Below are 53433 nucleotides of genomic sequence, written 5' to 3'. Positions count from 1 at the left end.
CCATTGAAATCAATGGCTTCAGGCACTTTTAAGACAGAATTTCCACGGAAGTTTTAGTCCTTTTCAAACGTAAAAAAATATTCGCAAAATTGGGTGCCTAATGTACTTTTGACACCCTAATCAATAATAGAAATAGGTACATTGAAATGGAATAAAAAAGCAATTAAAGTTGATGAGAACCACATTCAATTGATTGGTATTAGTAACTATGCTCAATGGCTTACCAATCCTATAAATATTGAGATTTTTAATTCTAATGTTTCTATTGGTGCACCTGTTGGTTATCGTAATACAATCAAGAAAGTTAGCGATAAGTATAGGAACCAAGAAGGTTTCTGATATTACAGGGAATAATTCGATAAAATAATATAAAGGTACTTATGATTGGTGCCTGACCTACAAGGTTGTAAGAAGTCAATAAAAAGGAGATCAAACAAATGAAATATATCAATAAATTGGACATGTATCTAAGAAGCCTTCCAACCGCTAAGTTTATACTTGTAATGACATTGATTTCTTATATAGTGAGTTATATTTTGTATATTTTATTAGTATTATTGATGAAGGTAGACATGGGTAGGCCTGAGTTCGAAGAAATCCCTATAGTTTTATTATTTCTATTTGTCGCTATAATAGCACCGATTGTTGAAACGTTTATATTTCAATACTTAATAATTAGAATACTAAAAAAAATTAATTTCTTTAAGAATCGAATGGTTTTAGTGATGTTTATTTCAGCAGTAGTTTTTGGTGCATCCCATACATATAGTATCTTTTATATGTTTATGACTTTTATTTCTGGCTTATTACTAGCGTATGCTTTTATAGTATATGAAGATAAGAAGGCATCTGCATTTTGGGTAACAATGGCTATTCATAGTTTTAAAAATAGCATAACTTGGACTATAATAACTATAGAATTATTGTATCAACAATTATTTTTGGGTTAAAAGGATGCTTGATTATATGCTTATTACTTATATGTATGCTAAAAACTAAGGAGTGTAACAAGAAAACAATAGTGGTTATAAATCCTAATTTTATAATAATATTTGTGGCTATTCCCAAAGCAAAACAAGTGTTAATCTTTTTATGGGAGAGAAGATTTGTAAGTTAGGATTATAATAAATAAATCAAATGATAATATAGGAGGAAAGTAGAATGGAATTATGTATTACTAAGAGAGGATTTAATGAGTTAACGAATGAAGAATTGGGTAATCTCAATGGTGGTGGTGTTGCTAGGATGATATATGAATTAGCGGGTGCAGAATTGATAAAAAGCGCAGCAGATGGTGTTGGTTATATTCTTAAGAATTCAAAACCTTTAGCACCTAATCAAAACCCTTATTTTGTTAAAAATTATTCAAGAAGCTCTAATAAGTACCCAAGACTCAATTAATTAGAGAGTCATAGGTTATGTATCTAGATACATAACCTATGACTCTAATATTCAATAACAAGTTACTCTAGAAAATTAGAACGGTGAGCTGATGAAAAAATACAATGTAATCAAACAACATGACATAACAGATTGCGGTGCTGCCTGCATTGCAACCATATCAAAACAACATGGCCTAAAAATACCCATAACTAAAATACGTGAAGTAGCAGGTACAGACAAACAAGGGACCAACGCACTGGGCTTGATAAAAGCAGCGGAACAGTTGGGATTCTCTGCAAAAGGTGTCAAAGGCAATGAAGAAGCCTTTTTCTCTGACTTTCTATTGCCGGCCATAGCTCATGTGGTTGTTGATGGTACGTTGCTTCATTATGTTGTTATTCATAAAATAACCAAGAAGCAAGTGATAATCGCAGATCCGGCAAAAGGCCTTATAAAAATGTCGCCGGAAGAATTCTTCAAGATGTGGACAGGCGTCCTTATACTAATTACACCAACCAATGCCTTTAAAAAAGGGAATGAAACAAAAGGTTTATTTGAACGTTTCTTTCATTTGCTTATTCCACAGAAGAAGCTACTGGTAAATATCTTCTTTGCCTCTATACTATATACAATCATTGGTATCATTGGTGCCTTTTATTTTAAGTTCTTGATTGATGATGTACTACCCTATGGTCTAGAAAAGACGCTACATGTCTTATCTATTGGGGCCATAGTACTGATTGTATTTAAGATTATTCTGAGTGTGTTTAGAAGTTACTTACTTATATACCTTGGCCAGAAGTTAGACATTGATTTACTGCTAGGCTATTACAATCACGTCATAAAACTTCCAATGAACTTCTTTGGAACCCGTAAAACCGGTGAGATTGTATCTAGATTCCAGGATGCTTCAAAGGTGCGAGATGCCATATCAGGCACCACATTAACATTAATGGTCGACACTTTGATGGTACTGGTTGGCGGTGTGATACTCTATGCTCAAAACAGTTTCATGTTTGGAATAACCGCTTTCATTGCAGTGTTATATTTTTTTGTCGTATTCGCGTTTAATAAGATCTATAGGAAACAGAACCGTGAGCAGATGGAAGATAGTGCCCAGTTGACTTCTTATCTTGTAGAATCACTTAATGGTATTCAGACGGTGAAGTCTTTTAATGCTGAGAGAAAAGTGAATCAGGAAACAGAAAGCAAATTCATCAAACTGCTTGGGAGTATTTTCAAGCTTGGGCTGACAGGGAATACACAGGGGGCCTTGCAAGGCTTCTTAGACGGTGCAGGTGGCATAGCCATCCTATGGATTGGTGCATGGCAAGTCATTAATGGGAATCTATCCATGGGACAACTTGTGGCATTTAATGCGCTCCTTGCCTACTTTTTAGGGCCAATCAAGAATCTAATCAACCTTCAGCCTATGCTACAAACAGCCATCGTCGCCTCTGAGCGACTTGGAGAAATATTAGACCTTGAAGTGGAAAAAACAGAAGATGAAGCAAAGAAAATGAACTTAGAAAATCTACGAGGTAACATAGAATTCAAGGATCTGAGCTTTAGATACGGAACAAGAAAATTAGTCCTTGAAGATATTAATATCACCATCAAACCAGGGGAGAAGATAGCCCTCGTAGGAGAAAGTGGTTCCGGCAAAACAACATTGGTAAAACTATTGTTGAACCTATATACATGGGAAAAAGGGGAAATACTGATCAATGATAATAATATCAAAGATATTCAGATAGATGTCGTAAGGGATAAGATTGCCTATGTGCCACAAGAGACCTTTTTGTTCAGTGGTTCTATATACGACAACCTACTACTGGGCCTTGAACATGGGGATATGGAACAAGTGGTTGCAGCGGCTAAGATGGCAAAAGCTCACGACTTTATTAACAACCTCCCTCTAAGATATAACACGAGGCTTGAAGAAAACGGTGCGAATCTATCTGGTGGACAGAGGCAACGCCTTTCCATAACCCGCGCAATTCTAAAGAAGCCGGATATATTAATACTGGATGAAGCAACCAGCAATCTAGATTCCATTACTGAGAAAGCCATAGAAAGAACAATAGAGGCGTACACCAAGGATATTTCCACCATCATTATTGCCCATCGCTTAAGTACCATCAAACGCTGTGATCGTATATATGTCATGGAAGAAGGAAAAGTTATTGAAGCAGGTACACACAAAGAGCTGATTCTAACAGAAGGCAGATATAGTGAAATGTGGAAAGAACAAGGCGTGGATAACATCTATCGAGGGGATAGTACAGCAACTAAAATAGAAGAATATGTATCATAGGAGTGGGCAATGAAAGAGCAATTATTGGATATCCAAGAAATCACCTATAGTAGAGAAATGTATGAGGCAAAACCAAGACCTTTTGTATCCATTTTTATATATCTATTCCTTCTTATAATACTAGGTGCCCTCATCTGGACCTATATGAGTGAAATAGATATCGTAGCAAGAGGCAATGGTATCGTTAGGCCAAGTGAAAATGTTAATACAGTAAGAGTCGAATATACGGGGAAACTAGAAGAAGTCAATGTAACAGAAGGCAAGCAGGTGGAAAAAGGCGACATTCTCTACGTCGTTGAGCATAAGGCCCTACTCTTGCAAGAAGAAGAACTGCAGGAAAAGATAGATGATATTAAGCAGAAAAGAATCAGTTTAAAGGCTTATGAAAAAAGAATAATTGATAAAAAAGCATCTTTTAATGAAGCAAGTCGCTACAATGATTATTATCAAATCAAATATGAGAACTATCAGAAAAATCTAGAATATATCAACTATCAGAAGGCATCAACAAAACTACAGTTAAAACAAAGCAATCAGACAGATCTCATCTCAAATCAGTTAGATACCTTAAAAGAAAAATACAATAGGATGCTAACCTTAAAGCAATCCATAAAACAAGGTAGGAATCTAATCGTAGATGCCAGTTATCAAGGGCAATATGAAGATTATGCCAATACAGTTAAGCAATATGAATCAGAACTAAATCACTTAGAAACGTCTCTTGAGAAGTCAAAAGCACTGTATGAAGCCGGATATATATCACAAAGCGAACATGAAACAACAGCACATAGTCTAAGAACTAAGCAGCTGACTTATGATCAGTTCAAGATAAACCATATGACAAGCCTTGAAGAAAGTATTAAGCAGACAAAAGACTCGATCACCCAATATGAAGAACAATTAAGTATTGCAAGGGTAACTGGAGAATTATTATATAATGAAGAAACAAGTGGTGAGTCAGTAGTTGAAAAATACCGTCTTGACAATTTGGTCATGGTTCAAGATGAAATCAAAACCTATGAAGATGAGCTCGATAGCCTTGAAGCTAATCTTAAAAACACTAGAATACAGATTCAAGGAGCGATCATTACAGCACCCATATCCGGCAAGGTAAATCTATTGGCGGTACCCTCCAAGGGCGACTATGTATCTGTTGGAACAGAACTGCTTACGATTATACAGGATGATCAAGCAGGCTATTGTGTTGAAATCGCTTTACCAAATAGTGAAGTAGCAGGTATAGAAGTGGGTGATGTCGTGAAATTTAAATTCAGCGCCTTGCCATTTAAGGAGTATGGTGAATTCACCGGAACCATTCAACAAATCAGTACAGATATCAAATCCGACAATAATGGCAACAGCTATTATCTGGTGGAAGCAAAGCTAAGTGAGGTGGTAGGTGTCAGCTATAAAGGTGAAAAGAGAAATATCAAAGTAGGTATGGCTTGTGAAGCTCATGTCATAAAGGAACAGAAGAAGATGTTGCATTGGTTATTAGAGAAAATTAATTTAAAAGATTAGCATTTATGGTTAAAGCATCAAAACTAAGATTCACTAAATTCACATACAATATATAGATTACCTTGATACATTCGTAACTATATATTGTATGCGAAAGTCCAACAATATAGTTTTGACGCCTTAACAATTAGTTAGACTGGAAATATATTTTATCAAGTGTTATAATAAAGAGGTAAAAAATATAGACAAATGGAGGTAATTAGATGTCAAATTATGTATGTTTAGTATGTGGTTATGTTTACGATCCAACTGAAGGAGATCCAGACAACGGTGTAAAACCAGGAACAGCTTTTGCAGATGTACCTGAGGATTGGGTTTGCCCACTTTGTGGCGTTGGCAAAGATCAATTCGAAGAAGAATAAATAATTGAATCATAAATAATCTTAAAAGCGTAAAGCCGAAATGGTTTTGCGCTTTTTCTTTTTGCTTTTATCCTTGTAATAGACAAGAGGTGGTGTTATAATAAAACAAATAAACGAATTAACCGAAGTAATAATACGCTTAAAAAAGGAGAAGATAAAATGAGTAAAATCTATAATAACCTAATAGAACTGGTAGGCAACACTCCAGTTGTAAGATTGAACAAACTAGGACCAGCAGGCAGAAACATCTTATTAAAGTTAGAATCATTCAACCCAGGCGGTAGTGTCAAAGACAGAATCGCCAAAAACATGATAGAAGAAGCAGAAGCAAGTGGTGCCCTTAAGCCTGGTGATGTGATTATAGAACCGACCAGTGGTAATACAGGGGTAGGACTTGCCTTCATCTCAGCGGTCAAAGGCTACAAATTAATTCTCACCATGCCAGACACCATGAGCATGGAACGTAGGAAACTACTGATTGCTTATGGGGCTGAGTTGGTGCTGACCCCAGGTGCTCAAGGAATGAAAGGTGCCATAGGCAAAGTAGATGAGCTTAAAGCAACATACCCGAATCATTTCATCCCTCAGCAATTCACCAACCCAGACAATCCGGATGCCCATAGAAAAACAACAGCCCTTGAGATTCTAGAACAAACAGATGGGGACATTGATATATTTGTTTCAGGCGTAGGAACCGGTGGCACCATAACAGGTGTTGGGGAAGTCCTAAAAGAAAAATTAAAAGACATAAAAATCATTGCAGTAGAACCATCCGCATCACCGGTATTATCCGGCGGACAACCCGGACCTCATAAGCTACAAGGAATTGGAGCGGGGTTCGTACCTGATGTACTCAACAAAGGCGTCATTGATGAAGTATATCAAGTAGACAATGAAGATGCTTTTTCATTTATGAGAGCATTGGCAAAAGAGGAAGGTATCCTAGTGGGCATATCCTCAGCAGCGGTGGTCAAGGCCACCATTGAGATTGCAAAACGTCCTGAAAATGAAGGCAAGACCATATTAACCTTGCTACCGGATACAGGCGAACGATACCTATCCATGGACATATACTAAGATGATTCATATATCCAATAAAGCCAGATGCGGCATACGCATCATGATCTACATCGCCCTTGACGCAGGCACCAAGACCACCGTACAAGACATCTACACCAAAGAAGACATGTCAAAAAGATATCTGGAACAGATTTTTGCAGATCTAAAAAAGAGCAACCTGGTAACCAGCATAAAAGGCAAACACGGCGGTTACAACATATCAAGACCCTATAAGGAAATAACCGCCTACGACATCATCTTAGCCCTAGAAGGTGAAGAAAACACTGGCGACCCAGACTCAAAAAACAAAGACTTGAATCAATTACTAGACAACAAACTATGGCAACCCCTACAATCACAGATTCAAGACCTCCTATCCGCCATAACCCTAGAAGCACTCGTAAGCGACTACCTAGAATCCCAATCCAATATGTTTTATATATAGAAATAGTCAGCACATTAAACAACCATTAATTTTAAATAGAAACGAATCCGAATGAGGAAAGAAAAGGTAGGGATCAATCACAGTTCTACATGGAAGTAGAACGTCCTTCATTTTTGCATGGATGCAAAAAAGGAAGGATGATTGAGTCCTGTCTTTTCTAGACGAAATGACGATGTATTACCGAGAAGAAGTCATATAAAGCTTTCCCGCTGACCGTACGAAGTGTAAGGCAAGGAAAAGGTTTATATGACTTCTTCGATTACTACCACTACCAAAAAATTACTACCACTACCTATAATATTACTATTAATCCTTTACCAAAGTCACACCCTTAAGACTCGGCGCCACCATAAGAGAAAAATTCGTATGATAAATCACATAACCTGGTGCAGACCCATTTGGCTTCTTCAGATTCTTCTTCAGAGTATAATCCACCGACACCTTGGGAGACTCACGGTCCTTAGAAAAATAAGCAGCCAGACCGGCGGCCTCTTCATAGACCACATCCGGTAACTCCTGACCATCCGCCTTCACAATCACATGAGAACCGGGAATATCCTTAGCATGAAACCACCAGTCGCCGCCATTGGACAACTTAGTAGCCAAAAGGTCGTTCTGGTAATTGTTCTTACCCACATAAATATCGTGACCAAGAGAAGAACGAAAATGCATAGGCTCTGCTTTCTGTAGAGCCTTTTTTGATTTGGAACGACGGAATTTCAAATAGCCGGTTTCCATAAGTTCTTGCCGAACCTCTAATAGATCTTCTTCCCTAAGTGCATTGGCGAGGGCGTATTTTACACTCTCTAGATGTTCGATTTCCCCTTTGGTAGCTTTAATATGCTCGCTAAGGGCCGCCAGGGTCCTCTTCTTCTTATTGTACTTCTCGTACTGCTTGTTAGCATTTTGACTGGGTGTCAAACGCGGGTCCAGCGTAATGGTTCTTGGTTGATTCTCATGATAATAATCAAGGACAGTAACCTCAGTATCACCTTCCTTGATTTGATAGAGGTTGGCATGAATCAGCTCTCCGACAATCTTGTATTTATCTCGGTCTTCTGTGTCCTTAAGCTGTTGAAGCTGTAGATTAAGCTTCTTATAACAACGTTCCAGATTGGTTTGAACCAATTTCCTAAGATCAACAGATTTCTGAGAGATTCTGGATTGTATAGCATTATTAAGGTAGAAATGCTCCACCATTGCCGAAACACTATCGTAAGGCACCAAAGACTCATTTTGATAAAAGCGAATCGGAAAAGCGCTAAAAGCAATCTGCTTGCCCGATGCATCTAAGACCATAGTCGGAGCATAATCACCTTTTTCAATAGCCTGAATCAACAAGGTATAAACATCATAAACAGATTGAATCTGTTCAAGATTCAAATCATCCACAACCGTTGAACCGTTTAAGCCTGCCCTGAAACAGATTTCTTCTGCCATCTGGGGGCTAAAACCGGTGATGTTTTTGTATAGCGCCTGTTGTAGCGCCTCTTGTCCTCGAATAATCTGTAAAAAAGCATCAAAATCCCGAATACTCAAAGGATTGGCTTTGCCCTGGTTCGGCGGGAAAACATAAGGTCTATTGGGGAAGACCTCACGAACGGAACTCACCTGAGCCCCAATCCTCTTAATACTATCTAGAATCATATCTTGCTCATCGGTTAGGATAATGTTGCTGTGCCGTCCCATGACCTCAATAATCAACTTTCTATAACAGGTTTCACCCATTTCATCTAGATTCTGAATCTCAATAACCACAATTCTCTCAAAGTTGGGCTGTGTAATCGAGAGAATAAGACCGCCAATAAGATGCTTTCTAAGAAGCATACAATAATTAAGTGCAGTAATGGGGTTGGTCTTGTTGGTATCCGTCAGATGTAGACGGGGCATGCTGGCCATAGAAGAAAGCAAGAGTTTGTAATTGGTTCTATGATTTCTCACAGTGAGAATAATCTCATCCTTCTCAGGTTGGGTCACCTTGCCAATGCGCCCCCCTACGATTGTATCATTTAGTTCTTTTACTATATTGGAAATGACAATGCCATCAAAAGCCATATAATCAACCTACCTTTCTTAAACAGTATACATAAACCCACTTAAATGTGCAATAGATTGCATTATGTAAGACAAGCGTCACACGTGGATTTCAATGAGAAATTAATGGCCCTTTCATTGTTATTTATAGCTCAATATGATATATTAATGAGGGTCATGAAAGATGGCCAAATGAACCCTATTGGTCTAGGAGGAAATGGAATGAGTCTGGTTATACAAAAGTTTGGAGGCACATCCTTAGCAACCCATGAGAGTCGTGAAAGAGTGGTCCTTAGAATAGAAGAAGCAAGGAAGAAATATGACCAAGTTGTGGTCGTGGTATCGGCTATGGGAAGGCTCGGTGCACCTTACGCCACCGACACCTTGCTCAGCCTCTTAGAAACCGACGGTCGCCATGTGGATGATCGGGAAATGGATATGTTAATAGCTTGTGGAGAGATTATAACCACCGTCGTACTATCCAACGCTCTAGGCAGCAAAGGCATGAAGGCCCAAGCCTTAACAGGGGGACAATCCGGAATAAGAACCTCCAGCCATTTTCTAGAGGCTCACGTGGATTATGTAGATACAACAAGAATTAGTAATATTTTGGCACAGGGGCATATTCCCGTTGTGGCAGGCTTTCAAGGTATGGATACACAAGGAGACACAACGACCTTAGGCAGAGGTGGTTCTGATACATCAGCAGCCCTAATGGGGGAAGCCTTAAAAGCCGATGTCATAGAGATCTTCACCGACGTAGACGGTATTATGACCGCGGACCCTATAGTATGTAAGACCGCTAAGTTAATCAATCATATCAGTTATAATGAATTGTTTCAGATGGCAGACGGTGGTGCAAAAGTCATTCATCCAAGGGCCGTAGAAGTGGCCAGACGCTCAGGGATACCCGTGATGATCAAAAACACCTTCAGCGATGCAGTTGGTACAACCATCACCCATTTCAATTACATAGAAAAACCAATCACCGTCAACGAGAGAATCATCACCTCCATAGCCCATAGAACCGGAAGAATACAATTCCTGGTAGAAGGTGCAATTGATGATGAAGTATTCTTTAATGATCTTGCAGCCCAAAATGTATCCATTGACATCATCAACATATTCCCTGAACGCAGGGTATTTACAACAGAAAGCATCAATAAAAACAAAACCATAAAGTTAATAGAAGCTTACGATGTAAGCTTTTCATATATCGACAATTGCTGTAAAATAACAGTAGTGGGGGAGAAGATGACAGGCGTACCTGGCGTTATGGCCAAGATCATCAGCAGTCTATCCAAAGTTAAGGTACAGATTCTTCAGACAGCGGACTCACTATCCACCATTGCGTGCTTGATTCATGCCAAAGACCTTGAAGTGGCAGTATTTGCCCTACATGAGACATTCGGCTTACACGATTAACGAATAAAAGAACAAAGAAGTTAGACTTGAAGGTATTAAGGAGAGAGACATGACATTATTTGAAGCGATACTCATGGGTATCATACAAGGCTTGACAGAGTTTTTGCCTGTCAGCAGTTCGGGCCATTTGGCTATTGGAAGTGCATTATTTAACTTAAAGACAGAAAGCGGCGTCTTATTTGAAGTGGTCTTGCATCTTGGGACCCTAGTGGCCATATTTGTAGCATTTTGGTCGGAGATATGGATTTTGATAAAAAGTGGTTTACGCATTTTGAAGAACACATGGGATTATACAAGTTACCATATGATTAAAAGAGGCAATAAGGACAAAACGGCCCCTATAATCATAGAAGATGAGCACCAAAGGTTTGTCATGCTTATTATAGTAGCAACCATCCCTACGGTCATTGTAGCCTTGGTCCTTGAGAAGCTCATACTTCACGCCTTTACATCTTTAATATTTCCGGCGGTAGGCCTATTGATAACAGCCACCTTATTGCTCTTAACAACAAAAATGCGCTCAGGTGCATTAACCGAGGAAAATGTAAGCTTCAAAAAAGCCATGTTCGTCGGACTAATCCAAGGGTTTGCCACGTTTCCGGGTATATCTAGAGCAGGTTCTACCATAGTAGCAGGACTCTTTACCGGTATGAGCAAAGACTTTATTGTCAAATTCAGCTTCATCATGTCCATACCAGCCATCCTTGGAGCAACCATATTACAAGTATTAAGATTCGAAAGTACGGAACCTATTAATGAGATGATCATCAGCTATAGTGCCGGTATGATTGCTTCAGCACTAGTAGGCTATATATGTATCAAAGTATTACTTGAAATAGTAAGAAAAGGTAAGATTCATTATTTCGCCTATTACTGTTATACTGTAGGTATACTGTTGTTGTTTGTCACCTTAGGGGGATACCATGGATAACACAAAGACGACAAGAAGAAAAACGAAGCCAAGAACCACGTCAAAACGTGGAACACAAGACAAAGGTCTAAGTGCAAATCTCAAATACGAGATAGTTGTGCTTTCTTTTGTTGCCCTTGCATTTATGTTAATCATCAGTATTTACTTTAATCTAGGTGGTAGCATAGGTAGCGGTCTGCGTTATATTATGTTTGGCTCTTTTGGTATTGGCGCTTATTTGTTGCCTTTATATATTCTTGCAGCTTCCTTCATCAAGATATTCAATAAAGGCAATAGGCGAATCAACAATAAACTGGCTTTGATATTTATAGCCATATTGGTGGTCTCCACCTTGAACCATCTCTATTATATTGAAGATGCACAGATCAACAAATTCACATCAACCGGCAGTTCGTTTTTTGCCGCTACGGCCATGTACTTTAGAACATCCGCCTCCGGACATATAGCAGGTGGTTTGGTCGGCGGTGTACTGGGCGATCTGATGGAGATACTTGTCGGTCGAATCGGCAGTATGATCATCTTAGTCATTGTCAGTTTGGCACTCATCATCATGATCACAGAGCAATCCTTAGCAAAAGTATGGCAATTCATAGCTAAGATGGGCAAAGGATTAGGCATTGGTGTTTTCAAGGTCTCCAAAAAAGGCATTGAAAAAACAGGTCAACAGATTAAGATCTACTCAGAAAACTATCAGAAAGACAGAGAAGAGAAAAAAGAGCAACAAGAGCTTCAGAAAAAAGCCAAGCAAAAAGACATACTGTCCACAGCCACCCTAATAGGTGACGGCAAAGTGGCCCAAGATAGGGATGAGATTCTAATTGGTGAAGACGCCCCTAAGAAAAAAATATACCAAGGGAGCAAAAAAGATCCATTTGAGCAGATCATCCAACAAGAAGAACAGGAATTAGCCAGAGAACGTATGATGGCAGCCAATAATGAAACACAGTTGGAAAAGCAAACACAGCCGGTAAAAGAAAAGCCGGTCCCCATAGAAGCCATCCAAACAGAGATAGAGAATGTTTCGGCACGTCCGATCTACAAGCTACCACCCATTGAATTAATGAAAGCCAATCTAAACCAAGGCAAGCATTATTCAGAAGAAGCCAATAATAAAAAAGCGGAGAAACTCGTCCAGACCTTAGAAAGCTTTGGTGTGGGTACCAAGATCTTAAACGTTACCGTCGGTCCTACAGTAACAAGATATGAACTACAACCAGATCAAGGTGTAAAAGTCAGTAAGATCGTGAATCTACAAGACGACATAGCCTTGAACCTAGCAGCAAGCGGCATTCGAATCGAAGCGCCTATACCCGGCAAATCCGCTGTGGGTATAGAAGTACCCAACGATATTACCCAAGCGGTGACCTTAAGGGAAGTTATTGACACCACTGAGTTTCGCAAGTTCCCCTCCAAGATCTGTTTTGCCTTAGGAAAAGACATCAGTGGACAGGTCATGATAGCAGACATTGCCAGAATGCCCCACTTACTCATAGCCGGTGCAACAGGCTCCGGTAAATCCGTATGTGTCAATACCCTAATAACCAGCATTCTTTATAGAGCCAACCCGGATGAAGTCAAGATGTTAATGATTGACCCCAAGGTGGTGGAACTAAGTGCCTATAACGGCATACCTCATCTCTTGATTCCGGTTGTAACAGATCCCAAAAAAGCAGCAGGTGCCTTGAACTGGGCGGTTCAAGAAATGGCCGATCGCTACAAACTCTTTGCAGCGGCCAATGTAAGAGACCTAGGTGGCTATAACAAAGCCGTCGTAGAGAACAAGGAAGGCAAGAAACTACCTCAGATTGTCATTATTGTAGATGAGCTAGCTGACTTAATGATGGTAGCCCCCAATGACGTGGAAGACGCCATTTGCCGATTGGCACAGATGGCCAGAGCCGCCGGTCTACATCTAATAATAGCTACACAACGACCTTCAGTAGACGTTATAACCGGTCTCATCAAAGCCAACATACCCAGTCGAATCGCCTTTAATGTTTCCTCAGGGATTGACTCCAGAACCATTATAGATAGCAACGGTGCTGAGAAGCTACTTGGAAAAGGGGATATGCTCTATTACCCTGTTGGATTACAAAAGCCTGTACGGGTCCAAGGCGCCTTTATTTCAGAAAAAGAAGTTGAGAACGTTGTAACATTTCTAAAAGACCAAGCCAAAGTCGTCTACAACGAGAAAATTATGCATCAACTGGCAAAAACCGATGAACAGACAAGCACATCAGCAGATGGGGAAGATTATGACGCCTACTTTAACGAAGCACTTGAACTGGTCATCGACAAGCAAAAAGCATCCGCATCTATGATTCAGAGAAGATTCCGAGTCGGCTACAACCGAGCGGCCCGTATTGTGGATCAGCTTCATGAAGCCGGGTTTGTAGGCGATGAAGAAGGCTCCAAACCAAGAACCGTCTTAATGACCAAAGAAGCCTATGTAAGGATGAAAGATGAAAGCGAACAAGGCAGTACCACCCAGCAAGAAGAAGAACCTATAACCGAAGCGCCTCTAAGTACAGAGGAACAAGTATAGGGTCGTCTTGCAAGGCGTGGACATAACATATATCTTATAGGAGGTAACCATGAAGTCAGACATACAAATAGCAAACGAGGCAAAAATCATACCCATCAAAAACGTAGCAGAAGCCATCGGCATTCATGAAGACCATTTGGATTATTACGGCAAACACAAAGCCAAGCTATCAGCAAGCTTATGGCAAGAGATTAAGGACAAGGAAGACGGTAAATTGGTTCTGGTAACCGCCATCAACCCCACACCGGCAGGCGAAGGCAAGACCACCACAACCGTCGGCCTAGGACAAGCACTGGGCCGCCTTGGCAAGAAAGCCATCATAGCACTGCGTGAACCTTCCCTTGGTCCCTGTATGGGCATCAAAGGTGGCGCAGCCGGTGGTGGATACGCACAGGTCATTCCAATGGAAGACATCAACCTTCATTTTACAGGGGACATTCATGCCGTCAGCATCGCCCATAACCTATTATCAGCCATGTTAGACAACCATTTACAACAAGGCAATGACCTCAACATCGACACCAGACACATCGTATGGAAGCGCGTCGTGGACATGAACGATCGTGCCCTTAGAAACATCATCGTAGGCCTTGGCGGCAGCATGCAAGGTGTACCAAGAGAAGATGGGTTTATGATCTCAGTGGCATCAGAAGTCATGGCCATATTATGCCTCTCTAACGACTTGAAAGACTTGAAAAAAAGACTGGGACAGATTATCGTCGCCTATACAAGAAAAGGCGATCCGATAACAGCCCATGACTTAAAAGCAGAAGGTGCCATGGCGGCCTTACTAAAAGAAGCCATCAACCCTAATCTGGTTCAGACCCTTGAAAACACACCAGCCATCCTACATGGTGGACCCTTTGCCAACATCGCCCATGGGTGCAACTCAGTCAGAGCCACCAAATACGGCCTAAAACTAGCCGATATTGTAGTAACAGAAGCCGGATTCGGTGCTGACCTTGGGGCTGAGAAGTTCCTAGACATCAAATGTCAAAAAGCAGGCCTAAAACCAAACGCAATTGTATTGGTAGCGACCATAAGAGCCCTTAAATACAATGGTGGCAGAAATGTCAAAGAACTGGCAACAGAAGATCTAGACGCACTCAAAAAAGGCTTTGTCAACCTAGAAAAACACATAGAGAACCTATTCCATTACCAAGTTCCGGTAATCGTGACCCTAAACCATTTTGTAACCGATACAGAAGCAGAAGTGGCCTATGTCAAAGAAACCTGTGAAGCTATGGGTTGTGCTTTTGCCATCTCAAATGTATGGGAAAAAGGCGGAGAAGGTGGCCTAGAACTGGCCAATGTGGTCCTTGATACCCTCAACAACAAGCCATCTGACTTTAGACCGCTCTATGATGTGAACGATACCATCAAAGAAAAAATCAATGCCATTGCAACAAAAATCTACGGCGCAGATGAAGTCAATTATTCTGCCAAAGCCATGAAGATGATGAAGAAAATAGAAGGTCTACAACTGGACAAGTTACCGATATGTATTGCAAAAACCCAGTATTCACTGTCCGATGACCCAAGTAAATTAGGACGTCCAATAGGCTTTAATATCACCGTAAGAGACCTGAATGTATCCGCCGGTGCGGAGTTTATTGTAGCCTTAACCGGTGATGTTATGACCATGCCCGGACTACCTAAGCTACCATCAGCTCAGAGCATCGATATTGATGATGACGGCAACATTTCCGGATTGTTTTAGGAGGGACTATGTCAGCAGAGATTATTAATGGAAAACAGATTGCAGAAGATATCAAAAACGAGTTAAAAGACAAAGTGGAAAACATGGTATCCACCAAAGGACAGCCAACCTTAGCCGTTGTCTTAGTCGGTGAAGACCAAGCATCTCAGGTATATGTCAGGAACAAGAAGCGGGCCTGTGAATATGTTGGGATTCGTTCCTTATCCTATGAACTCCCTGAAGCCACGACCCAAGAAGAAATCTTGGCACTCGTTCAAGAACTGAACGAAAGAGAAGATGTCCATGGCATCCTGGTACAATTGCCATTACCTGCCCATATAGACGATGACTTGGTCATCATGACCATTGACCCCAAAAAAGATGTAGATGGCTTCCATCCCATCAATGTTGGGAATCTAAGCATCGGCCATGACGGGTTCGTATCTTGTACACCGGCCGGCATCATTGAACTCATGAAGCGCAGTCAGATAGAGATGTCTGGGAAAAACTGTGTCATCGTCGGTCGTAGTAACATCGTAGGCAAGCCCATCGCCATGCTTATGATTAGAGAACATGCCACAGTAACCGTAACCCACTCAAGAACCAAGAACCTACCTGAGGTTTGTAAACAAGCAGACATACTCATCGTTGCCATCGGCAGAGCCAAATTTGTAACCAAAGAATTTGTCAAAGAAGGCGCCGTGGTCATTGATGTGGGCATCAATAGAGATGAGAACGGCAAGCTATGTGGCGATGTGGACTTTGATGACTGTGTAGAGGTGGCAGGTGCCATCACCCCGGTCCCCAAAGGCGTCGGTCCCATGACCATAGCCATGCTCATAAGCAATTGTGTAAAAGCATACGAGAAAAATTAGGAGGCACTATGTCAAAAGGAAAAATCTTTTTTGTATCCCTAGGATGCGATAAAAACCTGGTGGATACAGAGGTGATGTTAGGTCACATTGTAGATGCCGGTTATGAACTGATCAACGAAGAAAGTGAAGCGGATGTCATCATCGTTAACACTTGTAGCTTCATTCATGATGCTAAAGAAGAAAGCGTTCGCACCATTTTAGAGATGGCCCAATACAAAACAGAAGGTCATCTCAAAGGCCTAGTCGCCGTTGGTTGTCTGACCCAGCGTTACCGAGAAGAGATTGTACAAGAGATTCCGGAACTAGACGGCGCCCTTGGCACCTCTAACTACGATGAGATCGTAGAAGCCTTAGACCACATCATTTTGAGAGAAGAGCCTTATATCAGTTTCAAAGACATTAATTATGCCTGTGAACCCTATATTAAGCGTATTGGGGATCAAACAGCCCACTATGCCTATTTAAAGATATCAGAAGGCTGTAACAACCACTGTACCTATTGCATCATACCCAGCCTAAGAGGCAAGATTAGAAGCCGAAGTATTGAGAGTCTGGTAGAAGAAGCCCAGTATCTGGTTTCCCAAGGCAAATCAGAGATCATCATCGTCGCTCAAGACGTAACCAAATATGGGGTGGACCTATATCAGGAAAAAGCCCTACCAAGATTACTAAGAGAACTGGTTAAGATTGAAGGTATACAGTGGATTCGATTGCTCTATTGTTATCCGGAAGACATCACCGATGAACTCATTGACCTCATGGCAGCAGAAGAGAAAATATGTAACTATATCGACATACCCATACAGCATGTGAGCGATCCAATATTAAACAGAATGGCCAGACACAGCAATCGGGTTTCTATTATAGAAGTCATCAACAAGTTAAGAAGAGCCATGCCGGACATAACCATACGTTCTACCTTCATAGTAGGTTTCCCAGGTGAAACAGAAGAAGACTATACGATTCTAAAAACCTTCTTAAAAGACCATCGCCTTGAACGGGTTGGGGTATTTACCTATTCCATAGAAGAAGGCACCAAAGCAGCCCAGATGTCGGGGCATGTAGACGCTGAGATTATGGAAGCTAGAAGGGACGGTCTGATGGCACAGCAGCAAGAGATCTCCATGGACAAAAATGAAGCCATGGTAGGCAAAATCATCCCATGTATCATAGAAGGTTATATGCCTGAGGAAGAAGTCTATATGGGAAGAACCTATAAAGATGCACCTGGTGTTGACGGCGCTATATTCATATCATCACCCTTTGAATTACTAGCAGGTGAATTTGTACAGGTTCAGGTAACAGATTATAATGAATACGATTTAATCGGGGAGGTTTACGATGAATTTAGCCAATAGATTAACCATATTAAGGATATTATTGATTCCTGTTTTCTTAGTACTGCTCTATGTATCCGAGGATCCAATCATACGCTACGTAGCGGTATTCGTCTTTATTATTGCATCCTTAACAGACTTACTAGACGGCCATATTGCAAGGTCTAGGAATCTGATAACGGACTTTGGTAAATTTATGGATCCTTTAGCAGACAAATTATTGGTAACAGCTGCCCTCATTTATATGGTGGAAGTGGGCCAAATAGCAGCCTGGATCATCATCATCATCATCAGCCGTGAATTCGTCATCAGTGGTCTTAGACTGGTAGCAGCAGCCAAAGGCATCGTCTTAGCGGCCAGCTGGTGGGGTAAGCTTAAGACGGCGACAACCATGGTTATGATTATTGTGGTACTTCTTGAACTGCCCTTTGCTTTTATGGGTTCAGTAGAGTGGGTACTGATTGCTGCATCCACACTATTTACCGTTATATCAGGAACAGATTATGTGCTCAAGAATCTGGAAGTATTCAAAGGCTCCATGTAAACAGGTCATAGTTTCCATAAGCGAGGTATGTATATGATTGGAGAAATCATCTGTGTCGGCAACGAAATCTTAATTGGGGACACCTTAAACACCAACACCAGATACCTAAGTAAAAGCATGACCGATCTGGGCATAGAAGTGGCCTATCAAGTGGTGGTCGGTGATCATGAAGAAAGATTGCTAGATGCCATCGGAACCGCAAGAAGGCGATCAGATGTGATTGTTTTCACCGGAGGATTGGGTCCGACCTATGATGACATGACAAAAGAAACCGTAGCCAAAGCCTTAGAAAGAACCATGGTTTTAGATGAAACGGCCCTTGAAGACATACGTCTTTTTTTCGAGCAACGGAAAAGAACCATGGCAGAAACCAATAGAAAACAAGCCTACAAGCCCACCGGTGGGTGTATACTTAAGAACGAAAACGGGACCGCACCAGGCATCTATATAAAAGATGAAGAGACCCATTACATCTTATTACCGGGGCCACCAGGAGAGCTCATGCCCATGTTTGAAAAAGAAGTAGCACCTATATTAGAGACCTTAAGCGCTAATGTGATCACGTCTAGAATATTTCAACTATCAGGCATTGGTGAGAGTGACTTGGCAGAGATGATTGGTCACATCATGGATATCTCTGACAATCCCAGAATAGCACCATATGCCAAGCTAGGATCAGTCAACATTCGGGTCACAGCCATCACAGGAACCAAAAAAGAAGGCAAGAAGCTTATAGAAGAGACAACAGCATTACTCATGCCATTTTTAGAGCCCTATTGTTACAGTTATGATGGCAGAAGCCTAGAAGAAGTAGTGGTAGAGATGATCAAGGACCAACACCACACCATAGCCATAGCTGAGTCTTGTACCGGCGGCTTGCTAAGCAGCCGAATCATTAATGTGCCGGGGGTATCACAGGTGTATAGAAATGGATTTGTCACCTACTCCAATGGCTCCAAAGAAACATGGTTAAAAGTGCCCCATGCTCTTATGTTAAAAGAAGGCGCCGTAAGTGAAGCCGTCGCCATTGCTATGGCAGAAGGGGTAGCAAAAGTATCGGATGCCTCTATTGGTGTAGGCATCAGCGGCATCGCCGGTCCGGATGGTGGCACACCAGAGAAACCTGTAGGCATGGTATGTATGGGTTTTACCATCAATGGCAAAAGCCATGGAACCACCTTCCACTTTAACGGCAACCGCAAGAAGATTCGAGATTACAGTGTTCAGTATGCCCTAACAACCTTATACAGTCTTTTAAAAGAAGAACTGAAAATAAGTAACAATAAAAAAGGTTGACGCATGGGAACATATGTACTATAATGAATAAAAGAACACACGTTCGATATAATATGGAAGGGGGAACCTAGTGGGTTGACCTAGGTATTTCTTATGACAAACGAAAAGACAAAAGCCCTGGAAGCGGCTATTACACACATTGAAAAACAATATGGTAAAGGTTCCATCATGAAGCTTGGAGAGAGCAATGAACATATGAATGTCAAGACCGTTCCTTCGGGGGCCCTTAGTTTGGACATTGCCCTAGGTGCCGGTGGGGTTCCAAGAGGTCGAATCATAGAGCTCTATGGACCTGAATCCAGTGGTAAGACAACCCTCGCCCTACATATGTTGGCAGAGGTTCAAAAAGCAGGCGGCGTCGCCGGATTCGTAGACGCAGAACATGCTCTTGATCCAAGTTATGCCAAGAAGATTGGTGTGGACATCGACAACTTATATATCTCTCAGCCGGACAATGGTGAACAAGCCCTTGAGATCGCTGAGACCATGGTTAGATCCGGTGCCATTGACATCATCGTTATTGACTCTGTAGCAGCCTTAGTACCAAGAGCTGAGATTGAAGGCGAGATGGGTGATTCTCATGTCGGTCTTCAAGCAAGACTCATGTCCCAAGCCCTTCGTAAGATTGCAGGGATTGTATCTAAGTCTAACTGTATCGTTATTTTCATTAACCAATTAAGAGAGAAGATTGGGGTTATGTTTGGGAGTCCGGAGACAACCACTGGTGGACGTGCCCTTAAGTTCTATGCATCTGTTCGACTGGATATTAGACGTATTGAGACCTTAAAGCAAGGCGTTAACATGGTGGGTAACCGTGTCCGCGTTAAGGTAGCTAAGAATAAGGTTGCACCACCTTTTAAGCTGGCTGAATTCGACATTATGTTCGGTGAAGGTATTTCAAGAGAAGGTGACTTACTGGACTTAGGTGTGGATCTGGATTTTGTACAAAAGAGTGGGGCTTGGTTTTCCTATGGCGATATCCGTTTAGGACAAGGCCGAGAGAACTCCAAGATCTATTTGAAGGAGAACCCAGAAGTCTGTAACAGAATCGATGAACAGATTCGTAGTCATTACGGATTCGGAAAAACAAAAGAAGAGATTGCCATCGCCTTAGAAAAAGAAGAAGCAGACAAAAAAGCAGACAAAAAAGCTTCAGATAAAAAAGCAACAGACAACAAAGTAGCAGAAAAAAAATAAGCCCCTCAAAAACATAACAAAGGCGACCTTGGTATCTTAAGGTCGCCTTTGTGTATCGTGTGAATGGCATAAGGACAAAAAGGGTGACGTGATGCATATAGAAGAGATCAGGAAGTTGGAAAAAGGCAAATACAAGATTATATTAGACAAGGATGATTATGTCATCTTATATTATAAGGAGCTCAAAGCCTTCAAGATGGTCCAAGGAGAAGCCATCGAAGAAGATACATGGGAGCTGGCCACAAAAGCCATGACTACCAGGGGGAAGAAACGGGTCTATCATCTCTTGTGCAAAAAAGATTATGTCATAGAAGAAATCAGGAAGAAATTGATCAAAGAAGATTATCCGGTAGCCATCATTGAAGCCATACTGGCATATTTTATAAAGCTTGGCTTTCTAAATGATGAAACCTATATCGAAAAATATTATAGGTATCAGAAAGCCACCAAGAGTCGACGGATGATTGAAATGAAGTTAAGTGAAAAAGGCATGCCAAGAGACACCATCAAAGCCTTCTTTGAAACAGTAGACCACCGAGAAACAGACTATGAAACAGCCCAGAAACTCCTTGAGAAAAAATACAACAACAAGGCCGTAACAAGACAAGAATACAATAAGATGGCCCGATTTTTAGCATACAAAGGCTTTGATTATGATGTCATCCAATCCGTCATAATGACTTATCTTAAGACAAAAGACGAATCCTAAGTGTGAATAAAGGATTGTTTATTTTGAAATGCTGTCATATAACTTGACATAATGCTTAAAAAAGTATAGAATTTACTTGTTGTAATTTTTTACAATTGTAATGATTGTATATTTACAATTTCGTACAATGAAAAGTGAATACAGAGGAGGTGTTATAGTTGGAATTACTAAACATACTCATACCTGTTGTAGTGGCCGTTGTCGTTGGTACACTTGCATTTTATCTTGGTGTCATGTATAGAAAGAACGTTGCCGAAGCTCAATTTGGTTCTGCTGAACAAAAAGCCAGAAAAATCGTAGATGATGCGATTAAGGAAGGCGAAGCAATCAAAAGAGAAGCACGTTTAGATCTTAAAGATGAAGTATTTAAGATTAAAAATGATCTTGATAAAGAAGTTAAGGAGCGCCGCAATGAGTTGACCCGATTGGAACGTCGCATTCAGCAAAAAGAAGAAGCGATCGACAAAAAGGCAGAGTCATTCGAGAAGAAAGAAGCTCAACTAGCCGCAAAAGACGAAAACCTCAACAAACTAAGAGATGAAGTAGAACAACTAAAACAGCAACACCTATCAGAATTAGAAAAAATCTCTGGATTAACTACCGAACAAGCAAAAGAATACCTTTTAAAATCAGTTAAAGAAGAAGTACAACATGAAACAGCAGTAATTGTTAAGGAATTAGAAGCAAAAGCAAAAGAAGACGCAACAAAGAACGCAAGAAAGATTCTTGCAACAGCGGTACAAAAATGTGCAGCTGACCATGTTGCTGAAACGACTGTATCAGTAGTTCATCTTCCAAATGATGAGATGAAAGGACGTATTATTGGTCGTGAAGGACGTAACATCCGTACACTAGAAACACTTACGGGTATCGACTTAATCATTGATGATACACCAGAGGCTGTCATATTGTCAGGCTTTGATCCAATCAGAAGAGAAATTGCACGCATAGCCCTTGAAAAACTCATAGTGGATGGTCGAATCCATCCTGCAAGAATTGAGGAAATGGTAGAGAAAGCTAAGCGTGAAGTGGAACAAATCATACTTGAAGAAGGCGAAAACGCTACATTTGAGACAGGGGTTCACGGAGTACATCCGGAACTTGTTAGACTTCTTGGTAAAATGAAATTCCGTACAAGTTATGGACAAAATGTATTGAAGCATGCTATAGAAGTATCCCACTTATGTGGTTTACTGGCCGGTGAGATCGGACTTGATATCCGTCTTGCAAAACGTGCAGGTTTATTGCACGATATCGGTAAAGCTGTTGATCATGAAATGGAAGGCTCTCATATATCAATCGGAGCAGATTTGTGTAGAAAATACAAGGAATCGGAAGTTGTCATCAATGCTGTGGAATCACATCACGGTGATGTAGAACCAACGAACCTCATATCTGTTCTCGTACAAGCGGCAGACACAATATCCGCTGCAAGACCGGGAGCCAGAAGAGAGACATTGCATACATACATCCAAAGACTACAAAAACTTGAAGAAATTGCTGATGAATTTAAAGGTGTAGAAAAATCGTTTGCTATACAAGCAGGTAGAGAGATTCGAATAATGGTAATACCGGACCAGACAACAGATTTAGAGACGGTGTTACTCGCTAGGGAAGTTGCTAAAAAGATCGAGGAAGAACTTGAATACCCAGGCCAGATTAAGGTCAACGTAATCAGGGAAACCAGATCCATTGAATACGCTAAATAAAGTTAAGGCGTTATCTATTATAGATAACGCCTTTTTAAACGCTTTTTTTAACCGGTATCAAAAGACATTTGAATCTGAAAAAATATTTTCTTGCATTAAAATAAAAATAGTCTAAGTAAAAAGGAAAAATAGACTGAAAAATGAAAAAGCACTTTTCAAATCTTGCAAAACATGCTATTCTATACATAGGCTGTTTCTAACAAACGGCTTACATGGTTAAAGAGTCAAACTCAGTTTTAACGCTTTAACCTTATATGTGTGTAATTTTTAGGAGGCGCTTATGGCATACTACTCTCAATTTTCAAAAGAATCCTTAGATGCGCTACGTCTTGAACTGGAACAGCAGTTGAAAAGATACGAAAGCGAAAACCACGACCTAAACATGGCCCGTGGTAAACCATGTTCCGATCAGTTGGATCTGTCTAACGCCTTGTTAGATATTAAGATACCACTAGAGAAGAACCCAAACGACGACTTTAGAAACTATGGTACCTTAGACGGCATACCCCAAACCAAGAATCTTTTTGCAGAGATCTTAGAAGTAGATCCTTCAGAGATTATCATAGGGGGGAACTCCAGCCTTAACATGATGTACAGCACCCTAGCCAAAGTCATGCTTTTTGGCACATCCGAAGAAGAGGAACCATGGTGTCATATAAAAGACCTCAAATTCCTGTGTCCTGTACCGGGTTATGACAGACACTTTGCCATATGTGAAAAATTCGGTATGGAGATGATCAACGTAGATATGACCGACGAAGGACCGAATATGGATCAGGTTGAAGCCTTAGTGGCAAAAGACCCCTCCATCAAAGGTATCTGGTGCGTACCTAAGTTCTCTAACCCAACGGGGATTACTTATTCCGACCGTGTGGTGGAGCGCTTGGCCAAGATGAAGACGGCGGCCACAGATTTTAGAATCATATGGGACAATGCCTATGTGGTCCATGAACTTTATGATGACACACAGCCCCTTATGAACATTATGGATGCTTGTAAAGCCATAGGAACAGAAGACCGCCCCTATCTTTTCACCTCCATGTCCAAAGTCACCTTTGCCGGTGCCTCAGTTGCAGCCATGGCAGCCAGCAAGAACAACATAGATTTTATACTTGGCATCATGGGTGTTCAGACCATTGGATCGGATAAGATCAATCAATATAGACATTCAGCCTTCTTAAAAGACCTACAAGGCGTCAAGAACCATATGAAAAAACACGCCAAGATCATCAAGCCAAAGTTTGACATGGTCCTTAAGATATTAGATGAGCAACTATCAGACCGTCATATCGCAACCTGGAGTATACCAAGAGGCGGTTATTTCATCAATCTGGACGTCATGGAAGGTTGTGCCAAAGAAGTGGTTACAATGGCAGAATCTGTGGGCCTTAAGCTCACACCGGCCGGTGCCACCTACCCCTATGGCAAAGACCCCTATGACCGCAATATACGTATTGCACCCACTTTTCCACCTATGGATGAACTAGAAAAAGCCATAGAGATCTTATGTGTGTGCATCGAGTTGGTATCCATTCACAAATACATTCAGCGACTGGATCAAAAAACGGAAATAGCCCTATAATATATAAAACAGATAGACTGAGAAAACATTTTTCTTAGTCTATTTCCACATGACCTTAACCACAGAAACCCGAATATGTGCTATACTATTTTAAGAAAACTAAAAAAGGAACCCTATAGAAGACGACGATCATCAAGTTGAAAGGATACCCATATGAACAATACATACGAAACCCCACTAGGATCTAGGTATGCCAGTCCGGAAATGCTCTACCTTTTCTCACCGGACAAGAAGTTCAAGACCTGGCGTAAGCTATGGATTGCCTTGGCAGAAGCAGAGAAAGAACTGGGACTGGATATAACCGATGAGCAGATAGAGGAACTAAAAGCCTATGCAGAAGACATCAACTACGACGTTGCCATAGCCAGAGAAAAAGAAGTCAGACATGATGTGATGGCCCATGTATATGCCTATGGTGAACAAGCCAAAAAAGCCAAGCCCATCATTCATCTGGGTGCAACCAGCTGCTATGTAGGGGATAACACAGACATCATCATCATGAATGAAGCCTTATCCTTACTAAAAGACAAGCTGATCAATGTCATAGACAAGTTAGCGGCCTTTGCCATGACTTATAAAGACATGCCCACACTTGGCTTCACCCATTTTCAACCGGCACAACTCACCACCGTTGGTAAGCGTGCCTGCCTATGGTTAGAGGACTTACTGTTAGACCTTGAAGATATGAACCATCAACTCTCCAAAAGGCTTCTAAGAGGCGCTAAAGGCACCACAGGCACCCAAGCGACTTACTTAAGTCTTTTTGAGAACGACCATGAAAAAGTCAAGAAGTTAGATGAACTCATCGCGATGAAGGTAGGCTACACCTCCTCCTATCCTGTAACAGGACAGACATACCCTAGGAAGTTAGATTCACAATTTTTGAACATCTTAAGCGGCATCGCTCAGTCAGCCTATAAGTTCAGTAACGACATGCGACTGTTACAGAACCTAAAAGAAATGGAAGAACCCTTTGAGAAGAGTCAGATCGGATCCTCCGCCATGGCCTATAAGCGTAATCCCATGCGAACAGAGCGTATTTCATCTCTAGCAAGACATGTAATCTGTAACGCCCTCAACCCAGCCATCACCGCTTCAACCCAGTGGTTTGAGCGAACCTTAGATGACAGTGCCAACAAGCGTTTGGCCATACCGGAAGCTTTTCTTGCTGTAGACGCCATACTAGAGATCTTCATGAACGTAGTAGACGGTCTCGTTGTCTACCCGAAGGTCATCCGTAACAGGGTTATGAGTGAACTGCCTTTTATGGCCACGGAGATCATCATGATGGAAGGGGTCAAAAGAGGGGGCGACAGACAAGAACTCCATGAGCTGATTAGAACCCACTCTATGGAAGCCGGAAAGCAAGTTAAGATGGAAGGCTTGCCCAACGACCTGATCGAACGGATCTTAGCCGATTCCCAGTTCAAGATGACAGAAGAAGAGATGTATGCCATCTTAGAACCGGAGAACTTTGTAGGACGTGCACCCCAGCAGGTGGATGACTTCATAAGCGGCTATGTAGGGCCTATATTAGAAGCAAACAAAGCCATATTAGGGAAAAAAGCGGAACTGTCCGTTTAGACCCTAGAACAAGGAGGCAGGTAGTATGAAGATTGGATTCATCGGCATTGGAAATATGGGATCTGCCATGTTAAAAGGCGCATCCACAGCACTAGACAAGACCAACCTGACCTATACAGACATCAACAAGGACCTGATGGAAGAGATCAAAGCAGAAACAGGTATACCATATACAGCAGACAACCACAGTCTGACAAAGTCCGTAGACATCATTGTACTGGCAGTCAAGCCCCAGTATCTAAAAGCGGTCATGGAAGACATTCGAAGCTATGTTAAGCCCACACAGATTATTATATCCATCGCCCCTGGTATCACCATAGACCATATCAAAAACACCTTAGGGGAAAAAACCAGAGTGGTGCGCAGTATGCCAAACACACCAGCCCTTGTTCTAGAAGGCATGACTGGGTATTGTTTTTCCCATGATGCTTATAGTCAAGCAGAAATGGACTTCATACGCACATTTTTTGAATCCTTTGGTCGAGGCGTAGAACTAACAGAACACCAACTGGATATGGTAGTCCCGATATCAGGGAGTTCACCGGCCTATGGTTTTATGATGATTGAGGCCATGGCAGACGCCGGCGTCCTTATAGGCTTGCCAAGGCAGATCAGTTACGAACTGGCGGCTCAATCCATGTTAGGCGCCGCCAAGATGGTACTTGAGACCAAGACCCATCCGGCAGCTCTAAAAGACGCGGTATGTTCACCAGGCGGGACCACCATAGAAGCCGTCCGAGTGCTTGAGAAAAACGGTTTCAAGAGCAGCATCATAGAAGCCATGGTGGCCTGCTATGACAAGACCAAAACATTTAAATAAGCCGTTAAGTAAAAGAAGGAGGGCCCATGGAAAAAAAATTCAGACGCATCAAGCGTACCGAGATCCACAAAGGCAAGCGCGTTCATCTCTTCCATGACCGATTGGTAACACCCACCGGCAAAGAAGTAGACTGGGAACTGATCATGCATCCCGGTGCATCGGCGGTCATACCCATAGATGATGAAGGCAAGATTGTCATGGTACGACAGTACAGGAACGCCAGTGACGACTATACCTTAGAGATTCCGGCCGGAGTATTTGATGCACCGGACGAAGACCCACTGGACTGTGCCAAAAGAGAGCTAGAAGAAGAGATCGGCTACACCTCAGAAGATGTAACCTTTTTGTACAAATTCTTCTCAAGCATTGGCATATGCGATGAAGTCATTCATATCTTTGTAGCAAAGAACCTAGTCCAAAGCAAACAGAACTTAGATGAAGATGAGTTCGTCACCATCGAGCGTTACACCTTAGATGAACTGGTCGACATGGTCTTTGATGATCGATTGACCGACAACAAAACCATATCAGCCATTCTGGCCTACAAGGTCAGCTTGGAAAGAGCATAAGGGCCTTATTAGAGAAGATGAGAATGAGGCGGCCCAGGAAGAAGAGACCAATGGTTTCTTCTTCTTATCCGTTTTAAGCATTTTAACCAAAATATCCACGAAAATGAAAAAGATTTTGGTAATTGTCGACTTTTTTCTCTGACTTTGGTATAATTAGACCATCTTATAAGTTTGAAGGGCGTAGTCATGAAACAAAGTGTGAAGGAATTCCTCGTGTACCTAGACCAAGTAAAAGGTGCATCAGACAATACAATTCAATCCTACCATAGGGATGTCAACCATTTTATCGAGTTTATACAAGGACATTTCGACACCAAAGAACTAAGTGGCATAACAGGCACCCAACTGAATGCATATATCAAAGCAATGGAAGACAAAGGTAGAGCGCCTTCAACCATTTCTAGAAATATGGCTTCACTTAGGTCCTTTTTCCAATATCTATTACGTCGTAACCTCATTCACAAAGACCCTACAGAGATGTTAATCACGCCAAAGGTGGAGAAAAAAGCACCGGAGGTTTTGACCTTTGAGGAGATTGAGTTGTTATTGGCTCAACCTTACGATAATGATGACAAAGGCATTCGAGATAAGGCTATGCTTGAATTGCTGTATGCTACAGGGATTAGGGTTACAGAACTCATTGGACTTAGTGAAGACGACATCAACATTACGATGGGCTACATCAAATGCTCATCCTCTAAAGGTGAAAGGATTATACCGGTTGGACAAGCCGCACAACTGGCATTGTTCAAGTATATGAACGGGCCGCGCAACCAAATGATCAAAGAAACCAATGAAAAGACACTTTTCGTCAGTTGTCTTGGCGAGTCAATGAGCCGTCAAGGGTTTTGGAAGATCGTCAAGTTTTATTCAAAAAAAGCCGGGATCAGAAAAAAAATAACACCCCACATTTTAAGACATTCCTTTGCCAGCCATTTGGTTGAGAACGGTGCAGATCTAAGATCCGTTCAGGAGATGCTTGGTCATGCCAATATCTCAACAACCCAGGTCTATTCAAAATTGAATGATTTTAAACTAAGGGATGTTTATATAAAAGCGCATCCAAGGGCTTAACTTATTAACCAATTACATAAGGACTGTTAACCATAGGTTGTTCTAGACTTTTCATTATCAAGATGATACAATAGTATAAGTGTGTCTATAGGATGATAAGTTAAATCAGCCAAGGCATTAACCGATTTAGTAAAAATTAACTTGTAGTAAGAATATGATATAATGGGATGGTGACATAATGAATCAGAAGATGAAATTTTATTTAGTTGCAGGCATTGGGTTACTGGCAGTTCAAGGGATTACAATCTTTCTAAGCATGGGAACTTGGATTGATTTGGTCCTAACCCTTGTACTTAGCATTCTTGTTGTTATAGCAGCAGATAGAATGTTAAACGTTACAAAGGCACAACAAGGACCGGATGGTTCACAGAAGGCGAATCAGTCAAGTGCCATGTCCGATAGCTTAAAAGCAGGACTGGACGAGAAATTGTTTAACATAGCAGAAGGCATGGGCTTTGATTCCCAACAACTTCTGTGGTTGTCTCAAGACAACATTAACACCTTCAACAAGCTGGCCAAGATTTCTTATGAGATAGAAGGCTTTAGTGAGCAAAACGCAGCAAGCTCAGAAGAAATCAACGCAAGCATCAATGAACTGGTAGGCACCTCTACCAATTTAAACACCAGCGCCTTAGAGATTGAAAGACATTCTCAGACTTCCATAGAGATGCTGGAGAAGAACAAAAAGACCATACAGAGCATCGGTGATTTCATGCTCAGTTTGAATGAAGTGACCACCGTAGCCACAGACAACAACGTGGAACTACAAAGCTCATCCAATAAGATCTATGAGATTGTCGACTATATCCGTAAGATCTCCAGTCAAACCAACCTACTTGCCCTCAATGCAGCCATTGAAGCAGCAAGAGCCGGAGAAGCAGGACGCGGCTTTGCCGTCGTTGCCACAGAGATTCGTAAGCTGGCAGAGCAGACCGATGAAGCCATCTCCGTTATAGAAGGTGTGGTTAAGACAATCTTAACTAAGATAACCACTTCCAACAACGCCATGAGTGAGATTGGTGACCGTATGAATGATGTGGACAATGTCATCAAGGAGTCCTCACAAGTCATAAACGAGATTGAAGGCATCTTAAACGAAGTCAAAACCAATATATCTGAATTAACCAAAGTATCTCTTGTTCAGAAAAACACCACCATGGAGATTGAAAAAGCCATTGAAGATGTTACCTGTGCCGTAGAAGAAACCCACAACATTACTTACAAGTCCATTGAGATGGTTGAGACACAGAACAAGAAGAACGGGGAAGTCCTTGACTTCTGTAACAAGATCAGTGAGATGGCAGAAGACCTACAAAAAGAAGCGGTTAACTTCAAGAAAGACAACGAGATTATTTTTGGTGTCAACCCCTTCATCGCACCGGAAGCCATCAAGAAGATGTACATACCCATCCTTGAACGGGTTTGTAACAGCGTTGGCCTAAAAGCCAGAACCATCATTGTAAAGAACTATGACGCTCTAAGCGATAGTGTCAAAAACGGTATAATCGATATCGGATGGTTCTCACCTTTTGCCTATGTCAACGCCAAAGAACAAGCCGATGTTAAGCCGGTGGTCACACCAAAAGTAGGGGGCAAGAGTTCCTACAACGGTTACATCATCGCCCGTAAGGACGGTAGTGTTAAGAGCATGAATGACCTAAAAGGCAAAGCCTTTGGCTATGTGGATGAGAAAAGCGCTTCCGGTTACCTCTATGCTAGAGACAGCATCAAGGGCAACAACATGAATCCGGATACCCTCTTTAGTAAAGTCCTATTCCTGGGCAACCATGACAACGTCATTAACGCTGTAATGCAAGGGGAAGTGGATGCAGGCGCAACCTTCAATGAAGCTTTTGAAGCAGCGACAATAAACGGCATCCGCACCAATGAGCTGAATATTATATCCAAGACCGACGACATACCAAAAGATGTTCTTGCAGCTAGAAAAGACATGTCCGATGAGATCGTTGCTAAGCTCAAAAAAGCCTTTGTGGAATTTGACAACTACACAGGCATCGAGACCAAGGTCCAAGGCTTCATCGAAAGCCATGACGAGCAATATGATGTTATAAGAAGATTAAACAAATAATGATGATTCATACTTTGGTTAAGGCGTCAAAACTATATAGTTGAACTTTCACCTACCATATGTAGTTATGAATGTATCAACGTAATCTACATATGGTAGGCGAATTTAGTGAAACTTAGTTTTGACCCTTTAACCATACTTTATTATAATAAATATCAAAAAACGCCCTTTCACCCAAGGGGCGTTTTTTGTATGCTTTATTGAGCATCATGTATTCGATGACAACTATCTTGTCCTAAAGGTTCAGACAAATCAGTAGGGCACTGTTGACACATATACCGATAACTTATATAATTATATAAGACCATAAAATATTTTTAATATAGTAACATAGACTCATGATATAGGTATATAAGACTAGACGAGGAGGCAGCCCATGATTGACATACATTATCATCTCATCCCCAATATGGATGACGGACCGGATACTATAGAATGCGCACTGGAGATGGTGAAGATAAGCTATGATCAAGGTGTAAGAACAATTGTAGCAACCCCCCACTTGAATCACCCAGCTGAATTTAGAGGCCATATGGCTAACGACAAGGATATGCTTCAAGAATTCGAGAAGTTACGTACCTATATTCAAACCACCTATCCAGACATGGAACTCTATCTAGGAGCAGAAGTCTATCTCTCTAAGCAAGACCTAAGCCAACTCGAACAAGTCGAGATGAGAACCATGAACAAGACCCGCTATGTATTGGTAGAATTCAGAAGGGACATCCCTTTTGAAGAAATGGACAAAGGTCTACAAGGGTTGATTGCACTTGGCTACCAACCGATTCTTGCCCATGCAGAAGTCTATAATTGCTTTACAAGCGACATGGAAGGACTCTTAAACCTAAGGGAGCAAGGCGTTCTGATTCAGTGTAGTGCAGGCAATATCATAGACATACGTCAGAAACCTGAGAAAACAAGAGCAAAAGAAATGTTACGTCATGGCTTAGTAGACATCATCGCCAGCAATGGACACAACCTTATTACCAACAAGCCGGACATGACCAAAGCCTATACCTACGTGACAAAGAAATACGGGGCAGAAGAAGCCAAGCGCTTGTTTGAAGTGAACCCCAAGATCATGTTAGCAGATCAAGTTGTGCCACAAGCAATAAGACAGATCAAGCCATCACAACCCATAAACAAGAAGTGGATCTATGTGGCCACAATAATCGCTCTAGCCATACTTACCCGATGTACATCATAATACGCCTAAAAAACATTTAGATTGTATTATGATGTATGGTTGGACTAAAAACAAACAATGTGCTGTTAGTTGACCATCTTGTCCTAAAGGGTCTTATAAATTAATAGGACCATATTGACTTCTAGGACTATAATCTATATACTAATATATGACTATAAAAGATTAATGTAATAGTTACTATTACCTATTAAACATCTTTTATGATCTTATCAAATAGCCATCAGAGCTAAATGAATTATTGAAGATTTATACTTTTATAAATCGATTGACTAGAGGGACAACCTAAGAGTTAGTTAGATGACTCAAGGTTAGGTATAGGGAGAATATAGGGTAATACAAGTAGAATCGTATTTCACAAGTCATACCTCTACCTTTAAACAATTGAATACAAGATTAGCAATCATGCATCGTCTTTTTATTGTACATATATTACAATATAGGTATTTTTTTAATGAAAAAATTTAACGAATCATAGTATTAACGTATATTGGATTAAGGGAGGAGGGTATCTCATGGTAACAAAAATCAAAAAACAAGTATTCTTATTAATTACAGATATATTGGCTGTAAACGGCGCCTTTTTAATATCTTGGTTATTACACACCGAAGGGAATATACCCTATAGAATCTTAATCTCATACGTAGGGGCAGCTTTGATTCTAACCATAGGCAAACTTTTGGTGTATAAGCAATTTGGACTCTATAATAGTCTATGGGCGTATGCTTCGATAGAAGAGTTATTAAAAGTCGTTGTAGCAGGTATTACCGCCAATATTCTTGGAACGATTTACCTAATATCCATGGGAGTCAAGTTGTATTTTGGAGTTTACCTAATCGGTGCCATTTTTGAGATTGCCATTGTCGGTTCTATACGTTTTAGTTATCGGTTCTTCAGAAGAATCAAGAATAATTATCCAATTAATAGACAAGAGTATACCAACAATATATTAATTGTCGGAAGTGGTGCATCGGGTTCTTTAATAGCCGGTGAGATAAAAAGCCATTCAAAGACTTACGGTCAAGTCATCGGCTTCATCGATGATGAAGAGCATAAGCTCTATAAGACCATAGGCGGCATAAAGGTTCTTGGTAACTATCATGACATTTACAGTGTAACCCACCGTTTTAATATTCATGAAATCATCATTGCACTGCCTTCTTCAACAACAGCTTCTATGAAACAGATCATTGAAGAATGTAACCGATCAGAAGCCAACGTTAGAATCATACCGGATATACATGAAATTATTGACGGAAAAGTATCTCTAAGTAAGATTAGAGATGTTGAGATTGAAGACTTACTGGGACGGGATATGGTTAACCTGAACGTATCCGAAGTGGCCAATTATATACAGGACAAAGTCATCATGATTACAGGTGGTGGTGGCTCCATAGGCTCAGAACTGTGTCGTCAGATCGCCAGATTCTTACCCTCCAAGTTAATTATCCTAGATGTCTATGAGAACAATGCTTATGACATCCAGAATGAACTTCTTAGAGCATATGGAGATGAGTTGAACCTAGATGTGATCATCGCCTCCGTCAGAGACAGAGATAACATCTTCTCCATCGTAGAAGAACACGCACCCCATGTCATCTTCCACGCGGCAGCCCACAAGCACGTCCCTTTAATGGAGCGTGCCCCCAAGGAAGCCATTAAGAACAATGTCTTCGGGACCAAGAACGTAGCAGAAGCTGCCCATAAGTTCGGAGTAGAGCGCTTCGTCATGGTCTCCACAGACAAAGCGGTCAACCCAACCAATATCATGGGCGCCAGCAAGCGTATATGTGAGATGATCATACAAGGCCTTGCCAAAGAAAGCGAGACCAAGTTCACCGCTGTACGATTTGGCAACGTTCTTGGTAGCAATGGCTCTGTCATACCACTCTTCAAAAAACAGATTGAAGCAGGTGGTCCGATCACCGTTACCCACAAAGAAATCATACGCTACTTCATGACCATCTCAGAAGCAGCCCAACTGGTGATTCAATCCGGTGCCATTGCAAAAGGTGGCGAGACCTTCGTCCTAGACATGGGCGAGCCAGTTAAGATCTATGATCTGGCGGTTGACCTAATAAGACTCTCCGGTCTGAAGTTGAACGAAGACATCAAGATTAAGATCACTGGCTTACGACCTGGAGAGAAGCTCTATGAAGAGCTCCTCATGGATGAAGAAGGGTTAATGAATACCAATTACGAGAAGATTCACATTGGTCAGCCCATTCAAATCAACTATCGTGAATTAAAAAGCACTTTGAATGAACTATTGATTATTCTCAAATCACCGGAAAACGAATCCCTAATAGAGATGATTCAAGACATCGTGCCAACGTATAGGAATAATCTGGAAGTTAATAATGAAAACAAGTATACAAAAGAAGTAGAACCTTATAAACTGTCTCTGGAAGCAAAAGTTTTAGTGTAAATACAATGCCATATCAAACAAGTTTAATACACATAGGTGAACTTCTAACCAAATGTGATTAAAAAATAAAATTAATGGGAGAAAAAAATGTTAAACAAAACAAAAAAAGGAATGTCGGTATTACTAGCACTGGTAATAGTATTATCTCAAATGACAATGGTAACAGCGGCTACTTCAGATTATCAAGATCATTGGGCTCATACTAATATCGAAAAATGGATGGAAATGGGTATTGTCAATGGGTACCCTAGTGGAGAATTCAAGCCTGAAGCACCCATTACGAGAGCTGAATTTGTAACTGTAATCAATAATATATTTCAGCTTGAGGAAAAGACAGACGCTACATTCACAGATGTAAAAGCAACCGATTGGTTTGAAGATGCAGTTATAATGGCATTCACAGCAGGTATTGTGCAAGGGCATAACAACCAGTTCAAGCCGGATGACCGTATCACCCGTCAAGAAGCGGCCATTGTACTTACCAATGCCTTTCAATTGATTGGTACAGATGCATATGCTTATAGCACTTACGCAGATGCAGCAGATGTAGCGACGTGGGCAGCAACACAAATGAGTGTCCTAGTAGAAAAAGGCTATATGCAAGGAAGAAGCAACAACGTTTTAGCACCAATGAGTAACTTAACAAGAGCAGAAGCGGTTACATTACTCAGTAACATCGCAGGTGAACTGATTACTGAACCAGGAACAGTAACCGACATGACTTATGAAGGCAACCTTGTCATAAGCTCAACAGGCGTTGTTCTAAAAGACACAATTATCAAAGGGAATCTATACATTACACAAGGTGTAGCCGATGGTGAAGTAGACTTGGACAATGTAAAAGTACTCGGTGAACTAGTGGCTTTTGGCGGTGGTGAGAACACCATTACCTTAACCAACACAGAAGTAGGAACCCTTCGTGTCATCAAACACAACGGAAAAATCCGTATATTGGCAATCGGTAACACGAAAGTGGACCAAGTAGATATGTACTCCGGTGGTAAACTTGAAGAAGACGGAACCTTAACAGGAAAAGGCTTTGGAAACGTTGAGATCTATACCGTAAGACCGGGAGAAACCTTAACACTTGAAGGAGACTTCGATAAAGTGACACTAAACACACCTGTAAAAAATATGGTAATCAGTGAAGGTTCAATAGGTACACTGGACATCAAGAAAAATGCAGAAGGTTCAGAGATCAACATCGATTCTACCGGTAAGGTTGGAACTTTAATCTTATCTGGATCAACCACTGTAACAGGTACAGGAACGATTGACAAAGCGGTTGTTGAAGCAAATGGCAGCACCATGACCATGACACCAACAGAAACAACAGTATCAAAAGACGTAGAAGTAGAAATTGGCGACAAGACCGTTACAGAAGACGACAACACCGAGGAACCAACATCAGGTGGCGGCGGTGGCGGTGGCGGATCAACACCTACACCTACAACAACCTTAACATTTGAGATGTCCATTGGTGCCGATGAAAAAGTTATAACCATTTCAGCAGCAACCAACGCATCCTATACAGAGATATTACGTCAAGTACTGAATGCATCTTACAATGAGTTTGATACAACCTATGATGCTTATATCGCAAATGTTGAAGCACATGAAGGATCTTTCCTTATAGATTCATTAACCCTCTTCTTATATGCAGATCAAGCAGATCTATCCGGAACCATCTACTCAGCTGTACCTTTATCAGCTGGAGCCACTTGGACAGAGCTAGAGAAGAAAACAACATTAAAAGAAGCTCTAAGAATTACCAGAGATAACTACAACAACTTAGAAACCGTTCAAGCAGATCTAACAACCATCGCAGAACGTGTCGACTTTAGAACCATTGAATATGATGGACAACAGTACAAAAGCGTAGTTATTAAAGACAGCCAAGATAACATTGTAGCATCCTATACACAAGATGAAGGCGACAAAGCTGCCTATATTAATGCCTTATTCAATGAACTAAAAGCTTTGACCATGTCAAGTGATGTAAGCTATACCGTAACCACAACACTTGCTGATAACACACAACGCATCGCAACATTTGGCGCTAATTAGTCAATACAGAATAATGATGATGCAAAGTGGGCCTATGGCCTGCTTTGCATATCTTTAAAAAAGAGGTACATATGAAAGTGACCAAAAAACCAGCAAAACAAATCATAGGCCTATTACTCTTGATTGCCGTAATGAGTCAGACCCTATACGCCTTTACAGATCTAGAACCCAGTAAAGAATCAACACCCTACATAGAAGAATTATTTAATAGAGGTCTCATCAATGGTTACACAGACGGCACCTTCAAGCCGGACAAAGCCATAACCCGAGCAGAATTCTTAACCCTCATCAACCGTACATTTGGATATGACATAGAATCCGAAGATGTACGATTTAGTGACGTTAAGGGCAATGAATGGTTTATAGCACAACTTAGAATCACCATGAAAGCCGGTTACATCAAGGGCTATCCTGATGGCACCTTCAGACCCCATCAGCTCATATCCAGACAAGAAGTAGCAACCGTACTAAACCGTATCTTAGGCTACACACCAAAAACATATATGACGACTAAAGACATCTTAGCCACTTGGGCAAGAGATGACATTCAGAGCCTGTTGGCCAATGAAATCATGTTCTTACAAGACGGTTACTTTAGAGGGGACGTACCCATTACCCGTGAAGACACCGTCATATCATTACTCACCATCTTGCATCAGAAGGAAGCGCTAGAAGAAAAAGAAGTACCGGGACTACCGGGAGGTGGCTATACCATCATCAATGGCGATATTCCGACCCAAGAGATACGCTATGCCATGCAAGTCACAGTATTAGGACTCGACGAAGTACTAAGTGGCAGCACCAAATATGCTCAGAAATTAACAGCAGACCATCTGCAGATTGTACAAGACATTCAGCACGCCATGACAAGCTATCTTGCAGATTATACATACGACTATGAAGGTGCAGCAGAAGCCGTCAATATAAGGTATAAAAAACTAACATCAACGGAACAGAACAATATTAAGAACGCCATCAGCGCTTCTGTACCCTACACCTATTTGGATACATTAAAACAATTCTTCGGGACAAAGTAAAGGAACAAAATCATGCAAGAATATGAAGAAATAGATCTACTAGAATTAATCAAGACCCTATGGAAGAGAAAATGGATTATCGTCGCTTGTGTAATCGTCGCAACCCTCATAGGTTTTTCTTATACCAAGTATGCCATAACACCCATGTATGAATCCAAAACCACACTCATGGTCAACGGATCTAAGAGTTCAGGACTAGGCGACATTGCCTCCAGTTTTGATTTGGGTAGCATTAACATGAGTCAGAAGTTGGTTGTAACCTACAGTGAGATCGTTAAGTCCCGTATCGTACTTGAACAAGTCATTAACCGCTTGGACTTGGATCTATCCTATGGCCAGCTACTAGGACGGATTACATCCCTACCGGTAAAAAACACAGAGATTCTTCAAGTATCTGTCAAGCATGAAGACCCACAACAAGCGGCTCTAATAGCCAACACAATAGCAGATGTGTTCATAAAAGAAGTCATGCGCATCATCAAAGTAGATAACGTAGAGATCATCGATCAAGCCATCGGTATCCACATACCCATTAATGTCAAGACGGTTATGAACACAGCTATAGGTGGCATATTAGGTGGCATGATTGGCGTCGGCATCATATTCTTGATCATCCTATTTGACCGTACCCTTAAGACGGCAGAAGATATAGAAAAGCACTTAGGCCTACCGGTCCTTGGCACCATCGTCGACTTCAAAAATCTAGAAACAAAACAAGAGGTAAAATCATGAAAGATATAATCGTTCATAACAACCCCAAATCATCCATATCAGAAGCCTATAGAGCCATTCGTACCAATATCGAATTTGCCAATATCGATAAGAATATTCGGACCATATTGGTCACCAGCACCACACCAGGAGAAGGCAAAACCACCACCCTCTCAAACATCGCCGCAACCATGACACAAAACGATGAGCGGGTACTGGTGATAGACTGTGATATGAGAAAACCAAGGGTCCATAAAGTCTTTGGTATCTCCAACAAAAAAGGCTTAGCAGACATGCTCAGAAAAGAGCATAATTACGCCGACTACATCCAAAAAGTTGAAGACCTTAATCTAGATGTGTTAACGGCAGGCAAGATTCCAACCAACCCATCAGAGCTCTTACACTCCAAAGCCATGAAGAATCTCATCACAGCCTTAAAAGAAGAGTATGACTATATATTCCTAGACACACCACCAGTGACACCGGTTACAGATGCAACCATATTGTCAGGGTATATTGACGGGGTCATCTTAGTGGTAGCTTCAGGTGCAGTGGATATTGATCTGGCCAAACGGGCGGTGCAGTCTATGACCACAATTGGTGCCAACATCTTAGGTGTTGTCATCAACAAGTTAAAAGTAGAAAACGCCAAACAATACCAGTCCTACTATTATTACCAATCCAAAGAGACAGAAGAAGAGGAGGAAGATGTTCATGAAACTATATGACATGCATTATCATCTTATTCCGGGTGTTGATGATGGTCCTGACACCCCTGAACAGGCTCTAGACATGGTAAAAACCAGCTACGATCAAGGGGTGAGAGGGATCGTGGCAACCCCTCACCTGAACCATCCCGCAGAATTCAGAGGTAACAAAAGCATAAACCAAGACATGAATCATGACTTTGAGGTGATACGTACCCGTATTCAACAAGCCTATCCGGAGATGGAAGTCTATCAAGGGGCTGAGATCTATTTATCCAAGAAGGACCTGAACCATCTAGACCAAGTTAAGATTAGAACCATGAACGATACACGTTATATCTTAGTAGAATTTTCCAGAGATATTACTTTTGTAGAACTGGACCATGGACTACATGAACTCATGTTACTGGGTTATCAACCCATACTGGCCCATGCCGAGGTCTATAGATGCTTTACGGACCACATGGAAGAGCTTATGAAGCTACGTGAGCAAGGCACCTTGATTCAATGCAGTGCAGGTAATATCATAGATTTTCAAAAAAGACCGGAGAAAATAAGAGCAAGCAAAATGCTGGGCCATGGTCTTGTAGACATGATTGCAAGTGATGGCCACAATATGGATACAAGAAGACCGGATATCGGTCAGGCCTATGCCTATGTCAAGAGGAAATATGGTATAGAAGAAGCACAAAGATTGTTTCAAGTGAACATACAGACCATGTTAACCGATGGTATTGTACCTCAGCCATCAAGAGTGATACATAAGTTCCAACCGAAGAAAAAGAAAGTGGCCTGGATGGCTTCTTTGATGACCATAGGCATCTTCGGAATCGGTCTATTCATCACTGGTGGTCTAAATGCCAAGGAAGAACCATTAAACCAACCCTATGAGCAGAACATAGACTATAGAGTCGAAAGCAGTGCTATCTCCAAGGTAGAAGAATTACAAGTAGAGAACTTAGAACATCAACAAGAACAAGAAGATACAATGCATCAAGAAGAAGCGCTAGAGATACCAACCAACAAGACAAGAGAAAACATGGACCCTCTACTAGATGGATACAATAGGATTGTTCAGGCCTATCAGAGCTATCTGACAGAACTTGAGACCCATTACAAAACACAAGTAGACATATATTTTACTGAACTAAAAGAAGCATCCAAGATAGAAGACAGCCTCACAAGAGAAGAGACCATCAAGACCATTCGAGCACGAATCGGTAAGCTTGAATCGAGGTCGGACAATGAAGTCTACAAGTCCTTATATGATCTACAAAACGACCTAGAAGACCATCAATACGACGTCGCCGTTGTTCAACAGCTTAGAGACCATTACAAGGAAGTAAAAGTAACTGTATCAGAAGCCTATCAAAAAGAACTCGAAGCCCATTATAGTAAACAATAGGCCCAAGCAAGCTCAAGTCATACACATAAAGCAGGTATTGCCATATAAGATGGTTATTCTGTCCTAAAAGACATAATAAAATAAATACTCTGTCTTGACAGAAATTACCATAAACTATATACTAATAAAAGACATGAAATATTCATAATTCATTCATATCTTTATAACAAATCATATGGCCTTCAGCGCTATAATATTATGGATTTATACTTTTATAAATCAAGAGAACTAAGGGGAAATAATCATAGAGCCTATAAAAAGATAGCTCAGGTTAGATAATAGGGAGAGTAAAACGTAGCTGCATATTGAACCATTCAAAAAATACCCTAACCCTTACAAATGAATAGAACCTATATTTAGACTATACTTTTTTGTTACCTTTTATTAAAAAAGGCATAACTTTGAGAGGTCATTTTGACAATTCAACGCGTTAAAAGCAAGTTTTCACTGGGAGTAAGAAAGAAGGGTTAGACATGATTACAAAAGTGACCAGACAGGTATCTTTATTGATAACGGACATCATAGCTGTAAATGGCGCATTTTTACTGGCATTGTTCTTACATAATGAAGGCAGTATTTCAAGCACAACCATCACGGCCTATTTGGGGTCAGCCTTCGTCTTAACCATAGGCAAGCTTTTTATCTATCGTTATTTCGGACTCTATAACAGCTTATGGGCCTATGCATCCGTAGAAGAATTGATGAAAGTGGTTGCAGCGGGTATTGCAGCCAATATACTGGGCACTATATATCTGATTTCCATGGGCATTCGACTTTATTTTGGTGTCTATATCATCGGTGCCATCCTTGAGATTACCGTCGTCGGTTGCATCCGTTTTAGCTACCGTTTCTTTAGAAGGGTTAAGAACCATTACCCTATAACCAGACAAGAATGTACGAATAACATATTGGTGGTCGGCAGTGGTGCCACAGGCTCCCTTATAGCCACAGAGATTAAGAACCATTCAACCGCTTATGGCCAAGTCATCGGTTTCATTGACGATGATGAGCACAAGCTCTATAAGACCATAGCCGGTGTGAAGGTCCTAGGTAACTACCACGACATCTACAGTGTGGCCCATCGGTTTAAGATTGATGAGATTATCATAGCCGTTCCCACAGCATCAGGCGCCGTCATGAAGCAAATCATAGAAGAAAGCAAAAGAAGCGATGCCAAGGTACGAATCATGCCGGGCATCAGGGAAGTCATTGACGGTCAAGTATCCCTAAGCAAGATTCGCGATGTAGAGATTGAAGACTTGCTAGGCCGAGACATGATTAACTTGAATGTAACAGAAGTGGCCAGCTACATTGAAGACAAAGTCATCATGGTCACAGGCGGTGGCGGGTCCATCGGGTCAGAACTGTGTCGTCAGATTGCCAGATTCTTACCCTCCAAGCTGATTATCCTAGATGTCTATGAGAACAATGCTTATGACATCCAGAATGAACTTCATAGAGAATATGGAGATGAGTTGAACCTAGATGTGATCATCGCTTCGGTCAGAGACCGAGACAACATCTTCTCCATCGTAGAAGAACACGCACCGGATGTCATCTTCCACGCGGCAGCCCACAAGCATGTCCCTTTAATGGAGCGTGCACCCAAGGAAGCCATTAAGAACAATGTCTTCGGCACCAAGAACGTAGCCGAAGCCGCTCATGAGTTCGGTGTAGAGCGCTTTGTCATGGTCTCCACAGACAAAGCGGTCAACCCAACCAACATCATGGGTGCCAGTAAGCGAATCTGTGAGATGATCATCCAAGGCCTAGCCAAAGAGAGTGAGACCAAGTTCACCGCCGTGCGATTTGGCAACGTCCTAGGCAGCAACGGTTCCGTCATACCCCTTTTTAGAAAACAGATTAAAGAAGGTGGACCGGTAACCGTCACCCATAAAGAGATCGTCCGTTACTTTATGACCATCACTGAAGCGGCCCAACTGGTCATCCAGTCCGGCGCTATTGCAAGTGGTGGTGAGATCTTCGTCCTAGATATGGGAGAACCGGTTAAGATCTACGATCTGGCCCTTGACCTGATTAGACTCTCCGGCCTGAAGCTAGGCGAAGACATCAAGATCAAGGTCACAGGCCTAAGACCTGGTGAGAAGCTCTACGAAGAACTCCTCATGGACGAAGAAGGCCTACAAGATACCAAGTATGAGAAGATTCATATCGGCCAACCGGGAGAGATCAACTACCATGAGCTGAAGAGTGCCTTAAACGAACTCCTGGTCATTCTCAAGTCACGAGAGACCGAGAACCTCATAGAGATGGTCCAAGCCATCGTACCCACCTATCGTAACAACTTAGAAGTCAACAGCGAGAACAAACACAAGCATGAAAACGCAGACAGGTATAAGTTAGCCAAAGCATAATAATTAGGTGTGAGCCCTATGACTCACACTTAATTTATGGGATGAGATACCGGATAGTAGTTAAGCAAATACCTTGTATTGAGTATTGTTAAAGACTTGAGTATAAACAAAGGATTATCATTAGAGGGAGAGAAAGATGACTGAATTAAGAAGCATCCCATTTTCACCACCGGATATAACAGATGAAGAGATTAATGAAGTAATAGACACTTTAAGATCCGGCTGGATAACAACAGGACCAAAAACCAAACTATTTGAAAAGCAAATTGCGGGGTATTGCAACACTTCAAAAGCCGTTGCCCTTAACTCAGCAACATCTGCTATGGAGATGACCTTAAGAGTACTAGGCATAGGGCCAGGAGATGAAGTCATTACTTCTGCATATACTTATACAGCCTCAGCAAGTGTTATAACACATGTAGGTGCAAAAATTGTACTTGTAGATACTGGAAAAGAGTCCTTCCATATTGATTATGAGGCTATTGCGGATGCGATTACAGAGAAAACAAAAGCCATCATACCAGTGGATATTGGTGGTGTGATGTGTGATTATGACAAGATATATCAAGCTGTTGAGAGTAAGAAAAAGCTATTTAAGCCTTCGAATGATCTACAGAAATCATTTGGAAGAGTAATAGTTCTTGCTGATGCAGCCCATTCAATAGGATCGACTTATAAGGGGAAGATGAGTGGCGAAGTTGCCGACTTTACATCTTTTTCTTTTCATGCAGTAAAAAACATCACAACTGCTGAAGGGGGTGCAGTTACATGGAAAGATATAGATGGTTATGATAATGAAGAGATCTATAAACAATATATGTTACTTTCCCTTCATGGCCAGTCAAAAGATGCATTTGCCAAAACAAAACCAGGGGCATGGGAATATGATATTATCGCTCCCAACTATAAATGTAATATGACGGATATCATGGCGTCTCTTGGACTTGCACAGCTTAGGAGATATCCTAGCATAGTTCAAAGAAGAAAAGAAATCATAGAGAAATATGACATGTTAATAAGCGATTTGGATATAACACCTTTGAAGCATTATGACGAAGTCAATCAATCATGTGGCCATCTTTATTTATTAAGACTTAAGGGTAAAGATGAAGCATTTAGAAATGAAATAATAATAAAAATGGCCGAAAGTGGTGTATCTACTAATGTACATTATAAACCACTACCAATGCATACAGCCTATAAACATTTAGGCTTTAAAATGGTAGACTATCCCAATGCTTATGATATGTATAGAAATGAGATTACAATGCCACTGCATACATTATTAACGGATGGGGATGTTGAGTATGTGGTTGGTAGATTAAAAGAAGCATTAGAAGAGGTAAAGTAATGAGGTGAAGGCATGTATAGTAATATTTTTAAGAGGATATTGGATTTTATATTAGCAATCATTGCGCTACCATTTTGGCTGATTATTTTAGCTTTTATTGGTCCTATGATTTATTTTCAGGATAAAGGATCAATTTTCTATAATGCACCTCGATTAGGTAAGAATGGAAAAGTTTTTAAGATGTATAAGCTTAGGTCCATGAAAATGAACGCACCTGACATACGCAATGAAGATGGGTCCACGTTTAATGCTGAAGATGATCCAAGACTTACGAAAATAGGTAAGTTTATTAGAAAGACAAGCCTAGATGAGACTCCTCAGCTTCTCAACATCATCAAAGGTGATATGAGTATTATTGGACCTAGACCGGATCTTCCGGAGCATAAGGAACTGTATGAAGGAAATGAAGTTAGAAAACTTGAGGTAAGACCAGGTGTGACCGGATATAACCAAGCATACTATAGAAATACAATTCCTTGGAAAGAAAGAATCAAGCATGATATTTACTACATTGATCATCTAACGATATTGATGGATATTAAAGTCTTTCTAAAGACTGCAGTCTCAGTACTTAAGAGAGAAGATGTATTTTTAGAAAAGAAATCAGATAGATAGAATGGTGAGAATAATAATGAGAAGTAAAAATTATGAGTGCAAACCTCTACAGTGGGATACAGATTACTTTGGTGTAAGTTCAGCTAGGGTTAATCTAAGTGGCATTGTTGATGACGTGGGTCAAGAAGAGATAATCGATTTTTGCACAGGATATGATTTTGTTACCATCTCTAACCTTGACAACATAAAAGAAAATAACAACTGGATAGGCAATAGAACGAATGCTTTTCTGGCTGATATGAATATTCAGTTCCTAAAAGTCTTGGCAGAAAAACCAGACGATCATGATGAGAAAACCTATGTGGTGAATAACTTATCTAGGAATGAGAAAATAGTTGATATTGCAAGAAAGTCATATAAGTATTCTAGGTTCTTTAATGATCCAAAGTTGCCTCAAGAGCAAGCAAAGAACATCTATCTTCATTGGACTGAGTGCGCGTTTTGTCAAGAGAATAAGTACTTTGTTATTTCTGAGAGAGAAGGTAATGTAGCTGGGTATATACTTTTTACCATTAATGAAAACAGCAGTATAATTGAATTAATTGCTGTTGATGAGAATTACCAAGGACAACGAGTTGGAAAGTCACTGATTCATTCAATGGAATCATTTGCTATAGATCAAGGAATAAAAGATATAAAAGTAGGAACACAGGTGAATAACATATCAGCAGCACAATTTTATAATGCTATGGATTTTAAATATGTAAGCTGTGGGAGTATGTATCATTTGTGGAGAAGATAGTAGGGAGAACGTGCAATGAGAGTTTTATATATCGCAACTTCATTTCCAGAACCTGATAAGGGAGCAACCATTTACACTGATTTAGCGGAAGGGCTTCATGAAGCGGGACATGAAATAACTGTAGCAGTTTCAGATCAGGCAAGAAACTTAAGCCAAACACAGATGAAAAAAGAACGCGGATTTGACGTTCTTAGAATTGTCACAGGTAACTACTATGATGTTAGCCTCATAGAAAAGGGGATTACCACCTTGAGAATTCCTTATTTTATGAAAAGAGGCATTTCAAAATACTTAAAAAACAATATATATGACTTTATATTATATGAATCACCTCCGGTAACAAATGCAAGTCTAGTAAACTGGGCCAAGAAGAAGTATCGGTGTCCTTCATATTTAATGTTAAAAGATATATTCCCACAGAATGCTGTTGACATAGGGATAATAAAAAAGAATAGTCCATTATTTTTTTTCTTCAAGCATAAAGAGAAAAAACTATATGAATCAGCAGATATTATTGGTTGTATGTCTGAAGCAAACAAACATTATATAATTAAACACAATCCATGGCTAAATACGAATAAGATCGAATTGTTTCCTAATACAAAAAAAATATCTAATGAAATTGAACCAGCTGAATTTGAAATGAGACAAAAATATTTTATTCCGGAGGATGCTTGTGTATTCCTTTTTGGTGGGAATATGGGTAAGCCACAATATGTTAATTTGTTATGTCAAGCAATTATAGATTGTAAGAATGATAAAGGTATTTATTTTCTTTTTGTAGGAAGAGGTACAGAAGTATATAAACTTGAGAATATAATAAATTTAGAATCTATAAAGAACGCAAAAGTAATTGAGAATTTACCAAGAGATCAGTATGAACAGATTACTAAAGAAAGTGATGTAGGTCTTATAATTCTAGATCCTCGATTCACAATACCAAATTATCCATCAAGAATCCTATCATATATGGAATATTCAAAACCAGTAATAGCAGCAACTGATAAATCAACCGACTTAAAAGATTTAATTGAAACATCAAAGTGCGGCCAATGGGTATGTTCAAGTGATAAAGATAAGTTTGTAGACGCAATAAGAAAAATATCAAAGAATCCATCACTTAAAGAAATGGGAAGCAATGGTAGAAAATATCTGGAGCAAAATTTTTCATTGATAAGTTCTGTTAATATACTTGAAAAACATTTTAATTAAGAAATGAGGTAGCACAATGTTTAAAAATAAAACTCTATTAATCACTGGTGGAACAGGTTCTTTTGGCAATGCAGTTATGAAAAGGTTTCTAAATACGGATATTGAAGAAATTCGTATTTTTTCTCGTGATGAGAAAAAGCAGGAAGACATGAGAAAACTCTATAAAAATGATAAGCTTAAATTCTATATAGGAGATGTTAGAGATCTTGCTAGTGTTAAGAATGCAATGCACGGTGTAGATTACATCTTCCATGCAGCGGCACTTAAGCAGGTCCCTTCGTGCGAATTTTTCCCACTTGAAGCTGTTAAAACCAATGTACTCGGTACAGATAATGTACTTACAGGTGCAGTTGAAATGGGTGTGAAAAAAGTCATATGTCTTTCGACAGATAAGGCAGCTTATCCGATAAATGCAATGGGTATTTCTAAAGCTATGATGGAAAAAGTATTTGTAGCAAAAGCAAAGACAGTAGATCCAGAAAAAACCCTTATTTGTGGTACGAGATATGGTAATGTTATGGCCTCAAGAGGATCTGTAATTCCACTATTTATCGACCAGATAAAAAGTGGACAACCTTTAACGGTGACAGATCCTAATATGACGCGTTTTCTAATGAGTCTTGTAGAAGCTGTAGAACTGGTTGTATTTGCATTTCAAAATGCAGAAGCAGGAGATATTATGGTCCAGAAATCACCGGCATCTACGATTCGAGACTTAGCACAGGCAATCAAAGAACTATTTAATGCGGATAATGAAATAAAAGTGATAGGTACACGTCATGGTGAGAAACTATATGAAACACTTCTTACAAAAGAAGAACATGTTGTAGCAAGAGATATGGGTGGATTCTATAAAGTGCCGGCAGATAAAAGAGATCTTAATTATGATAAGTATTTTATAGAGGGCGATCAGAAGCTTTCTTCAGAAGATGAATACAATTCACATAATACAGAAAGATTAAACATTGGACAAATTAAAGAGAGGCTTTTACAATTAGACTATGTAAGAGAACAGTTGGAAAGTTGGGGTAGATAATGAAAATATTGGTCACAGGAGCAAAAGGTTTTATTGGGAAAAATCTAATAGCAGAACTGAAAAATAGAAAATATACGGATATCTATGAATTTGATAAAGATACAAAATCTGTTCTGCTTGATGAATACTGCAAAGAAGTTGATTTTGTATTTCATCTTGCAGGTGTAAACCGACCAAAAGAACAATCTGAATTCATGGAAAGTAATTATGGACTCACTTCTGATTTAGTTAGTACACTAAAAAAACATAATAACAACTGCTCTGTTATGCTTTCATCTTCTTTACAAGCCGAACTAGACAATCCATATGGAGAGAGTAAGAAGGCAGGAGAAGATCTTCTATTTGAATATGGTATAGAAACCGGTGCAAAGATATTGATCTATAGATTTCCAAATGTTTTTGGAAAGTGGGGCAGGCCAAATTATAACAGTGCTGTAGCGACATTCTGTCATAATATTGCACATGACCTTCCGATTCAAGTGAATGATCCAAGCGTAGTAATGAACCTTGTATATATAGATGATGTGGTTAGCGAGCTCATCAATGGACTAGAGGGTCATGAGAATAGAGATAATCTATTTTGCAGAGTTCCGATCGTGCATACCATATTACTTGGTGAAATAGCGGATTTGATTTATTCATTTAAGAAATGTAGAGATGATAAATCAGTCCCAAATATGTCGGATGCATTTACTAAAAAGCTATATAGTACATATTTAAGTTATCTGCCTGAGAATCAGTTTAGCTATGATCTAAAGATGAATGTGGATGACAGAGGTTCACTTACAGAGTTTATTAGAACCCCTGATAGGGGTCAGGTTTCAGTCAATATCTCAAAGCCTGGCATCACAAAAGGTAATCACTGGCATCATTCTAAAAATGAGAAATTCTTAGTTGTCAGTGGAAAGGGCGTTATTCGGTTTAGGAAGATTGATTCAGATGAAATATTGGAGTACTTCGTAAGTGGAGACAAGATGGAAGTTGTTGATATCCCAACAGGCTATACACATAACATAGAAAACCTAGGCAAGACAGATATGGTAACCATTATGTGGGCCAATGAAGCCTTTGATCCTGAAAAACCGGATACTTATTTTTTGGAGGTATAACAGATGAAGAAATTAAAAGTAATGACAGTTGTTGGTACCAGACCTGAGATTATCAGACTATCAGCTGTTATTAATAAATTAAATGAATCAGAAGCCATTGATCATATTCTTGTTCATACCGGACAAAATTATGATTATGAATTAAATGAAGTTTTTTTTAATGACTTCAAGCTTAAGAAACCGGATTATTTTCTTGATGCCGCTACAGGAACAGCAGTAGAAACAATAGGTAACATACTGGTGAAGATCGATCCGATTCTAGAAGCGGTCAACCCGGATGCATTTTTAGTTCTTGGAGATACGAATAGTTGTCTCAGTGTAATAGCAGCTAAAAGAAGACATATCCCAATCTTCCATATGGAAGCAGGGAATAGATGTTTTGATCAGAGAGTACCGGAAGAGACGAATAGAAAGATTGTAGACCATACAGCAGATATTAACTTAACCTATAGTGATATTGCTAGAGAGTACCTTTTAAGAGAAGGAATCCCTGCAGATCGAATCATTAAAACTGGTAGCCCAATGTTTGAAGTTCTAAGTTCAAGAAAAGATGATATCGAGAATTCGGATGTACTTGAAAGATTAGGACTTGAGAAGGATAAGTACTTTGTTGTATCAGCCCATAGAGAAGAAAATATCAGTTCAGAACAAAACTTTATGGATCTAGTAGATAGCTTAAACACAATAGCTGAAAAATATCAAATACCCATAATCATGAGTACGCACCCAAGAACTAAAAATATGATAGAAGCTAAGGGCATTGAGTTTAATCCTCTAATTAGAACCATGAAGCCTCTTGGTTTTAATGACTATGTAAAACTTCAAAAATATTCAAAAACTGTCCTCAGTGACAGCGGAACGATTAGTGAAGAATCTTCGATTCTTGGTTTTAAAGCGCTAAATATTAGGCAAGCACACGAAAGACCAGAAGCTATGGAAGAGGCATCCGTGATGATGGTTGGACTAAAGAAAGATAGAATTCTTCAAGGATTAGAAGTCCTGGAGACTCAAGAAAAGAATATATTAAGATTGGTTACTGATTATAGTATGCCAAATGTATCAGAGAAAGTATTGAGGATAATATTGTCTTATACGGACTATGTTAATAGAGTGATTTGGATAAAAGATTAAGTTAGGAGAGGTTATATGGCAAGGATTGCAATACTGAGTACTGTTAATTTCAAACATATGACAGTACTTACTTTATATACGGACTTTTTAGATAGAAATGAAATACCTTATGATGTAATTTATATCGACAAATATGGAGAAAGTGAGGAGAATAATGCAGTAGATACTTATTCATATCAATTATCAATAAATAGAGAATGGAATTTTCTACGAAAATTAAGAAGGTATTATGGATTTCATAGCTTTGCAAAAAAAATAATTAAAGGTAAAGATTATGATTTTTTGATTGTCTGGAACAGTTTTACTGCAATAATGTTTATTGATTTGTTAGTACTAAAATTTAAAGGTAAATATGCTTTTAATATACGTGACTATAATTTTGAAAAAATACCTTTTGTATATTTTTTAATGAAATTAATTATCAAGAAATCTAGTTTTACAACAATTTCATCATATGGGTTTAAAAAATTTTTGCCTAAACATGAATATCTTAGTATTCACAGCTTCAATGAAAATATTCTGCTAAATATTGAACCTAGAGAGAATATGAGTAGGAAATCATTACCTATTAGAATAAGCTTTATAGGATATGTCAGATTTTTTGAAAATGACAAAAAATTGATTGACCTACTTGGAAATGATAATAGATTTATTGTTCAGTTTTTTGGAGAAGGTGCACAGTATTTAAAAGAATATGCAGAAGATAATAATTATAAAAATGTAATATGTGTGGGCAGATTCAAGCCTTCCGATACAAGTTCATTTTTAGCTATAACAGATATTGTTAATAATTTATATGGTTATGGTAAGATTGAACTTGATACTGCTATATCGATTAAATCGTATTATGCAGCATATCTGAATATTCCTATACTTGTGTTTAAAGATACATATATGGAAGAGGCAACTAGAGGTTTTAATTTTATTTGTGACCTTGAGTCACAATCATTTCCTGATGATCTCTATAATTGGTACACTTCCATAAATCATGATATGTTAAAATTGAATTGTAACCAATATTTAGTTGAAGCAAAACAAGAAAATACATACTTTAAAAGTATTTTAGAAAAGACAATTGATTGTAAAGAGGAATGAGTTCATGAAAAACTTAGTTGTTATACTAACTTCAATAGTAGCCTTTATTATTATTATAATTAGACCTCAGATTCCAGGCTACGAATTTTTATTTATATTTCCACTGGCGTATTTAGGATGTTATATATTTTTAATAAATCCTGCTATTGTAAAAGCAAAATTTATTATTGGTCACATATTTTCTATATATGCAGGAATAAGATATATTATTGCTCCGACACTGATTGCAATTGCTGGCATTAGAAGTTCACCATATTTTTTAACAAGCAATACTGATTCGATACAAAAAGCAACTTTTCTCATGTTGTATGAGTTAATTATTATGAGTTCTTTTCTCAATTTTTTCATGACTATTAACAGGTTTAGATATAATAACCTAATTAAGAGAGAAGTGAAATTAAAAGGTGGAAAAATTGTTTATTTGGTATTGGGTCTTGTATCGATTCTAATAATAATCTTGATACCAGCAGCAGCAGAAAATTTATCTTTTCTGATAATAAGAACTGATAGTGGCATGAGAGTTAATGAAGATATTGGTTCAAATATAATGTTCTTAAGACAAATTATTTTAACGGCAGTAACAATGTTATTTATTGTAATTATTTCCATAGCACATGAAAGGTTCAATAAATCTAGTAAAAAGAAATATTTCTATTATGCAGTATTTGTTGCTTTCATAAATATATCTATTATAGTTGGAGAGCGGAGAATAATGCAAATTTATACCGCTTTTGCTACTGCATATGTGTTAATTAATTTGTTTCCACAATATAAAAAAGAAATAGCTAAGTTGATTTTTTCACTCACATTTATAGTGGTTGGATTGATGAGTGCTTATAAGTTCTTAAATGTATTTATGTTTGATAGCTATGCTACTGCAATTGCTTCTAATAATCTGGACATAGATACATATTCTGTCTTGATGCAATCATATTTTTATGGTCCTCAAAATGTTGCCATTTCCGTAGACTTAGCTAAAACAGAATTTCAGCCAATCTCAAGACTTATTTATGATATGGCCAGATCTACTATGGGCTTGAACTATCTAGTCAAGGACCTTATGATGACAACCAGTGATATCTTTAATTCATACATTTATGGAAGATTTATGCCATCAGGACACCCTGTTTCAGGAATTGGGTATGGTTATTTATATTTAGGTGGTCTTTTATCACCATTTATTTCTGTACTATTTTTAAATTTAGCTATTAAAGTTGAGTATTTGATGAATAAAACTAACGCCTTAGAAATGAAATATATATATTCATATATTTTCCTAAGGTTAGCTGATCCATTTTCTTCCATGCCGGCTAAAATTAATATTGTGACTTTGATACTATTTTCTTGGGGCATTGTCTTTATAGTTTCATATTTAATAAGGTATATAACCTCAAAAAAAATTGCTACTGTTTGAAGTATTATGAAAAAATATTAGACACTGAATAGAAAAATATTAGTCAAATAGTACTAATTTTTAAAGATTGAATTGATATATATTTTGATGTTTATAATCATTTTGAAAGGTGCAAAAATATGTTGAAACGGATGTATTATAGTAAAGTTTTAAAAGTAATATTGAGATTTTTTTTAAGTTTTATTTATAAAAAGAAATATCTAAAAGGTCAATATTTTGATGAAAAAAGAATGGGATGGATATGGGCAATTAGAGGAATTGGTGGCAGATTTTTTGGTGAAAACAGAAATATTCCTTGGCCTGTACATCCACGTACTATAATTTCAAATCCAAATAATATAGAATTTCACATAGATAATATTAATATATTCCAGACACCTGGTTGTTATTGGCAGAATCATGATGCAAAAATTGTAATTGGAAGAGGATGTCAAGTTGCGCCTAATGTAGGAATCATAACAACAAATCATGATTTATATGATATTTCAAAACATGTTGCAGGAGAAGATGTGGTTTTAGGTGATTATTGTTGGGTTGGTATGAACTCTGTTGTTTTACCAGGAGTTGAACTTGGTGCTCATACTATAGTAGCAGCGGGTGCAGTGGTTACAAAAAGCTTTTTGGATGGATATTGTGTAATCGCGGGAGTTCCAGCAAAAAAAATTAAAGAAATCAATTAGTAAATTA

Annotated in this window: 44 protein-coding genes; 43 read left to right on the top strand and 1 reads right to left on the bottom strand. The window is 39.7% G+C overall.

All coding sequences use genetic code 11. The annotated features are described in order from the left end of the window. Positions 1 to 141: 141 nt before the first annotated feature. The 8 genes from P0N36_RS05890 (at position 142) to P0N36_RS05855 (ending at position 7087) form a co-directional block, all read left to right on the top strand. A complete protein-coding gene (locus tag P0N36_RS05890) occupies positions 142 to 339 on the top strand; it encodes a hypothetical protein (protein ID WP_275841915.1) in 198 nt (65 codons plus the stop codon). Between the two features lie 98 nt (positions 340 to 437). Then, positions 438 to 950: a CPBP family intramembrane glutamic endopeptidase gene (locus P0N36_RS05885; protein WP_275841914.1), complete on the top strand. Its 513-nt coding sequence runs from the start codon at positions 438 to 440 to the stop codon at positions 948 to 950. Positions 951 to 1161: 211 nt separating this feature from the next. Further along, positions 1162 to 1401 (top strand): hypothetical protein, encoded by a 240-nt coding sequence (locus P0N36_RS05880; RefSeq protein ID WP_275841913.1) that lies wholly within the window; start codon positions 1162 to 1164, stop codon positions 1399 to 1401. A gap of 91 nt (positions 1402 to 1492) precedes the next feature. Then, positions 1493 to 3700 carry a peptidase domain-containing ABC transporter gene (locus tag P0N36_RS05875; RefSeq protein ID WP_275841912.1) on the top strand — a complete coding sequence of 736 codons (2208 nt, stop codon included), beginning with the start codon at positions 1493 to 1495 and terminating at the stop codon, positions 3698 to 3700. 9 nt (positions 3701 to 3709) lie between these two features. Beyond that, on the top strand, positions 3710 to 5221 hold the full coding sequence (locus P0N36_RS05870) for an HlyD family secretion protein (RefSeq protein WP_275841911.1): 1512 nt from the start codon (positions 3710 to 3712) through the stop codon (positions 5219 to 5221). A 203-nt stretch (positions 5222 to 5424) separates the two neighbouring features. Next, the gene (gene rd / locus P0N36_RS05865; protein WP_275841910.1) at positions 5425 to 5583 is read left to right on the top strand and encodes a rubredoxin; all 159 of its coding nucleotides are present in this window, start codon (positions 5425 to 5427) and stop codon (positions 5581 to 5583) included. Between the two features lie 159 nt (positions 5584 to 5742). Then, positions 5743 to 6660: a cysteine synthase A gene (gene cysK, locus P0N36_RS05860; RefSeq protein ID WP_275841909.1), complete on the top strand. Its 918-nt coding sequence runs from the start codon at positions 5743 to 5745 to the stop codon at positions 6658 to 6660. 1 nt (position 6661) lies between these two features. Then, positions 6662 to 7087, top strand: coding sequence for an RrF2 family transcriptional regulator (locus P0N36_RS05855; RefSeq protein ID WP_275841908.1), 426 nt, complete (start codon positions 6662 to 6664; stop codon positions 7085 to 7087). Positions 7088 to 7393: 306 nt separating this feature from the next. Here the strand turns inward: P0N36_RS05855 and P0N36_RS05850 are convergent, their stop codons facing one another. Then, positions 7394 to 9142 carry an Rqc2 family fibronectin-binding protein gene (locus tag P0N36_RS05850; protein WP_275841907.1) on the bottom strand — a complete coding sequence of 583 codons (1749 nt, stop codon included), beginning with the start codon at positions 9140 to 9142 and terminating at the stop codon, positions 7394 to 7396. Positions 9143 to 9343: 201 nt separating this feature from the next. On the opposite strand from P0N36_RS05850, the gene dapG reads away from it, so the two are divergent. From dapG to P0N36_RS05675, 35 genes are all read left to right on the top strand, one after another. After that, positions 9344 to 10546: an aspartate kinase gene (gene dapG, locus P0N36_RS05845; protein ID WP_275841906.1), complete on the top strand. Its 1203-nt coding sequence runs from the start codon at positions 9344 to 9346 to the stop codon at positions 10544 to 10546. Positions 10547 to 10595: 49 nt separating this feature from the next. Further along, positions 10596 to 11477, top strand: coding sequence for an undecaprenyl-diphosphate phosphatase (locus P0N36_RS05840; protein WP_275841905.1), 882 nt, complete (start codon positions 10596 to 10598; stop codon positions 11475 to 11477). Next, the gene (locus P0N36_RS05835; RefSeq protein ID WP_275841904.1) at positions 11470 to 14022 is read left to right on the top strand and encodes an FtsK/SpoIIIE family DNA translocase; all 2553 of its coding nucleotides are present in this window, start codon (positions 11470 to 11472) and stop codon (positions 14020 to 14022) included. The genes P0N36_RS05840 and P0N36_RS05835 overlap by 8 nt, the downstream gene beginning before the upstream one ends. Positions 14023 to 14071: 49 nt before the next feature. After that, complete coding sequence (locus tag P0N36_RS05830; RefSeq protein ID WP_275841903.1) at positions 14072 to 15742, top strand: formate--tetrahydrofolate ligase; 1671 nt, start codon at positions 14072 to 14074, stop codon at positions 15740 to 15742. 8 nt (positions 15743 to 15750) lie between these two features. Further along, positions 15751 to 16596 carry a bifunctional methylenetetrahydrofolate dehydrogenase/methenyltetrahydrofolate cyclohydrolase FolD gene (gene folD / locus P0N36_RS05825; RefSeq protein WP_275841902.1) on the top strand — a complete coding sequence of 282 codons (846 nt, stop codon included), beginning with the start codon at positions 15751 to 15753 and terminating at the stop codon, positions 16594 to 16596. Positions 16597 to 16604: 8 nt separating this feature from the next. Further along, a complete protein-coding gene (rimO, locus tag P0N36_RS05820; RefSeq protein ID WP_275841901.1) occupies positions 16605 to 17954 on the top strand; it encodes a 30S ribosomal protein S12 methylthiotransferase RimO in 1350 nt (449 codons plus the stop codon). Continuing rightward, positions 17938 to 18477 (top strand): CDP-diacylglycerol--glycerol-3-phosphate 3-phosphatidyltransferase, encoded by a 540-nt coding sequence (gene pgsA, locus P0N36_RS05815; protein ID WP_275841900.1) that lies wholly within the window; start codon positions 17938 to 17940, stop codon positions 18475 to 18477. The genes rimO and pgsA overlap by 17 nt, the downstream gene beginning before the upstream one ends. A gap of 33 nt (positions 18478 to 18510) precedes the next feature. Further along, positions 18511 to 19773: a competence/damage-inducible protein A gene (locus P0N36_RS05810; protein WP_275841899.1), complete on the top strand. Its 1263-nt coding sequence runs from the start codon at positions 18511 to 18513 to the stop codon at positions 19771 to 19773. Between the two features lie 93 nt (positions 19774 to 19866). Beyond that, entirely contained in the window at positions 19867 to 20970 is a 1104-nt protein-coding gene (gene recA, locus P0N36_RS05805) for a recombinase RecA (RefSeq protein WP_275841898.1), read from the top strand. 91 nt (positions 20971 to 21061) lie between these two features. After that, entirely contained in the window at positions 21062 to 21679 is a 618-nt protein-coding gene (locus P0N36_RS05800) for a regulatory protein RecX (protein ID WP_275841897.1), read from the top strand. 158 nt (positions 21680 to 21837) lie between these two features. After that, on the top strand, positions 21838 to 23388 hold the full coding sequence (gene rny, locus P0N36_RS05795) for a ribonuclease Y (RefSeq protein ID WP_275841896.1): 1551 nt from the start codon (positions 21838 to 21840) through the stop codon (positions 23386 to 23388). A 280-nt stretch (positions 23389 to 23668) separates the two neighbouring features. Continuing rightward, positions 23669 to 24970 (top strand): aminotransferase class I/II-fold pyridoxal phosphate-dependent enzyme, encoded by a 1302-nt coding sequence (locus P0N36_RS05790; RefSeq protein WP_275841895.1) that lies wholly within the window; start codon positions 23669 to 23671, stop codon positions 24968 to 24970. A 153-nt stretch (positions 24971 to 25123) separates the two neighbouring features. Beyond that, the gene (gene purB, locus P0N36_RS05785) at positions 25124 to 26554 is read left to right on the top strand and encodes an adenylosuccinate lyase (RefSeq protein WP_275841894.1); all 1431 of its coding nucleotides are present in this window, start codon (positions 25124 to 25126) and stop codon (positions 26552 to 26554) included. Between the two features lie 25 nt (positions 26555 to 26579). Then, positions 26580 to 27374 (top strand): pyrroline-5-carboxylate reductase, encoded by a 795-nt coding sequence (proC, locus tag P0N36_RS05780; RefSeq protein WP_275841893.1) that lies wholly within the window; start codon positions 26580 to 26582, stop codon positions 27372 to 27374. 26 nt (positions 27375 to 27400) lie between these two features. Continuing rightward, the gene (locus P0N36_RS05775; protein ID WP_275841892.1) at positions 27401 to 27943 is read left to right on the top strand and encodes an NUDIX hydrolase; all 543 of its coding nucleotides are present in this window, start codon (positions 27401 to 27403) and stop codon (positions 27941 to 27943) included. Between the two features lie 186 nt (positions 27944 to 28129). Continuing rightward, positions 28130 to 29017, top strand: coding sequence for a site-specific tyrosine recombinase XerD (gene xerD / locus P0N36_RS05770; RefSeq protein WP_275841891.1), 888 nt, complete (start codon positions 28130 to 28132; stop codon positions 29015 to 29017). A 178-nt stretch (positions 29018 to 29195) separates the two neighbouring features. After that, a complete protein-coding gene (phnD, locus tag P0N36_RS05765; protein ID WP_275841890.1) occupies positions 29196 to 31106 on the top strand; it encodes a phosphate/phosphite/phosphonate ABC transporter substrate-binding protein in 1911 nt (636 codons plus the stop codon). 376 nt (positions 31107 to 31482) lie between these two features. Next, positions 31483 to 32313, top strand: coding sequence for a tyrosine-protein phosphatase (locus P0N36_RS05760; RefSeq protein ID WP_275841889.1), 831 nt, complete (start codon positions 31483 to 31485; stop codon positions 32311 to 32313). A gap of 512 nt (positions 32314 to 32825) precedes the next feature. Next, positions 32826 to 34739, top strand: coding sequence for a polysaccharide biosynthesis protein (locus tag P0N36_RS05755; RefSeq protein WP_275841888.1), 1914 nt, complete (start codon positions 32826 to 32828; stop codon positions 34737 to 34739). 87 nt (positions 34740 to 34826) lie between these two features. Beyond that, on the top strand, positions 34827 to 36806 hold the full coding sequence (locus P0N36_RS05750; RefSeq protein WP_275841887.1) for an S-layer homology domain-containing protein: 1980 nt from the start codon (positions 34827 to 34829) through the stop codon (positions 36804 to 36806). Between the two features lie 71 nt (positions 36807 to 36877). After that, positions 36878 to 37843: an S-layer homology domain-containing protein gene (locus P0N36_RS05745; RefSeq protein WP_275841886.1), complete on the top strand. Its 966-nt coding sequence runs from the start codon at positions 36878 to 36880 to the stop codon at positions 37841 to 37843. A gap of 12 nt (positions 37844 to 37855) precedes the next feature. Next, a complete protein-coding gene (locus tag P0N36_RS05740) occupies positions 37856 to 38575 on the top strand; it encodes a YveK family protein (RefSeq protein ID WP_275841885.1) in 720 nt (239 codons plus the stop codon). Then, on the top strand, positions 38572 to 39282 hold the full coding sequence (locus tag P0N36_RS05735) for a CpsD/CapB family tyrosine-protein kinase (protein WP_275841884.1): 711 nt from the start codon (positions 38572 to 38574) through the stop codon (positions 39280 to 39282). The genes P0N36_RS05740 and P0N36_RS05735 overlap by 4 nt, the downstream gene beginning before the upstream one ends. Next, on the top strand, positions 39269 to 40666 hold the full coding sequence (locus P0N36_RS05730; RefSeq protein WP_275841883.1) for a CpsB/CapC family capsule biosynthesis tyrosine phosphatase: 1398 nt from the start codon (positions 39269 to 39271) through the stop codon (positions 40664 to 40666). The genes P0N36_RS05735 and P0N36_RS05730 overlap by 14 nt, the downstream gene beginning before the upstream one ends. 473 nt (positions 40667 to 41139) lie before the next feature. Next, on the top strand, positions 41140 to 43041 hold the full coding sequence (locus tag P0N36_RS05725; RefSeq protein WP_275841882.1) for a polysaccharide biosynthesis protein: 1902 nt from the start codon (positions 41140 to 41142) through the stop codon (positions 43039 to 43041). Between the two features lie 136 nt (positions 43042 to 43177). Then, positions 43178 to 44392, top strand: coding sequence for a DegT/DnrJ/EryC1/StrS family aminotransferase (locus P0N36_RS05720; protein ID WP_275841881.1), 1215 nt, complete (start codon positions 43178 to 43180; stop codon positions 44390 to 44392). 12 nt (positions 44393 to 44404) lie between these two features. Then, positions 44405 to 45007, top strand: coding sequence for a sugar transferase (locus tag P0N36_RS05715; RefSeq protein ID WP_275841880.1), 603 nt, complete (start codon positions 44405 to 44407; stop codon positions 45005 to 45007). A 16-nt stretch (positions 45008 to 45023) separates the two neighbouring features. Further along, a complete protein-coding gene (locus P0N36_RS05710) occupies positions 45024 to 45749 on the top strand; it encodes a GNAT family N-acetyltransferase (RefSeq protein ID WP_275841879.1) in 726 nt (241 codons plus the stop codon). A gap of 15 nt (positions 45750 to 45764) precedes the next feature. Then, positions 45765 to 46961 carry a glycosyltransferase family 4 protein gene (locus tag P0N36_RS05705; protein WP_275841878.1) on the top strand — a complete coding sequence of 399 codons (1197 nt, stop codon included), beginning with the start codon at positions 45765 to 45767 and terminating at the stop codon, positions 46959 to 46961. 16 nt (positions 46962 to 46977) lie between these two features. Then, positions 46978 to 47997, top strand: coding sequence for a polysaccharide biosynthesis protein (locus P0N36_RS05700; protein ID WP_275841877.1), 1020 nt, complete (start codon positions 46978 to 46980; stop codon positions 47995 to 47997). Next, positions 47997 to 49106, top strand: coding sequence for a capsular polysaccharide biosynthesis protein CapF (locus tag P0N36_RS05695; protein WP_275841876.1), 1110 nt, complete (start codon positions 47997 to 47999; stop codon positions 49104 to 49106). The genes P0N36_RS05700 and P0N36_RS05695 overlap by 1 nt, the downstream gene beginning before the upstream one ends. Positions 49107 to 49109: 3 nt before the next feature. Then, a complete protein-coding gene (gene wecB, locus P0N36_RS05690) occupies positions 49110 to 50237 on the top strand; it encodes a non-hydrolyzing UDP-N-acetylglucosamine 2-epimerase (protein ID WP_275841875.1) in 1128 nt (375 codons plus the stop codon). 15 nt (positions 50238 to 50252) lie between these two features. Continuing rightward, positions 50253 to 51332 (top strand): hypothetical protein, encoded by a 1080-nt coding sequence (locus tag P0N36_RS05685; protein ID WP_275841874.1) that lies wholly within the window; start codon positions 50253 to 50255, stop codon positions 51330 to 51332. Between the two features lie 4 nt (positions 51333 to 51336). Next, positions 51337 to 52746, top strand: coding sequence for a hypothetical protein (locus tag P0N36_RS05680; protein WP_275841873.1), 1410 nt, complete (start codon positions 51337 to 51339; stop codon positions 52744 to 52746). Positions 52747 to 52865: 119 nt separating this feature from the next. Next, positions 52866 to 53426 carry an acyltransferase gene (locus P0N36_RS05675; RefSeq protein ID WP_275841872.1) on the top strand — a complete coding sequence of 187 codons (561 nt, stop codon included), beginning with the start codon at positions 52866 to 52868 and terminating at the stop codon, positions 53424 to 53426. The last annotated feature ends 7 nt before the right edge of the window (positions 53427 to 53433 follow it).

It is taken from the genome of Petrocella sp. FN5, from assembly GCF_029210395.1.
Taxonomy (GTDB): domain Bacteria; phylum Bacillota; class Clostridia; order Lachnospirales; family Vallitaleaceae; genus Petrocella.
The sequence above is the reverse complement of the archived record's forward strand: the minus strand, read 5'-3'. Positions and strand labels throughout refer to the sequence as shown.

Excerpts from the sequence above, each read along its gene's own strand:
- P0N36_RS05885 (WP_275841914.1), top strand. The coding sequence starts at position 438 with ATGAAATATATCAATAAATTGGACATGTATCTAAGAAGCCTTCCAACC.
- P0N36_RS05880 (WP_275841913.1), top strand. The coding sequence starts at position 1,162 with ATGGAATTATGTATTACTAAGAGAGGATTTAATGAGTTAACGAATGAA.
- P0N36_RS05875 (WP_275841912.1), top strand. The coding sequence starts at position 1,493 with ATGAAAAAATACAATGTAATCAAACAACATGACATAACAGATTGCGGT.
- P0N36_RS05870 (WP_275841911.1), top strand. The coding sequence starts at position 3,710 with ATGAAAGAGCAATTATTGGATATCCAAGAAATCACCTATAGTAGAGAA.
- rd (WP_275841910.1), top strand. The coding sequence starts at position 5,425 with ATGTCAAATTATGTATGTTTAGTATGTGGTTATGTTTACGATCCAACT.
- cysK (WP_275841909.1), top strand. The coding sequence starts at position 5,743 with ATGAGTAAAATCTATAATAACCTAATAGAACTGGTAGGCAACACTCCA.
- P0N36_RS05855 (WP_275841908.1), top strand. The coding sequence starts at position 6,662 with ATGATTCATATATCCAATAAAGCCAGATGCGGCATACGCATCATGATC.
- P0N36_RS05850 (WP_275841907.1), bottom strand. The coding sequence starts at position 9,142 with ATGGCTTTTGATGGCATTGTCATTTCCAATATAGTAAAAGAACTAAAT.
- dapG (WP_275841906.1), top strand. The coding sequence starts at position 9,344 with ATGAGTCTGGTTATACAAAAGTTTGGAGGCACATCCTTAGCAACCCAT.
- P0N36_RS05840 (WP_275841905.1), top strand. The coding sequence starts at position 10,596 with ATGACATTATTTGAAGCGATACTCATGGGTATCATACAAGGCTTGACA.
- P0N36_RS05835 (WP_275841904.1), top strand. The coding sequence starts at position 11,470 with ATGGATAACACAAAGACGACAAGAAGAAAAACGAAGCCAAGAACCACG.
- P0N36_RS05830 (WP_275841903.1), top strand. The coding sequence starts at position 14,072 with ATGAAGTCAGACATACAAATAGCAAACGAGGCAAAAATCATACCCATC.
- folD (WP_275841902.1), top strand. The coding sequence starts at position 15,751 with ATGTCAGCAGAGATTATTAATGGAAAACAGATTGCAGAAGATATCAAA.
- rimO (WP_275841901.1), top strand. The coding sequence starts at position 16,605 with ATGTCAAAAGGAAAAATCTTTTTTGTATCCCTAGGATGCGATAAAAAC.
- pgsA (WP_275841900.1), top strand. The coding sequence starts at position 17,938 with ATGAATTTAGCCAATAGATTAACCATATTAAGGATATTATTGATTCCT.
- P0N36_RS05810 (WP_275841899.1), top strand. The coding sequence starts at position 18,511 with ATGATTGGAGAAATCATCTGTGTCGGCAACGAAATCTTAATTGGGGAC.
- recA (WP_275841898.1), top strand. The coding sequence starts at position 19,867 with ATGACAAACGAAAAGACAAAAGCCCTGGAAGCGGCTATTACACACATT.
- P0N36_RS05800 (WP_275841897.1), top strand. The coding sequence starts at position 21,062 with ATGCATATAGAAGAGATCAGGAAGTTGGAAAAAGGCAAATACAAGATT.
- P0N36_RS05790 (WP_275841895.1), top strand. The coding sequence starts at position 23,669 with ATGGCATACTACTCTCAATTTTCAAAAGAATCCTTAGATGCGCTACGT.
- purB (WP_275841894.1), top strand. The coding sequence starts at position 25,124 with ATGAACAATACATACGAAACCCCACTAGGATCTAGGTATGCCAGTCCG.
- proC (WP_275841893.1), top strand. The coding sequence starts at position 26,580 with ATGAAGATTGGATTCATCGGCATTGGAAATATGGGATCTGCCATGTTA.
- P0N36_RS05775 (WP_275841892.1), top strand. The coding sequence starts at position 27,401 with ATGGAAAAAAAATTCAGACGCATCAAGCGTACCGAGATCCACAAAGGC.
- xerD (WP_275841891.1), top strand. The coding sequence starts at position 28,130 with ATGAAACAAAGTGTGAAGGAATTCCTCGTGTACCTAGACCAAGTAAAA.
- phnD (WP_275841890.1), top strand. The coding sequence starts at position 29,196 with ATGAATCAGAAGATGAAATTTTATTTAGTTGCAGGCATTGGGTTACTG.
- P0N36_RS05760 (WP_275841889.1), top strand. The coding sequence starts at position 31,483 with ATGATTGACATACATTATCATCTCATCCCCAATATGGATGACGGACCG.
- P0N36_RS05755 (WP_275841888.1), top strand. The coding sequence starts at position 32,826 with ATGGTAACAAAAATCAAAAAACAAGTATTCTTATTAATTACAGATATA.
- P0N36_RS05750 (WP_275841887.1), top strand. The coding sequence starts at position 34,827 with ATGTTAAACAAAACAAAAAAAGGAATGTCGGTATTACTAGCACTGGTA.
- P0N36_RS05745 (WP_275841886.1), top strand. The coding sequence starts at position 36,878 with ATGAAAGTGACCAAAAAACCAGCAAAACAAATCATAGGCCTATTACTC.
- P0N36_RS05740 (WP_275841885.1), top strand. The coding sequence starts at position 37,856 with ATGCAAGAATATGAAGAAATAGATCTACTAGAATTAATCAAGACCCTA.
- P0N36_RS05735 (WP_275841884.1), top strand. The coding sequence starts at position 38,572 with ATGAAAGATATAATCGTTCATAACAACCCCAAATCATCCATATCAGAA.
- P0N36_RS05730 (WP_275841883.1), top strand. The coding sequence starts at position 39,269 with ATGAAACTATATGACATGCATTATCATCTTATTCCGGGTGTTGATGAT.
- P0N36_RS05725 (WP_275841882.1), top strand. The coding sequence starts at position 41,140 with ATGATTACAAAAGTGACCAGACAGGTATCTTTATTGATAACGGACATC.
- P0N36_RS05720 (WP_275841881.1), top strand. The coding sequence starts at position 43,178 with ATGACTGAATTAAGAAGCATCCCATTTTCACCACCGGATATAACAGAT.
- P0N36_RS05715 (WP_275841880.1), top strand. The coding sequence starts at position 44,405 with ATGTATAGTAATATTTTTAAGAGGATATTGGATTTTATATTAGCAATC.
- P0N36_RS05710 (WP_275841879.1), top strand. The coding sequence starts at position 45,024 with ATGAGAAGTAAAAATTATGAGTGCAAACCTCTACAGTGGGATACAGAT.
- P0N36_RS05705 (WP_275841878.1), top strand. The coding sequence starts at position 45,765 with ATGAGAGTTTTATATATCGCAACTTCATTTCCAGAACCTGATAAGGGA.
- P0N36_RS05700 (WP_275841877.1), top strand. The coding sequence starts at position 46,978 with ATGTTTAAAAATAAAACTCTATTAATCACTGGTGGAACAGGTTCTTTT.
- P0N36_RS05695 (WP_275841876.1), top strand. The coding sequence starts at position 47,997 with ATGAAAATATTGGTCACAGGAGCAAAAGGTTTTATTGGGAAAAATCTA.
- wecB (WP_275841875.1), top strand. The coding sequence starts at position 49,110 with ATGAAGAAATTAAAAGTAATGACAGTTGTTGGTACCAGACCTGAGATT.
- P0N36_RS05685 (WP_275841874.1), top strand. The coding sequence starts at position 50,253 with ATGGCAAGGATTGCAATACTGAGTACTGTTAATTTCAAACATATGACA.
- P0N36_RS05680 (WP_275841873.1), top strand. The coding sequence starts at position 51,337 with ATGAAAAACTTAGTTGTTATACTAACTTCAATAGTAGCCTTTATTATT.
- P0N36_RS05675 (WP_275841872.1), top strand. The coding sequence starts at position 52,866 with ATGTTGAAACGGATGTATTATAGTAAAGTTTTAAAAGTAATATTGAGA.